Origin of the sequence: Cryobacterium sp. M15, assembly GCF_002929675.1 — a bacterium.
GTDB lineage: Bacteria > Actinomycetota > Actinomycetes > Actinomycetales > Microbacteriaceae > Cryobacterium > Cryobacterium lyxosi.
On sequence record NZ_PJJW01000029.1, the window covers coordinates 26775 to 84445 of the forward strand.

The window sequence follows — 57671 nt, forward strand, 5'->3', positions numbered from 1 at the left end:
ACCGAGTCCTGCTCCGGCACCGAGTCCTGCTCCGGCACCGAGTCCTGCTCCAGTGCCGGCACCTGCTCCAGTGCCGGCGCCGACACTTCCCTCCACGGGAGGCACGCCGAACGGCAGTAACACCGGCGTGCCAGCGGGCACCAGGTTGACGGTGCACAACGGCGACCTCACTATCACCGAGGAGGGCACCGCCATTGACGGATTGGACATTCGGGGCATGGTCAGGATCGCAGCCCCCAACGTCACAATCAAAAATTCGATCGTGCGCGGACGAGACCTGAGTGGTCCGATGGCCCTTATCAGCAATCTCGGCGGCTACGAAAATCTGCGCATCATCGACACGGAGCTGTTTCCCTCCACGCCGTCACCCGATGTCCAGGGAATCTACGGCTACAACTTTGAGGCAAAACGCCTCAACATTCATGGTGTCATCGACGGTATCCACCTCACTGGCGGAAACGTCGCGATCACGGACTCCTGGGTGCACGACAACCTGCACTACGACAGAGACCCAAATCAGGGAGGCACACCGAGCCACGACGATTCCATACAAATTCAGGAAGGATCAAATATTCGCATCGACGGCAACCGGTTGACCGGTGCCTGGAATGCTTCCGTGCAGGTCACTCAGGACCGCGGCGACGTGTCCAATCTCACCATCACAGATAATGTGGCCGATGGCGGCGGATGCTCGATCAACCTTGCCGAGAAATCCCGCGGCCCCCTGCATGGAGTGGTCATCACTGACAATATTTTTGGTCGCAACACTCGGGTCGACGATTGCGCGGTGATTGCGCGTGCGTCCACGAAGGTGAAGATGGAGGACAACTACTACACGCCGGATGACACCCTGGTCGTGATTCACCCCGGATAATCGGCGCATCCAGAAATCCAGAAAGGAGGGCGGGTTCCTCGTGCACTGCACGCGGAACCCGCCCTCCCGCCGTTCTGGGAGCCAATCGGCTCTAGGAGGTGCCCTCGATCGCTCGGGTCTGCCAGCGGGAAGCGGCGTCCGGTCGCGTCAACGCATCCAGGGCCCGGCGCAGTATCGTGCTCGAGGTGTTCACTGTGTATGGAAAATAGACCACATCAACACCGACAGCGGCGAACTCGCGCTCCAGGTGCATACCGCGAGGGGTGCCTCGCCAGTCGTCGCCCTTGAAGAAGACGTCGAAGCGCAGCTGGCGCCACGTCTCCAACTTGTCTTGCACGACTTCGGCAACGGCCTCATCGACGAATGAAATATGCCGCACAATCTCGAGGCGCTCGAACAGGGGAACAACAGGGGTGACGCCCTTGGTCAGCTCCAGCATTTCATCGGACACGACGCCAGCGATCAAGTAGTCACACTGGCTTTTGGCGTGTTTAAGGATGTTGAGGTGGCCCACGTGAAAAAGGTCGAAAGCGCCTGCGGCATAGCCGATGCGAAGAGGCCTTGTGGAGTTGGTGCCTGCATCGGGGGAAAGGGATTGTCCTGCGGCCATACAATGCTCAGATTTCTCTCAGGCTACCCCGCGAGCGCGGCAGAATTCGAATAGAGGGAGTCAGGGGAGGTAGTGAGGAATCCTAACGTCTATTGACCGGTCTGACTAGGGCGCCGCGTGACACGTTCACGTTCGGGCTGCTGGCGATTGTGGCAACCTGCACTTTGCGGGTAGGAGGAAACGAGAAACTGAGTATGATTCACAAACTGCGGGGGTCGTCTCGAGGCCACCGAAGACTAGAAGATGAGGTTCCTTTATGTTATGGCGTTTCCGTTCCCCTGTGCCAGCCATTGTCGCCCTCGCCGTACTCTTCGGTGCGATCCTTACTGGGGCGGGAGCGGCTCAGGCCGACACCTCACCCCCCAGCGCCTCCACTCCCAAGACCGTCGCAGCGGATGCCCTGCCTACAGCGCAAATCAACGGCGTCGTGTGGTCGCAGGTCATCGTGGGGAACACGGTCTACGTTGGCGGAGAGTTCACCAGGGCCCGTCCCTCGGGAGCCCCTGCCGGAACGAGCGAGGTCTCCCGCAACAATCTCATGGCCTACAACTTGTCGACCGGGGTGATGACATCCTTCAATCCCAGTGTTAACGGTGTTGTGCGGGCGATTACCGCCTCCCCTGACGGATCCCGCATCTATGTCGGTGGCGGCTTCAGTACTGTCGGAGGCGTCGCCCGCTCGCGGCTCGCGGCCTTCAGCACAACAACCGGTGCGCTCTTGTCCGACTGGAAGCCCACGGCGAATGGAACCGTCCGTGCCCTCGATGCCTTCGGCGGCACGGTGTATGCCGGCGGAAGCTTCACATCGACCAGCGGCCAAAGCCGCCAGAGGGCCGCATCGTTCAATGGCCCGACCGGTGCTGTGGGGGCGTGGAAAGGCACCATTCCCAATGGTGCGGTCAACGCGCTGACGGTCTCACCCAACGGCGACCGGGTCGTCATCGGCGGGTCATTCACCTCATACAACGGGGCAACCACTCCCGGCTACGGGATGGCCGCCACGAACTCGAGCACGGGCGCCGGCGTGACCTGGAACATTGGCAAGCTGATCAAGAATGCCGGCCCCAACGGGGCCATCCTCTCGCTCACCTCTGACGCTGACGGCGTCTACGGTACCGGCTACGATTTCGGGGCCGGTGCTATGTTCGAGGGAACATTCCGGGCTAGCTGGAGCAGCGGCAACACCGTCTGGATCGAAGACTGCCATGGTGACACGTATTCGGCTGTACCGGTCGGCGACGTTGTCTACACCACCGCCCACGCCCATTTCTGCGGCAATATCGGCGGACCCCCCGAGACGACGCCGCGCAGCTACCACCGCACCCTGACGTTCACCAAGGCCGCCGGCTGCACGATTGCCCCCAATCAAACGGGCAGCAGTTACTTCAACTTCGGCGGCCGGCCGTGCCCCACCCTGCTGGCGTTCTTTCCCGACATCAATACCGGCACTTATACCGGGCAGGGTCAGGGACCGTGGAACCTCGCGGCGAACTCCCAGTACGTTCTCTACGGTGGCGAATTCACGATCGTCAATAACAAACGCCAACAGGGGCTCGTGCGCTTCGCTGTCTCATCGATCGCGCCAAACAAGGAAGGTCCTAAGGCCACGGGTTCCAACTTTCAGCCCACGCTCAGCACCCCCAGCGCGAACTCGGTGAAGGTGACCTGGAAATCCAACTACGACCGAGACAATGAACAGCTCACCTACCAGGTGCTCCGAAACGGTGTCGTGGTACGCACTCAAACCGGGCTGTCAGCGGACTGGATTCGGCCCAGCATTAGCTGGACCGACACTGGGCGATCGGGTGGCACGACCTATACCTACCAAGTGCGGGCGACCGATCCGTTCGGCAATACTGTGACCGGATCATCGGCAAGCATCCAGGCTACCGGCGCTGCCAATAAGACGGCTCCCGACCAGACCATCACGCCGGATGCGCCGGCGAATGCCCCCGACGCAACTCTGACTCCGGATGTGGCTCCGATGCCCGACGTAGTTCCCGACGTGGTTCCCGACGTGGTTCCCGCGCCGGATGTCGTGCCGGAACCTAGGGTGCAGCAGGACCCAGGAATCAAGCCGATGCCGAATGACGCGCCTGCGCCGCTGCCCGAGGTGCCAGCCGCCTAGAGCGGTGGACTCATCGCCCATCACCCCTGAAGGGGCCGCCCGCTAGTCGAGTGGTCCCTTTGGGTTTGCTCTGCATCGTCGCTAACTTCTGGTGATGACCCGGGCAATGAGGTCACGACGACGATCCTGCGAAAAAAGCCTGTTGACCGCGGCTGGATCTGGCAGCGAAGGGTGAGCTTTCAGTGTCACGGACAAGTCAAGGAGTGCGGCGGTAATGTCCCGGTCAGGGAAATCCGTGCGCGACACCCCAATGCCGCCGACGACCGGAAGGACTTCTCCCGCACCGCCGTCCGCGAAGCCAACCGACCGCAGGCCAACCCGCCAGGCTTCGATCGGTACCAACCCGAACGGCTCGGGTGTAGACGGAAAGCAGGCCACGGCATCGATCTCGCTGGCGATGGCCGCCACTGAGGCAGCTTCTCCGCGGTACTCGATGCGCGGGTCACGACTGACCAGCGCCAACACGTCCTGAAGAGCATCATCCTGTCCGGGGTACGGCGCACCGAAGAGCAGGAGCCGCCAATCCTGGCCGGACAACGCCGTCGATTGGAATGCCGTGGCCACCTCCAGGTGCCCCTTGTGCCCATTGACGCGTCCGACGACGGCGAACGTCAGTGGGTCGTGCACACCACGCACCGGTACGGCCTCAACGGAGCTGAAAACCGGAGAGGTAACCGTCAGACGGTCCGACCCTACGCCTTGGGAGTGCAGCCACTCGGCAGTGGCCCTGCTGCATGCGCACACCGGAAAGGTGCCGGGTGCCAGCAATGTGCGCACAAGCAGGCCACCGACTCGTCCCAGGAGCAGTTCGTGCACCGAGACATAGAAGCGTCGGCGACGCAGACGGAGCACGGGAATGTAGGCGCTCAGGGCCAGGGTCCACAACACCACGACGTCGGCGAGCGCCACGTCGTGCCGCAGCGTGAGCGGATGTAGCAGGTCGGTCAACTTGCTTCGGCGCAGCACTACCAGCGACGGATCGATCACGACCGAAACCGCTGCGCCGAACCGGGCCAGGTCCGTGGACAACGGACCGGTGTGTGGAACAACGATGAGCACTTCGTGCCCGAGGCTGACCAGGCACTCTATTTCCTGGCAGAGCACCTTGCTGGCACCGTAGGCATCATTGCTGCCGTGCAGAATGGCAAATTTCATGTCTGTCACCTCGGTCGGGTGTTTGGTGTGTTACCGGGCAAGCGCCGGAATTCCACACTGTACAGCCTGAGCGGGTGCCCCCGTTCGGGGTTCAGCCGCCCCCTAGGAATGAGGGTGCGTCCCGTGTATTAATAGCTGCACCGCGTTATTAGCGCACGGTGTCAGCAGCTGCACCAAAGAATGCAACCCGATCGTCAGACCAGCCGAGCAACCTGGAGTTTCACCATGGCAGTGCGCCACCCCGTCGATGACAACACAGGCCCCACCGTGGGTGGGAATTCGATTTCTCGGCGGCGTGTCTGGTGGATCGTTGCATCCGCTGCGCTGGCAGTACTCATCGTCGTCCTTGTGGTCGCCGGTGTCGCCGCATCGAACAATGGCGGCCCGAACCCGGCTGCACACAACAGCAACGCCCCTTCGCCGAGCCCGCGGATGACTGCAACGCCCACCGCGGTGCCATCGCCCGACCCAGCACCCACAGCGGTTCCGACTGCCACGACGCCCGCGCCGACCGAGGCTGTCGCTGCCGAACCTGCTCCGCCCGTCGAACCTGCTCCGCCCGTCGAGCGGGCGCCGGTGCCGCTGACCGATTCCGCCGCAGCCGTTCCGGGTCTGGTGTTCAGCATCGGCACACTCGAAGCCGTCGACGGGGTCGCGCGCGGTCCGGGCGAGGTGGGTGGGCCTTCCCTGCGTTTTGCTGTGACCGTGCGCAATGACACGTCCGACGCTGTGGCATTGACTGCAACCGTGGTCAACCTGTTTTTCGGTGCTGAGCAAAGCCCGGCGACTGAATTGACGGCGTCGGGTGGAGCGCCGCTACCGGAATCGGTCGCTGCGGGGGCGACCCAGCAGGGGGTTTTCGTTTTCGCGGTGCCGAGTGACCAGCGCGACCAAGTGCGCATCGCCGTAGATTACTCCGCGGGCGTGCCGATCGTGCTGTTTGAGGGCGCAGCCCCGCGCTGAGTGGCTATGTGCTCGTGCCCCGGATAGGGGGCAGCCGTTTATGAAAGATTCTCACTATACTCCGAAGAATGCGGTGGCTACCCGACGGCCCGGCACCTCGTCTTGAGTAAGGAATCACCGTGCGACTTCTCCCGGCGTCTCGCTTGCACGTCAACGCGACCATGGCCACGGCCAGTGGCGCGATCCGACCGAGTGCCACTCGGTCGTTGAAACTGGGCTGGGCCAGTCTGGTGACCATCATCACGGTGCTCGCGAGCCTCGTGACGTTGCCTCTGGTGGCGCAGGCGGACACCCGCCCGGTGGATGCTGGCTCACCGCTCACCGTCGCTGCCGATGCCCTGCCCACGACCCAGATCAACGGCGTCGTCTGGTCCCAGGTCATTGTCGGCAACACTGTCTATGCCGGAGGCGAGTTCACACGGGCTCGGCCGGCCGGCTCGGCAGCCGGTGTGAACGAAGTTGTCCGCAACAACCTGCTCGCCTACAATCTGTCGACCGGCGTTCTGGTCGAGAGCTTCAATCCAGACCTGAACGGAGCCGTTCGGTCTCTCGTAGCATCGACCGATGGTACCCGGCTGTACGCCGGAGGGTTCTTCACGACCGTTGGCGGAGTAGCCAGATATCGCCTGGCCGCGTTCGACACTGTCAGCGGCTCCCTTGTCTCCTCTTGGGCACCGACGGTGAATGCCTCGGTGAAGAGCTTGGCAACCTTCGGTGACACCGTGTACGTGGGCGGGGTGTTCACCACGGCCAGCGGCATCGCTCGTAATCAAATCGCTGCTTTCGCCGCCTCGAATGGCGCACTGCGTGTCTGGAGCGGAGAACCGGTGGGCGGGTCGGTCAACACCATGGCTGTTTCGCCGGACGGCACCAAAGTTCTTATCGGCGGGTCGTTCACCTCGTACAACGGCAGCGATGCCCCCGGCTATGGGATGGCCGCGACGGATGCCGTCACCGGCGCCTCCCTGCCCTGGGCCGTCAACGCCCTGATTCGCAATGCCGGAGTCAACGGGGCCATCACCAGCCTGACCTCTTCGGCCGCCGGTGCCTTCGGCACCGGCTACGACTACGGAAGCGGGGCAAACTTCGAGGGCACCTTCCGGGTGAGCTGGAGCGACGGCTCCCTCATCTGGATGGAAGACTGTCACGGCGACACCTATTCGGCGGTGCCATTCGGCAACGTCGTTTACACCACCGGTCACACGCACTACTGCGGCAACATGGGCGGCCCGGTCGAGACCACACCACGCTCCTACCACCGCACTCTCACCTTTTCCATGGCTGCGACCGGCACGCTCACTCCCAATGCCGTCGGTAGCTATGCCAGCTTCACCGGCAAGCCGAGTCCGAGCATCCTGACGTTCTACCCCGAGATCAACTCGGGCACGTTTACCGGTCAAGGCCAGGGGCCGTGGACCATCACCGGCGACGGGCAGTACCTGCTCTATGGCGGTGAATTCACCAACGTGAACAACAAGGGCCAGCAGGGCTTGGTGCGCTTCGCCAGCACGGCGATCGCGCCCAATAAGGAAGGCCCACGCGTGGCCAACGCGGCCTTCGCGTCATCCGCTTTCGTACCTACCGTGGACTCCCTTTCGGCGGGCACCGCCCGCATCGGATGGAAGGCCGCCTACGACCGGGACAACGAACAGCTCAGCTACGAGGTACTGCGTGACGGTGTCTCCGTCGGCACTGTGACCGGCCTGTCGACCGACTGGTCCCGGCCGGCGATGGGCTTCACCGACACCGGACTCACATCCGGGCAGATCTACGTGTACCGCGTGCGTGTACGGGACGCCTTCGGCAATGTGAAAACCGGCGGTCCGACCAGCGTGACCGTATCGGGTTCGGGTGACTACAGCGCCTACGCCAAGACCGTGCAGAGCGATTCGCCCTCGTCATACTGGCCGCTCGGCGAATCCAGTGGTACGACAGCCTACGACTGGGCTGCGGCCTCAAACGAGACCGCAGGCACCGGCGTCATCCGCAGCGTACCGGGCGCGCTTGCTGCAGACTCGGGCACAGCCTCCCGTTTCAGTGGCACGACCGTGGGCACGGCGGCATCATCCGCATTCGAAACTCCTCGAGGTGCTTTCACCCTGGAAGCCTGGGTGAAGACCACCACCACGAAGGGCGGCAAAATCATCGGGCTGGGCAACAGTGCCACCGGCGCCTCGACCGCCTACGATCGCCAGATCTATATGGACAACGTCGGACGACTCTGGTTCGGTGTGAAGCCGGGCATCTTGCGCACGGTCAACACGACCGCGGCATACAACGACGGTCAATGGCATCACATCGTCGCGTCCGTCGGTGCTGCCGGAATGTCCCTCTACGTCGACGGCGCCCTCGCCGCCCAGCGCACCGACACGACGTCGGCGGCGCCGGTCCAGGGCTACTGGCGCATAGGCGGCGACAACCTCAGCGGCTGGACCAGCCGACCGGCCAGCGATTATATTGAGGCCGACATCGACGAAGTGGCCGTCTATAACACGGCCCTTGGCGCCAGCGCCATCGCCCGGCACCACTCGATCGGCCAATTCGGACCGCCCGCCAACGTGGCCCCGACTGCTTCATTCAGCAGTGCGATCACGTACCGCGACCTGAGCGTCGATGCCACCGGATCGACCGACTCCGACGGCACCATCGCGGGTTACGCCTGGGACTTCGGCGATAACAGCACCACAACCGGAGCCACCGCAACGCACTCCTACGCGGCCGCCGGCAGCTACGTGGTCACCCTCATCGTCACCGACAACTCGGGAGCGAGCACGGTTACCACCCGCACGGTCGATGCCACCGAACCGCCGGCGAACGCGCTGCCGACAGCCGCATTCAGCTATCAAGCCACGCCGCTTACCGTGGCGGTGGATGCCTCCACCTCCGGCGACAGCGACGGCACCATCACCGGCTACAGCTGGAACTTCGGTGACGGGACCTCCGGCAGCGGCGTGACCGCCTCGCACAGCTACGCGGTCGAGGGCGCCTACGATGTGACCCTCACCGTGACCGACAATTCCTTAGCCACCGCGCAAGCCAAGCAGACGGTTGTCGTTCCGGCAGCCGACCCGAACACACCGCTGGCTACCGACGCGTTCTCCCGCAGCCTGGCAACCGGCCTGGGCGCCGCCGACACGGGGGGAGCCTGGACGACGACCGGTACGGCATCGAATTACTCGGTCAGTGGTGGAGCCGGCCGCTTCAAGGCCGCCGCCGGAGCCACCGTCAATGCCTACCTGTCTGGCGTGTCCCTGCTCGACACCGACATGCTCGTCACAACGACCCTCCAACAGGATGCGACCGGTTCCGGCGCGTACACCTCGCTGATCGGCCGCCGGGTCGGCACGGACGATTATCGGGTGCGCATGAAGAATCTGTCGACCGGAGTTGTGCAACTGCAACTCATGCGCGGCGCTACCAGCCTGAAGGCCCAGAACATTTCCGGCCTCACCTACACAACCGGAAGCGCGCTGCAACTGCGCGTTCAGGTCATCGGCTCGGCTCCGACGACAATTCGTGCCAAAGTTTGGGCCCTCGGCACGCCGGAACCCTCGGCGTGGCAGACCACGGTGACGGATTCGACCGCTGCGCTGCAGACATCCGGTGCCGTTGGTCTGGCCTTCTATCTGGGGTCGACCGCCACAGTGACGCCCGTCACCGCGACCTTCGATGACCTGATCGTGAAGAGAGCCACTTGAACGGCGGCCCGGTCTCGAGCTCGCCAATCGCGCACGGCGCGCACAGCACTTTTCTCACCGCTACAGAAGGGATTGGCCATGTCACTTGCCAATCGATCCACAGGTGACCCGCGCGTAGTGATCGCGGTGCTGACCTATCGACGCCCCGCCGACCTCGAGGAGCTCCTGCCCGAACTGCTCGATCAGGCCGGCATGGTGCTGGCACCGGTGGAGATCATCGTCATCGACAACGACCCTGATGCCGGAGCGCGCACCCTCGTGACCGACACCAGGTGGGTGGAAACTGGGGAGCCCGCATCGACCGGGGGGACGCCCATCCGATACGTGCACGAACCCACCCCGGGTATCGCCTCGGCGCGCAATAGAGCACTGCAGGAAGGCCAGGGTGCCGACCTGCTTATCTTCATCGACGATGACGAACGACCCAGCAGCCACTGGCTCGTGCAGTTGCTCGATACCTATTCGACCTATCGGCCCGCGGCCGTCGTTGGCCCGGTACTGTCGCAGTACGACATCGAACCAGACCAGTGGATTCGGGCCGGTGGCTTCTTCGAGCGCCGCCGGTTCACTACGGGCACGCCGGTATCGCTCGCGGCAACGAATAATCTGCTGCTCGATCTGGCCCAGGTGCGTCGGTTGGAGCTCAGCTTTGACGAACGGTTCGGGCTGTCAGGCGGGTCGGACTCGTTGTTCACCCGGCAGCTGCACCAGCGCGGCGGGCAAATGATCTGGTGCGATGAAGCCATCGTCATCGATATAGTTCCGGCGGATCGTCTTACCCGGGAGTGGGTGCTGCAACGCGCATTTCGCATGGGTAACACCTGGAGTCGTATCAACCTCGACGACACTGACCGTGCCAAACGGGTGCTGGTGCGGATGAACCTGCAAGCGCGTGGCGCCGCGCGGCTGTGCGGTGGGATCGTGCGATACATCGCTGGATCCCTCGTCGGGCAGGTCCCGTTGCGCGCCCGAGGGCTGCGCACAGCCGCCCGCGGTGCTGGGATGCTGGCAGGCTCCGTGGGCTCGGTCTACCACGAGTACAAGCGTGGCTAGCGGTCGAATTCTGACCGACCGGGCACGGCTGTACCGTACGCTGCGCAGCGCCCACCTGGAACGAGCACATGAGTTGCCGGCGGCCGCCATTCTGTTCCGAATCAAAAGGTATGACTTTCACGAGGAACTGGCGACGGGCCTCGTGCTTGTGCAGGCTCACCCCGTGCGCGCCGCGTGGTTGCTGGCTCACTCCACGGTCACGACGCTGGAAATTGGCGAACCGCTCATGCTCTCGAGCGTCTGGGCCAGCACGCTAGCGATCAGCGCCCTGCGCCTGCGTGCGCTGATCGGCGGTAGCCGAGCAAGCATCGTGTGTTACGCCCTGGAAAACGCGGACCCGTTCCAACGCCAACTCGCTATCCGGGCACGACTGCGTCGCGGTCTCAACGGCGTTGCCGCTCGCTTCGTCTGGCGTCAAACTGACCGCATCGTTTTTGGAACGGATGCGGCGCGCGTCACGTACCGCACAGCCCTGCCCGAACCTGCTCGGGATGCCGTCTCGGTCGTTATTCCCGCGTTGCCAGCCACATGCACCTGCAGCGCTGGCGGTGACCCTGAGGTGAACCGGGTGGTTTTTCTGGGAGCATTCGCCCAGCGTAAAGGGTTGCCAAGCCTTCTCGCGGCTTGGCCTCTCGTGACCAAAGCGCTGCCCGAGGCCCGCCTCACCCTGATCGGTAAGGGTGCGCTGGAGAATCAGGCGCGGCAAGCCGTCGCCAGCGACCCAACGATCGAGCTTGTCATCGACCCGCCGCGCAGCGAGATTCACCGACAGTTGCGTCGTGCCAGCGTGCTGGCCCTGCCCAGCCAGCCGACCGCCACTTGGCGTGAGCAGGTCGGCCTGCCGATCGTCGAGGGTCTCGCGCACGACTGCTCGATTGTGACCACGACCGAAACCGGGCTTGCGTCCTGGCTTGAGGAGCACGGCCACGAGGTGGTCGCGCCGGGCTGCACGCCGCAGCTGCTGGCGGATGCTGTCGTGCGCGCGCTGCAGGCACCTCGCCCCGCAGCTGAGGATCTGCCGGCCATCGATGGCCGGCTCGCCGCCGACGCCTGGCTATTTGTTGGCGCCTGAGCGCTCAGCAGCCGATCGTGGGCCAGTCGATATCGCTCGGTTCAGCGCGAGCGGACTGACTGAATGGCCCGGCCGTAGGCCTCGACGTGATCGGCGGCTCCGACCGACCACCGGCGGTGCGAGAGGTCGGGCGCGGGGGCGCTCCGAGGCCGCCGAGCGCGCAAGAGCGCATCGGCCAGAACCTCTGCGCTTAGTGGCCCGGTGTAGGTGAGCACCCAATCAGTGCCGACCTCGTTGGCCAGCGCGGTGGTGACCGCGTTCTCTGGTACCAATACCGCCCGGTCGAGCGAGAGGGCCAGCAGCGCGGCGCCGGAGTTGTGCATCTCGGTGTAGGGCAACACGACCAGTTCGGCGGCGCGGATGGCGTCGGCCAGTTCGGCGTCACTGGCGTGGCGCAGCATAAACTCGACTCGCGGGTCGCCGGCCGACGTGCGCTGCAGCCGCTTTGCCAGGTCGCGTGTTTGGGGAGCACCGACAATATGCAGCGTCGGCAGGGGATCGTCCAGGGCCGCGGTGTCCAGTTGGCGAAAAGCGTGGACCAGGGTGTCCACACCCTTGTAGGGGCGAATGAGTCCGAAGTAGAGCAACCGACCTGGCATGGTCGCGCCCGACATCAGGTCACCGTACCAGTCTCGGTAATCACCGTGCGGGATGGTGTGTTCGAGCGCGTCAGCGGGCACCGGTGTGAATGAATTGAGCCTGATCCACAGGGTGGTGCGCTGGTCGAACCGCTCGAGTAAACGTTGGTCATGCTGGGGTGAGAGCTCATGACTCCGCACGTTGTGCAATGTTCGCACCACCGCGGTGCGACGCAGGCGCAGCCGCACCAGAAACAGGCGGAACAGCATGCGTCTGGCTAGCGCCCGGGCCGGTGTCCGACCCTGCACGAGAATCTCCGGCCAGTGTGCGTGGAACACGTCGTAACGGCTGGTGAGCGCCCGGCGCCAGGTGAAGCCGAGCACCTCGACGTGCGGGCTGAGCGAGCGGCTCAATTGCAGCAGGTAGGGATTCGTCGTCGTGCGACCCTCCGGAAAAGATTGGAGGACCCGCACTATGACGACCGTGTCGATTCCGACGCGCGAGAGTCGCGACGGCCCGTTTCATCGAAGGTGGTGCGAGGCGCTCGGGTAGCCGTGACCCGGTTGGTCGTTTCCGGAGTCAGCGCGGCAGTGCGAGTTGTTGGGGCGAGCGGTCCGTAGTACACCTCAGCGCGACGCTCCCGCACCTGGTTGAGTACGATGCCGAGAATGCGCGCATTGACGGCTTCAAGCGACTCCAGCGTGGTGGCCAGCTGTTGGCGGGTGGTCGCCTTGTAACGGGCGACCACGATGGCACCGTCGGTGAGATGTGACAGACCGAGGGCGTCGGTGGCCGGCAGCAGCGGCGGGGAATCGACGACGATGAAGTCGTACTCGAGCAGTAGGCGCTGCATCAGGGTCTTCATTGCGGCCGAACCGAGCAACTGTCCGGGGTTGGGCGGCACAGCGCCGGAGGGCAACACGTCGATGCCATTCGACCAGCGCACGATGGCGTCGTCGGGTCCGACATCGCCGAGCAGAACAGTTGTCAGCCCGACGTCGCCTTCGAGATCACACAGCTCGGCGATCGACGGGCGACGTAGGTCGGCATCAATCAGGAGCACGCGCGACGAGCGTTCCGCCATGGCGAGGGCAAGGTTGATCGCGGTCGTGGATTTGCCATCACGCGTCACCGCGGACGTGACCACGGCGCTGCGTGGCGGGCTATCCACGTCGATGAATTCCAGGTTGGCCCGCACCCGTCGATACGCTTCAGCCAGGGCACTGTGTGGCATCACCCGCATGACCAGGCCTGCTGGGTCGGTGCGCTTCTTGCGACCGACCTTCCCAAGCAGGGGATCGGAGGAGACCCGATCGAGGTCCTTCTCTGTGCTCACCCGGGTATCGAACACCTCGCGGGACAGGGCGTACAGCACGCCGAGAACGAGCCCGATCAGCAATCCGGTGATGACGATCAGCTGCGTATTCGGTGCAAACGGGCTGTCCGGCAGTTGAGCCGGAGAAACCGTCTCGACCGTGATCGACGGCAAGTTGTCGGGCCCTTTCGGCGCCAGATTTCCTACCGCAGTGGCGAGGGAATCGGAGACAGCATCAGCGAGGGCCACGGCCTGCGTCGCCGACAGGCTGGTAACGGTGATGTTGATAAACACCGTGTTGATGGGAATCTCCGCGGTGACACGGGAGGCCAGGGCCTGCGTGGAAATATTCAATCCGAGCTTGCTGATCACGGGCCCCAGAACGGTTGGTGTCGTGGCGAGTTGCGCGTAGGACTGCACAAGGTTTTGAGTGAAAGTTGACGACTGCAGCAGCTCACTGGTCGTCTCACCCCGGTCACTCGTCACGAAGACACTGTTGGTTGCCTGGTACTGCGCCGGAAGGGTGGCCGCGTAGCCCCACGCCACCGCGCCGCCGAGGATGCCCACAATAGCGATGAGCAACCACCGCCTCGTGATGGTCCTCAGATAGTCGATTGGTTCCACAGCTTTCTCCATCCGGTTGCGCCTACACTACAATCAAGGTGATCAAAACTCACGTCTGAATGTGTGAAAAAGCATCCCCAGAACGAGGCACACGGCAAAGTCGTTACGTTGTCACCGCAGATGTCAGCTACGGTCGGGCGACTTCCCGGCGTCCCAGCGCGGTCATATCGCGAAACCATTTACCCAGCGCCAGGGCGAGATAAAGCGCATTGGCCACGAAAAGCACGCTGTACACACCGAAAAACGCCAACGGTGCGCCCAGCAGTACGAAGGCGAGACAAAGCACGCCGTAGTCGGTCGGCAGACCGAGAAATGATCGTAACGCGGAGCGGGGAGCGGTGGAAGGCGGCGCCGTCGGCGCATGCTTGGCTTTGAGCAGGTCGTTCAGAATCATTGCGAAGAACGACACGGCAGCCACGGCCGCAAACCCGACGGGCACGAGCAGCCAAGTCGAGCTGGACAGTGGAAAGTGTGTGAACATCGTGATGAGCACTGCAAGATGCAAGGTTGAGATCTTGATGGAGTCAACGACGTGGTCGAGCCATTCCCCCGAGGGGGAACCGCCACCGCGCAACCTGGCGACCTGGCCGTCGGCCGAGTCGAAGGCATACCCGATGGCGAGCAGCAGCCACACGACGAGTCCGAGCCACCAGCTCGGCTCACCGATCGCCAGTAGTACGATCGCGCAGAATGTGAAGCCCGCGCTGACGGCGGTGACGTTGTTGGGGGTCAGGCCCAGACGAAACGCGCCCGCCGCGAGGTAGCGCCCGACGCGGCGGTTCACGTAGACGGAATAGGGCGGCGCGCCGCGCGCCGCCGTCTTCTGGGCGGAGGACAGACGCCGAACGGTGTCAGAGTACGTTTCGGTCGAACGAGCGATTCGGGCCGAGGTGCTGGTCATGAGCTGATCCCCCTGGAAAGTGCGGTTGACGGTTGCTTGCTCAGGCTGTCGGAAAGGCTCCACATCGACACTCCGGCCCTGCCGGTGCTTTGACGGTGGCTGCTGTAGCCGACGGCCACGCGCCGGGCGAGTTGTTCGTAACTGTCCGTGACGCTGTCCCAGTTGTAGAGTTCCTCGGCGCGTCGTTGCAGCGCCGCGGCAACTTCGGCCACGCGCTCGGGGTTCAGTTCGGCATCTTCGAGCAAGGCGCTCAGGGACTCCGCTCGTGCGAAGTAGGCACCGTCGACACCGAGGACCTCACGATTGAAGACGACGTCCCACGCGATGACCTTGGTGCCCGCACCCATTGCCCGCAACAGCGACGGGTTCGTTCCGCCGACCGAATGACCATGGAGGTAGGTGTTGGCATGAGTGTAGAGCTGGTCGAGCTGATCCTGGTCCCAGACACTGCCAAGCATGCGAATGCGGGAATCAGATGCGGCGAGGTCGCTGATACGGGTGATGTGGTTGGCGGCGTATGGCGCAGAGCCGACGACGACGAGTGGCAGGCGGGCAGCGCTGGCCCGATATCCTTCCACAATGACGTCGACGTGGTTTTCTGGTTCGAACCGGGCGACGACGAGATGATAGCCGCCGGGGCGAAGACCGAGTTCGGCGAGCCGATCGGTCGGGGTGTCCTGCAGGATTCGGGTGCCGTAGGAGATCAATTCGGTTGGAATGGAAAATTCGTCCCGGTAATAGTCGACGATGCCTTGTGCGTCAGCGATGAGGGCATCAGCTTCGCGCACCGATACTTCCTCGGCCCAGCGGTAGTACCGCCGTCCCGCGCCACCCCATTTGCCGCGCTTCCATTCCAGGCCGTCCACGTGCACGACGCTGGGGATTCCGCGGAGACGCAACAGCGGCACAAATGGGGCGTTGGCGGCGTTGAAGACGAACGCGACATCGGCCGGACGGTGCAGGGTGGCGTGCAAGACCGACAGTCCGGTGTGGCTCAGGGTCTCGAGAATTTTGTGGCGCAGTGCCGGCAGCTCCACGAGTTTCATGCCGAGGTACTCTTTTGGCACCGGCTGGGCGGCGCGGCGGCAGTAGACGGTGACGTCGTGGCCTCGGTCGACGAGGCGGCGACCGATCTCCTCGATGGCGGTTTCAAATCCGCCGTAGGCGGCGGGCACTCCGCGGGTACCGATCATTGCGATGCTCAGACGCCGGTGGTTGGTGGGCGCAGTGTGTTCGATCCCCGCGGTCATGTCAATACGCCCCTACTGGTTGAATGACGGTCTTGAAGGTGCGCCAGATGATCATCAGGTCGCCGGTGAGGGACCAATTCTCGACGTAATACAAGTCGAGTCGTACGCTGTCTTCCCAGCTGAGATTCGACCGTCCGTTGACCTGCCACATGCCGGTCAGGCCGGGCTTGATGTACAGGCGGCGATGCACGTGGGTTTCGTAGACCTGAACCTCTTCGGGCAGTGGCGGGCGGGGTCCGACCAGGCTCATCTCGCCCACGAAAATGTTCCACAGCTGGGGCAGTTCGTCGAGCGAGTACTTGCGCAGCACACGACCGATCTTGGTGATCCGGGGGTCGTTGCGAATCTTGAACAGCACCCCGGAAGCTTCATTCTGGTCGAGCAGGCCGGCCAGATCGTCTTCCGCGGTCTGTACCATGGAGCGGAATTTGATCATGCGAAAGGTTTGTCCGTTGCGGCCGCAGCGTTCCTGCCGAAATAGTACGGGGCCGGCGCTGTCCAGCTTGATAAGCACGGCAATGACCGCGAGCACCGGCAGTAGGAACACCAGGGCACAGGACGTCGTGACGATGTCCAGGGTTCGCTTGAGGGCGTGGCGCCCCCCCTCGAATCGAGGAATTTCCACGTGGATCAGCGGGAGGCCTTCTACCGGGCGAAAGTGGATGCGGGGACCAGCAACATCCGTTAGTCGGCTGGAGAGAACCAGCTCCGCTGACGTTCCCTCGAGGTCCCAGCCGAGGTTGCGGATGTAGGAACTGCCGCCGCTGGGCTGCCCGGCCACGATGACCGTGTCGACGCCCATGGCGGCTGCCGCAGCGGCGACATGTTCGAAATCGGACACGATCGGCACCCTGCGTTCGCCGGCCGAGATCTCATCCCCGATGCCGTCTTCCAGGGCAGCGCCAACGATGTAGTAGGCAGCGCCGGACTTGTTGTCGATCTGGCTGACGACATATTCCACGTCGTCGCGGTTTCCTACGACGATCACGCGAGAGAGGTAGTGACCGAACTTGCGCTGGTGCAGCAGCCATTTGCGCCACAGCCACCGTTCCAGAACCAACACGATAATGCCGAGGGGGAGCGCCAGAATAAAGTACAGCCGGGCGATGTCGATGTTGGAGATCAGAAAAACGATGGCGAGCATGCCGAAGGTCACCGCGCTGGCGTTGATGACCTGCTTGTATTCACTCGCGCCGACGCCGATGACGCGGGAATCCCTGGTATGAAAAAGTTCGAGGGTCATGAGCCAGGTCGCCACGATCAGTAGTGACAGGAGCCAGTAATTGGCGCTGAACGATCCCGGTACGGCCGGAATGCCATCGACGCCGAACCGAAACACCAGTGCCACAGCGACAGCGAAAACGATGACGGCGACGTCGGTCAGTCGAAGCTTGGTGCGGTACCGTCGCGCCCAGATCAACCCCGAGGAAGCTGTGTCGACGGCGATATCGGCGTGCGCCGACGTGGCCTGGTCGACGAGCCGCAGTTTCGGGGTGTGCCCAAGCGGCAGGGACTCGGCAAAGGACGCGGGAGAATCTGATTCACTCATGCGTCGTTCCTCCTGCAGTCGAGCGTGGAAGCTGCGCCAGGAGTGGCCGGTGCAGGGTTGAGTGAGGGGTCGCCGAGGGGGTTCGGCGGGTTACAAGTGAAAATCACTTTTTCATTCCCTGCAGTCGGGTTTACAGGAACAGGCGGTCATGGTGACAAGGTGACGATGCTGGCACTTGTCGGTGGCGGAGCGCGGCGTAGGAAGATGATTCTTTCTCAGCAACTTACTGGCAGAGACTACCCCGATTCCAGTCGGTGGCGCTGTAACCTCAATTGGGGTCAAAACCCCCTGCTTGGGGGAAGTTGCAGCGGCGGGTGTCCCGGCCGCACGGAATTGCCGGACTTCAGCCCCGGTTTTGCGGGCAAAAATTCAAAACTGAGCGCCGCAGTGCCGGGCCGCCTGGGCGCACAAAGTGCTCGGTGGTGTAAGTCCTAGGCTGGCCTGAACGCATCGATTGCCGGGAAGAGTTCACATGACCGTAAGAAGTCCGAAATTTGCCGTTATTGATGGCCACAACGACCTTGCCTGGGCCTGCCGCGAGCATCGCCAGTACTCGGTTGCCGGGCTGGACGTCGAATACGATTCGGAGCGCAGTCAAGTTCAGACGGATGTCCCCAGGCTGCGCCTCGGCGGGGTGCAGGGCCAATTCTGGTCGGTGTGGGTGCATAGCGATTTCACGGGCGCCGATTCCGTGCAAGCCACCCTGGAGCAGATCGATTTCATCGACCGCCTGATTGCGGCCTATCCTGACGATTTCGAGCGGGCCGTGACCGCCGACGACGTTCAACGCGCACAACACGCCGGAAAGATTGCGTCGCTACTGGGGGTCGAGGGCGGCAATCAGATGAACAACTCGCTCGCGGTGCTTCGAGAGTATGCGCGGCTCGGCGTGCGCTACATGACCCTGACCTGGAACTCGACGACCGACTGGGCTGACGCGGCCGTCGATGTTGCGACTCACAACGGTCTCAACGATCGAGGCCGGGCCGTCATCGCCGAGATGAACCGCATCGGAATGATGGTCGATCTCTCGCACGTCTCCGCTGCCACCATGCAGGACGCCCTCGATGCCACAACGCTCCCCATTCTGTTCAGCCACTCCTCGTGCTTCGCCCTCAATCCGCACCCGCGCAACGTGCCCGACGCGATTCTCACCCAGCTCGCCGCCAACGATGGTGTGCAGATGATCACCTTTGTGCCGGCCTTTCTCTCCGCCGACTACCGCGACTGGGAAGACCATGGTTCGGTGGGGGAGAAGCCGCAGGTTACCGTGGCGCACGTGGCTGACCACGTTGAGCATGCCCGCAATGTGGCCGGCATCGATCACATCGGTCTCGGCGGAGACTTCGACGGCTGCCCCGACATGCCGGTCGGCCTCGCCGACGTGTCGGAATACCCCAACCTGTTTGCCGAGCTCGAACGGCGCGGCTGGAGCGACGCCGACCTCACCAAGCTTGGTTCCCAGAACGTTCTGCGTGTTCTTCGCGCAAACGACCCCGCCTACCGCGCCTTCCTAGCCTAAAACCACCTGAATCGGGTCGCTGAACGTGGCCCCGGACGACGCAGGGCCGCTCTGGCTTGGACGGTATTTTGCTCGGAGCGACGCAGCCAGCCTCAAGCTTTGTTTTCTCGAGTCCATCGGTAGTAGTCCGCCGTTTCATTACCCCTAATCTCCCCGAGCCTCCCCGAGTGGAGGCTGATCCGGGTACCCGCGAGGGCCTCACGTGTTACCCCACACGCTCTCTTCCCGTGCACTTTCTCCGCTTGGTCTCGGTGCGAGGCTAAGACGATCACCGCGCTGATTTTTCATTACTGCACATGTTTCACAGAGAAAGCGACACCCCACCATGAAGATCACCACAAAAGTGAGCGTTGCCACCATGGTGGTCCTGGCGACTATCCTGTTGGCCGGCTGCTCCACAACCGCCTCAACCACCTCATCTACCAGCGTTCGCATGAGGAAATTCGGGCCACGTCACCATCCGGGTGGCGCGCTCGATCAGCAAAATAATCCCTCGGATGATTATTGTGCTGTGCGTCGCTCACACGAGTACGCGCCAGCCGCTGACCTAACCCCAGATACCAAGTCAGCACGCATTACGCCCCTGCCAGCGCAGACGCTGGAGGTGCTCCGCCGCCGTCGCGAAGTGCTGCGGGAGTTCAGCGGGCTGCTGAAGTGAGGGGACAGCGACTCGATGGCCTGATCTGAAAGTGCGGGGTCTATGCGGGGTGGATGACTGAAAACTTACGCACGAATGAAAAAATCCCCGTAAGCACAAGGCTTACGAGGATTCTGGTGGCCCCGACCGGCGTCGATCCGGTGACCTTTCAATTTTCAGTCGAACGCTCTACCAACTGAGCTACAGGGCCCCGAAGCTGCGCAATAAACGCCTCTTCTAAGAAAAAAGCCCTTCCTTTCGAAAGGGCTATTTTCTTTGCGACCCTGACCGGACTTGAACCGGCGACCTCCGCCGTGACAGGGCGGCGCGCTAACCAACTGCGCTACAGGGCCTCGATGTGAAAATGTGAATCTGTGTGCGAGGCACTTGGTAAGACTATTCTATTTATTTTGCTACTTCGTGCACGTGCAGTTTGCGTAGCCCCAACGGGATTCGAACCCGTGTTAACGCCGTGAAAGGGCGCCGTCCTAGGCCGCTAAACGATGGGGCCGTGAGCCACAATGTTCATGGCTGCCGAAGAGTAAGCATACGGTCTTGTGGGGCGAAGGCCAAATCGGCACGCGCAGCATTTGGTTGGATGGCAACTAATTTTCGACACCAATTCGCAGCGCGCCCGCAAATGGACGGGCCAGCGGTTATTTCGCGAGTTAGATTCGCCGGTGAGACTGGGCGAATCCTGCCCACCTTGTTACGCTGAAGAGTCTGCCTCGGCGCACGTGGCAACTGCTATAAGCCTGTTGGGAAACAATGATTCGCATGAAAACCGTGGACGGCCGCGAGACTGACCTGCCCACCCGCCGCTTGCGAGCAACCAATCGGTGGCCCAGGCACACCCTGACATTGACCAGCATCATGGCCGCCATGACTCTGTTGGTCACCCTGGTGAGCCCGATAGCTCCAGCGAGCGCTGTCGATTACCCTTCCTGGCAGGACCTGCAAAACGCCAAGGCAAACACGGCCACGGCCACGGCGCAGGTGACCGCCATTGAGAATCTCATCGCCGGCCTACAGGTGCAGGTGCAAGAAACCCAGGCCGCTGCCGAAAAAAGCGCCAGCGAACTCGAGGTCGCGCAGCAGGAATTCGACGACGCCACCCGCCGTGCCAAAGATATCCAGGCACAGGCCGATGCGAGCAAGGCCACAGCGGATGCCGCCACCAAGCAGGCCGGCCAGCTCGCCGCCCAGCTCTACCGCACCGGCGGAACCGATCTCAGCGTGAACCTGTTCCTCGAGGGCGAAGGGGACGGAGCCGATGCTGACTTGCTGCTGGCAAAACTCGGCAACATGAGCAAGCTCGTTGAACGCAGCTCCGATGTCTACGAATCAGCACAATCGGCCACCAATAACGCCCAATCGCTCGGTGACCAGGCCAAGGCCGCTCAAGCCGAACGTGAGACGCTGCGCGTCGCCGCGGAGGCTGCACTCGCCACGGCCCAGGCTGCGGCCGAAGCAGCAGCGAACGCCCTCGCCGACTCCGAAGCCAAGAGCGTCGAACTCGAACAGCAGCTGAAATTCATGCGCGACGCCCAGGCCACAACAACAGCGGGGTATGAAGCCGGAGTCGCCGAACGCGCCCGAATTGAAGCGGCCCGTGTTGCGGCTGCTGAAGAAGCGGTACGGGTAGCGGCAGCAGCAGCTGCAGCAGCGCGTGCCGGTAGCGGTGGTTCGGGTGGATCCGGTGGTTCCGGTGGCTCGGTGAGCATGACCGGTTGGGCCGTTCCGGCCGGCGGCCGCATCACCGGTGGCTACGGCCCTCGGGCGGTCATCTGTAACGGTGGTGACTGCAGCGGAAGCTTTCACTACGCCACCGACCTCGGCACCGGCTGCGGAGCACCAATCTATGCCGCCAATGCTGGCGTCGTTACCTGGGCTGGTCGCCTCGGCACATACGGAAACTTCGTGAAGATCAGCCACGGCGACAACGTCTCCACCGGCTACGCCCACATTCGCAATGGGGGCTACAACGTGAGTGTTGGACAGTCAGTGTCGGCCGGGCAGGTCATCGCCAGTTCCGGCGCCACCGGAGCAGCCAACGGCTGTCACCTGCACTTCGAAGTGTGGATTGGTGGAAACCGCATCAATCCCGTTCCATTCATGGCCGACCGGGGAGCATCACTTGGCTGAGAGCACCACCGCACAGGGCAACTCCGCACAGGGCAACTCCGCACAGAGCAACGCCAGCACGCGCGCACGCGTTCGCACCAAGTCAAAACGACTTCTTTCCGCCGTGGCGATCGGCGCGGTCTCGGCTGTCACAGCATCCGTTGCCGCCGCCGGTGGGGCCGCCTTTGCCGTCCCGGACTTTCCGAGCTGGAACGACGTTGAGAAGGCCAAGCAGAACGAGTCGACCAAGCTCGCCGAGATCGCGACTCTCGGCGAGCTGCTCGACGGTTTGGCGAGCCAGGCCGCGAAGGCTGTCACAACCGCACAGATTGCGGCCGAGGCTTACCGTGTGACGCAGGACGCCCTCGCCGCCGCCACCCGGCGCGAAACCAGCCTCAGCGAGCAGGCTGCTGCCGCCGAAGCCACCGCCGCAACATCGAAGATGCGTGCCGGCCTCATCGCCGCACACCTCGCCAAATCAGGTGCCAGCGGTCTATCACTCAACCTGTTTTTGAACGGCAGCAGCGCGGATGACTTGCTCGGCCAGCTGGGAACGGCCAGCAAGCTAAGCGAACAGTCCGAGCAGATCTACACCGAGGCAGTGCAGGACAAGAATGCGGCTGAGTCTCTCGGCGAGCAGGCGGCATCAGCGACCGAGCAACGCAAACGGCTCACCGAAGAGTCCAAGACCACGTTTGACACAGCCACGTCGAGTTCGAACGCGGCCGAGGTCGCCTACGACTCCCAGCAGCGCAAGTCGAGTGAGCTCTTCGAACAACTCGCCCTGCTCAAAGACACCACGGCAGAGGCCGAGCGCAGCTTTCACGCCGGCGAAGACGCGGCCGCTGCGGCTCAAGCGTTCGCACAAGCGCAGGCATCCGCTGCTGCAATAGCGGATGCCGCACCCGCTCAACCCGCGCAACCCGCTCGCGGCGCCGGGGCAGCGGCGGGTTCAGGATCTGCTTCCGGGTCGACCACGCCGGTGACGCCCGCTGTACCGTTCACGCCGGCTACACCGTTCACGCCGGCCACGCCGGTGACGCCCGCTGCATCGGCCGCGCCAGCTGCGGTACCTAACGCAAGCGTCGTCGACGCAGCACTCGCGTTCGCCCGCGACCAGCTCGGTGACCGCTACGTCTTCGGAGGCTCTGGCCCCGACGCGTGGGACTGCTCCGGGCTGACCAAGGCCGCCTATGCAGCCGCCGGCGTTTATATCGGCACCCACTCAGCCACGAACCAGTACAACACCATGGCCCAGCAGGGCAATCTCGTCTCCTTCGCCCAGGTTCAGGTGGGCGACCTGGTGTTCTGGGGCAACCCGGGCAACTACTACCACGTGGCGATCTACGTCGGTAACGGCCAGGTCCTCGAAGCCCCCAACCCCTCGACGCGCGTGCGCGTGTACAGTATCTGGTCGTCGTGGGCCGTCGCGCCGTACGTTGGCCGCCCCGCCGCCTAGCTCCGGTTTCTGACCGCCGGACGATGCGCGAGGGCGATTCGGGAGATCCGCGGAGGCCCCGAATCAGTGCGACAGCCACAAGCCGCCGGAAAAATTTGCTGAATTAGCCCCGTCGGCCTGGCCGCAGGCAGAACAAAGGCCCCCAGGGCAACCCGGGGGCCTTCATCGGGGGGTGAGGGTTAGTGGCCCTCGTCGGCCAGCTTCGCAATGCCGTCGACCACGATCTGGTTGGCTTCGGCAGCGTCGCCCCAGCCCTCCGTCTTGACCCACTTGTTGGGTTCAAGGTCCTTGTAGTGCTCGAAGAAGTGCTCGATTTCCTTGCGGGTAAATTCCGGAATGTCGAGGACATCCTGAATGTGATCCCAGCGGGGGTCACCGGCCGGAACGGCGATGACCTTCGCGTCGGAGCCGCCGTCATCAGTCATGTTGAAGACGCCCACCGGACGCACGGAGACACCCACGCCTGGGAACAGCGGGTAGTCGAGCAGTACGAGAACGTCAACGGGGTCGCCGTCGAGGCCGAGCGTGTTCTCGAAGTAGCCGTAGTCGGTGGGGTACATGAAGCTCGTGTAGAGCACACGGTCGAGGTACACGCGACCGGTTTCGTGGTCTACCTCGTACTTATTGCGGCTCCCGCGAGGGATTTCGATGACTGCGTCATATTCGGCCATGGCTGGTTTCTCCCTTGATCAAAGTCTGCCGCTAACGTTACTGGATGGAATCTGTCCACCGTCCGCGCCTGACTCCGGCCCGGGCTGATATTCGCCGGGCCGTGCGCGAGCTGCTCCCATCGAAGGGGCTCGTTCTGGTCGGTCTGAGCGGCGGCGCCGATTCGCTCGCGCTCGCTGCCGCGACTGCCTTTGAAGCCGGTCGGGCGGGCATCCGTGCCGGAGCGGTCATCGTCGATCACAATCTGCAAACCGGATCAGCGGATGTCGCGGAGCGGGCCGCCGTGGCCGCCCGACAGCTGGGCCTCGACCCGGTGCTGGTGTTGAGCGTTACGGTCGACAGTGCAGGAACGGGCCCGGAGGCGGCCGCCCGCACCGCACGGTACGCGGCTTTCGACCTGGCCCTCGAACGCTCCGGGGCGAGCAGCGTGCTGCTCGGCCACACCCTCGACGATCAGGCTGAAACCGTGCTGCTCGGGCTTTCCCGTGGTTCCGGACCGACCAGCCTGCGCGGCATGGCAGCGCGAACCGGGCCGATTCTGCGACCATTGCTCGGCATCCGTCGGGCCCAAACCCGCCAATTCTGCGCCGATGCGGGCCTTGAACCGTGGAGCGACCCGCAGAATTTCGACCCGCGTTACGCTCGGGTGCGGGTGCGCGAGACGGTGCTGCCGTTGCTCGAGAACGAGCTCGGCCCTGGCGTCGGGGTGGCGCTTGCCCGCACCGCCGATGCGCTGCGGGAGGACTCCGACGCGCTCGACGAGCTGGCGCGCACGATGCTGCAGGAACATTTTGCCAACGGCAAGATTGCAACGTCCGTGCTGGCCTCTGTTCCGGCGGCGGTCAGGCAGCGAGTGATTCGGTTCGGAGTCGAGGCGATGTGCGGGGTGTGGCTGAATCGAGTTCAGACCTTGGCCGTGGCGGCGCTCGTGACGCATTGGCACGGACAGGGGGCGCTCAGCCTGCCAGGTATTAGAGTTATACGACAGGACGGCATTTTGATTTTCTCCGCACCTGGACTCACCTGAGACAAAGGAATGCTTTTTCCACATGGAACCTCGCGACATTGATGGCGACCTCACCGAGATCCTGATCAGCGAGGAGCAGATTCGGGCTCGCTTGGCGGAGATGTCACGCCAGATCGAAGTCGACTACGCCGGCACCGACCTGCTGCTGGTCGGAGTGCTCAAAGGCGCGGTCATGGTCATGGCCGATCTGGCTCGCGAACTGCATCACCCGGTGACCATGGACTGGATGGCTGTCAGCTCCTACGGCTCTGGCACGCAGTCCAGCGGCGTGGTGCGCATTCTCAAGGACCTCGACACCGACCTCTCCGGTCGTAACGTGCTCATCGTCGAGGACATCATCGACAGCGGGCTGACCCTGTCATGGTTGTTGGCGAACCTGAAAACTCGCGGTCCGGCATCCATAGAGATCTGCGCCTTACTGCGCAAGCCGGATGCCGCGCGCGTCGATATCGACGTGAAATACATCGGGTTCAACATTCCGAACAAGTTCGTGGTCGGCTACGGACTCGACTACGACGAGAAGTACCGCAACCTACGCTCGGTGGGTATTCTCGCCCCGCACGTCTACTCCACCGTCGCCGCGCCTGCGCTCTAATCACAGCCTGCGCACCTGTCGGAGTTTCCCCTAAAGCGAACACACGGCTTTCCCCTGTAATCGAGCGCTAGCCTGAGGTCACCATGAACGTCAAGAAGCTACTACGCGGCCCGATTCTCTACATTGTGCTCGCCGTCATCGCCGTCTGGGTGGGGTCAAGCCTCATCACCATGAGCGGATTCCGCGAGGTCAGCACGCAAGAGGGCCTCGACTACCTCAAATCGGGCAACGTCGCCGAAGTCACCATCGTCGACGGCGAACAACGCGTCGATCTCACGTTGACCAAGGCCAGCGGCGACCTCGGTACCCAGGTGCAGTTCTACTACGTCGCCCCGCGTGGCGAAGAGATCATCACCGCTGTCACTGCGTCCAACCCCAAGGACGGCTTCACCGACGAGGTGCCGCAGCCCAACTGGATTTTGGGCGTGCTCAGCTTCCTGCTTCCTGTCTTGCTCATCGGTGCCTTCTTCTGGCTCATGATCTCGATGCAGGGCGGTGGCAGCAAGGTCATGAAGTTTGGCAAGTCCAAGGCCAAGCTCGTCTCCAAGGAGAGCCCGCAGGTCACGTTCGCCGATGTCGCCGGTGCCGACGAAGCCATCGAAGAGCTCGAAGAGATCAAAGACTTCCTCAAGGAGCCAGCCAAGTTCCAGGCGGTCGGCGCGCGCATTCCGAAGGGCGTGCTGCTCTACGGCCCTCCCGGCACCGGTAAAACTTTGCTTGCCCGCGCGGTGGCCGGCGAGGCCAACGTGCCGTTCTACGCCATCAGCGGCTCGGACTTCGTCGAGATGTTCGTCGGAGTCGGTGCCAGCCGGGTGCGCGACCTGTTCAGCCAGGCCAAGGAAAACGCGCCCGCCATCATCTTCATCGACGAGATCGACGCAGTTGGCCGGCACCGTGGAGCCGGCATGGGCGGTGGACACGACGAACGCGAGCAGACCCTCAACCAGCTTCTGGTCGAGATGGACGGCTTCGACGTGAAGGCCAACGTCATTCTTATCGCTGCCACCAACCGCCCGGACATTCTCGACCCGGCGCTGCTGCGCCCTGGCCGGTTCGACCGCCAGATCGGCGTCGACGCACCCGACATGCTCGGCCGCAAGCGCATTCTCGAAGTGCACTCCAAGGGCAAGCCCATGGCAGAAGGCGTCAACCTCGAAGTGCTCGCCCGCAAGACGCCCGGCTTCACCGGCGCTGACCTCGCCAACGTGCTCAACGAAGCCGCGCTGCTCACTGCCCGGTCCAACGCCCAGCTCATCGACAATCGTGCTCTCGACGAGGCCGTCGATCGGGTGATGGCGGGACCGCAACGACGCACGCGTGTCATGCGCGACAAGGAAAAGCTCATCACCGCGTACCACGAGGGAGGACACGCCCTCGTCGCCACCGCGATGAACTTTACGGACCCGGTGACCAAGATCACGATTCTTCCGCGCGGCCGGGCCCTCGGCTACACGATGGTCATGCCGCTCGAAGACCGTTACTCGGTCACGCGTAACGAACTGCTCGACCAGTTGGCCTATGCCATGGGCGGCCGTGTCGCCGAAGAAATCATTTTTCACGACCCAACCAGTGGTGCCTCCAACGACATCGAGAAAGCCACGGCGACCGCCCGCAAGATGGTGACCGAGTTCGGCATGAGCAGCGTCGTCGGTCCGCTCAAGCTCGGTCAGGGCTCGGGCGAGGTTTTTCTCGGCCGCGACATGGGTCACCAACGCGACTACTCGGAGCGGGTCGCCGAGAGCGTCGACCGCGAGGTGCGCCAACTGCTCGAAGACGCTCACGACGAGGCCTATGAGGTGCTCATCAAGAATCGCGTAATCCTGGACGAGCTCGCTACAGCCCTGCTCGAGCATGAAACGCTCGACCAGAATGCCCTCGCCGAGATCTTCGCCAATGTCGAGCAGCTGGCGCCCCGCCCGCAGTGGCTCTCCAGCGACAAGCGCCCCGTCTCGGACGTGCCGCCGATCGCAATGCCCGCCCCGAAGGCCCCGATCGAAGGCGACGCCGTTGACGGCGGCATCTCCAGCGGCGACGCACCCCACGCCAAACCGAAACGCGCGCCGGCTCTCAACCCCCGCCCCGCGACCGCCTAGGCGCTCGTGGCAGTGGACAGGGCGCGCATCCGGGTGGCCGTCTCGGAGATTCTCGCCGCAATCGGTGAGGACCCCGAGCGGGCCGGGCTGGAGAGCACGCCACGACGCGTAGCGGATGCTTATGCCGAGTTCTTCGCCGGGCTCGATCAGAATCCGCAAGACCTGCTGAAGGACTTCGTCCCGGTCGAAGGCAGTACCGGCGAACTCGTGCTGCTGCGCGATATCGCCTTCCGCTCGATGTGTGAACACCACCTGCTGCCGTTTCTCGGCACCGCCCACGTGGCGTACTTACCACGGGATCGCGTCGTCGGCCTTGGACGGCTGCCCGCCGTGGTGGAGACCATCGCCGCCCGGCCACAGCTGCAGGAACGTCTGACCGAGGAGATCGCTGACGCCCTGCAGGAAGGGCTCGACCCGGTTGGCGTGTTGGTCGTGCTTGACGCCGTGCACGGCTGCGTCGGCACCCGTGGCTCGCGCCAAGCCGCGAGTTCTACCGTGACCATGGCCTCCCGCGGCACCCTGATGGAACCGACAGCCCGCGCCGAAATAATTGCGCTGATTTCGGCTGGCGGGTGACGCTCATCATGGGGGTGCTCAATGTCACCCCCGACTCCTTCAGCGATGGTGGCCAGTGGGCGTCAACGGATGCCGCCATCGAGCACGGGCTGCTGCTCCACGCCCAGGGCGCCGACCTGATCGATGTGGGCGGCGAGTCCACCCGGCCCGGCGCTACCCGTGTGGCGCCGGAACACGAGCAGCGCCGAATCCTTCCGGTGGTCACGGAGCTCGCCAGCCAAGGGCTGCGCCTGAGCATCGACACGCTCAATGCCGCCACAGCACTCGCCGCAGCGAAAGCGGGTGCGAGTATCATCAACGATGTGTCGGGCGGGCTCGCGGACCCCGGTATGGCTGCCGTCGCCGCCGACACCGGCCTGACCTATGTGGCCATGCACTGGCGCGCTCATGCCCAGCAGATGGACGCTCGTTCCGACTACGGTGATGTCGTCACCGATGTCATCACCGAACTGCGCGCCCGCGTCGACGCCTTGACCGCCGTCGGAGTGGCTCGGGAGAACATCGTGCTCGACCCCGGTCTTGGATTCTCCAAAACGACCGAACACAACTGGCAACTCATCAACCGGCTCGACGCCTTCGCCGAACTGGGTTTTCCGGTCATGGTCGGGGCATCGCGCAAACGCTTTCTCGCCGGTGTGCTGCCGGTCGACGCGCCCGTGCTGGATCGTGACCTGCCTACGGCGGTGATCAGCGTGCTGGCTGCCCAGGCCGGAGCCTGGGCCGTGCGCGTGCACGACGTCGCCGCAACGCGCACGGCCCTCAACGTGCTCGCCAGCATGCGCCAGCGGACGCCCCGGGGTACGGGGCAGGTGCCGGGCGCCGCGTCGCGTCCGTCACAATAGACCTATGACTGATTCGATCACCCTCACCGGCCTGCGGGTGAACGCCCACCACGGCGTCTACGATTTTGAGAAAGAAAACGGTCAGGACTTCGTCATCGACGTGACGGTCTGGCTCGACCTGCTCCAGGCGGCCGCCAATGATGACGTGACCCAGACCATCCACTACGGCACCCTCGCGGAGGAGGTTACCGCGGCGGCGGCGCACAACCCGGTCGACCTCATCGAGACCGTTGCCGAACGCATCGCGAAGGTCGTGCTGGCCCACCCGCCGGCGCTGCGCGTGCAGGTCACGGTGCACAAACCACAGGCTCCGATTTCGGTTCCGTTCACCGACGTTGCCGTGCAGATCACCCGGTCGCGGCCGTGACCGGTCGCAGCGAACGCGTCGTACTCGCCCTCGGCAGCAACCTCGGTGACCGGACGGCCACGCTGGCCGACGCCGTGCACGATCTTGCCGGCCTGGCCGGTGCCACGCTGATTGGCATCTCACCCGTCTACGAATCCGCTGCGGTGAAACTCGATGGCGTGGACGAGACCGCTCCGCAGTACCTCAACGCGGTGCTGACCATCGACTACAGCGGTGACCCGTACACCCTGCTCGACGCTGTCAACGCCATCGAGGCGGAGCACGGCCGGGTGCGCGCTGAACGCTGGGGCGACCGCACGCTCGATATCGACCTCATCGTGTTCGGAGAACTGAGGATCGACGACGACCGTCTGACCCTGCCGCACCCACGCGCGGCGGAACGTGATTTCGTACTCGCACCCTGGCTCGATGTCGATCCCGGAGCCGCCATCCCCGGCCGCGGGGTGGTGCGCGACCTGCTGGCCGCAACCGGCAACACGGTGCGACGAGCGCCGGATACCGCCGCCCTCGCATCGACTCTCGGAACACGGGAATGAAGCGCTCACAGGCGACCGGGCTGCTGGCCGTTCTACTCATCGGTCTCGTCGTCGGCTTTCTCGTCGAGATCGCCTTCGCGGCCTCCGGTGCCCCGATCGTGGTCCCGCCGGTCACCCTGCCGTTGACTCTGATTCTGCTGGGCGTCGTGATCGTCAGCCTGGCGTGGCAGGTGCGCCAGGGCAGCCGTCGTAAGGCGCTGCGCCGCATCGACCCGTTCTGGGCTATGCGGGTCGCCGTATTGTCGAAGGCGACCTCGCTTTCGGCGTCGCTGCTTTTTGGCGCAGCCCTCGGCATCGTGCTGTACATTCTCACCCGATCGGTCGTTCCCGCCGTCACGTCATTGTGGCTCGCGGTCGGCACGGCCATTGGCGCGGCCCTCATGCTCACGGCCGGTCTCGTGGCCGAACACTTCTGCACCCTCCCCCCCGACGACGACACCGACGACTCGGGAGGTACCCGTGCCTGATCGCGAACCCAACCCGTGCGCCGGGCAGCAGGCTGAACCGGCACCTGAATCGTCCGATCGGCTCGAACTGGCCGAGACCGGCGAATGGAAGCGGGTGTCTCCGAAGTATGTGGTGGTGGAGATCGTCGGCACCATCGTCAACGCCATCGTGGTCTGCGGCGGAGCAACCCTGCTTTGGCTGCTGCTCGATCAGACCTGGGCGATGGGGGTCGGAATCGTGGTCCTCGCCGTGTCAATCATCAACCTCGTGTTCGAGCCGCGCCGGGTGCGCTCCATCGGCTACCTGCTGCGCGCGGACGACCTGCTCTTTCGCCGGGGTATTCTCTTTCAACGTTTCGTGGCGGTGCCCTACGGGCGCATGCAACTCATCGACATCACTCGCGGCCCGGTCGCCCGCTGGCTCGGTCTGGCAGACCTCAAGTTCGTGACGGCCGCTGCGAGTGCCGGCGTGTCTATTCCCGGCCTGGCCGAGGCCGATGCGGAGAGCCTCCGTGACCGGCTGGTGGAACTGGCGGAGAGCCGCCGGGCGGGGCTGTGAACGAGGAACCGGTTGCTCGCGCACGGCCGCCCCTCGCCGCGCCGCGCAACGATCTCACCGATGGCGAATGGCACCGCCTCCACCCGGCGACACCGCTGCTGCGCGGCGGCATTTTCATGGTGGCCATCATCGGCTTCATTATCGCCAACCTGCGCGAACGCCTCATCGACCTGTTCATCGGCGAAGAGAATTACGGCGGCGATCCGATCGATACCATTTACGAGCGCGGAGCAACCGGGTGGGCTTTGCTCATCATCGCTGGCGTGCTGTTGGTGATTCTGGTGGTCTTCTATCTGTCCTGGCGCACGCATACCTTTCGCGTGACCGGAGAAATCGTTGAAGTGCGCAGCGGCCTTGTTTTTCGCAGTAATCGTAAAGCGCGCCTCGACCGAGTGCAGGGCGTCAACCTGACCCGGCCGCTGATTCCGCGGCTGTTTGGCGCTGCCCGGCTCGAAATCACCGTCGCTGGGCAGGACGGCAACGTGCAGCTCGCCTACCTCGGCTCGAAACTCGCGGATGACCTGCGCCGCGACATCCTGCATCTCGCCTCCGGCCTGCGGCAGGCCAAACAGCCTGCCGCCCCGCCCGCTGCGCCGGTCGACCAAGCGCCGGTTGACCAAGCGCCGGTCGTAGACGGAGTGCCCGCTGCTCATTCCGCCTTCGGCGGCTTCGCGAGCGCGCGATTCCAGGAGTTTCGGGCACCGGAACTGGACCCGGATGCCGCTCCACCGCACTCGGTGGTGCGTATTCCACCGCGCCGCCTGATCGGGTCGGTCGTGCTCAGCGGCTTCACCGTCTTCCTTCTGCTGGCCGGCATCAGCCTGATTATCAGCGTCATCGCCGGAAGCAGCGGCTGGGTGCTCGTGGCCGTGCTGCCCGGCCTCATCGGTAGCGTCGGGTATTACTTTTCCCGCATCACCAAGACGCTGCGGTTCAGCATTGCGGGGACCCCTGATGGCGTGCGGGTCGGCTACGGGCTGCTCTCGACCAGCAGCCAGACCCTGCCTCCGGGGCGTATCCACGCTATCGAGGTGTCGCAGCCCATCCTCTGGCGTCGGTTCGGCTGGTGGCAGATCAACATCAACACAGCCGGGCAGGCCTCCGGTCGCAGCTCGACCGCGGTGACGGGAACCACGCTACTGCCGGTCGGGACCCTGGCCGACGTTGAAAAGGTACTGCAACTCGCGCTGCCCGGCTTTGACACGGACACCCATCGTGCCCTGATCGAAAACGGCATGCTCGGCGGCCGCAAGCGTGACGCCGGTGTGGCCGATTTCTACAGCAATGCGCCCGCCCGGGCCGTGTGGCTGCGCCCGTTCTCCTGGTGGCGCACCGGCTGGGCGGTCTCGGGCAGCGTCGCCCTGATCCGGCGCGGCGTACTCTCGCGCGACCTCATTCTGGTGCCCCTGGCCAGAATGCAGGGAGTGCGCATCAGCCAGGGTGCGATTCGTCGTCGCCTGCGCCTCGCGTCGGCTGCCCTGCATACGGTCGCCGGCCCGGTCACCGCCTCACTCAGCGTCATCGACGTCGATGAAGCCCTCGTGCTGTTCGAGTGGATGTCCACCGGGGCGGTCCGATCGGCGCTCGCCGACACCAGCCACCACTGGAGCCGCACCACCCCACCAACGCAGAAAGCAGCGGAATGAATTCCAAACCGGGACGCCTCGGCGTCGGAATCATCGGCGCCGGCCACGTCGGCCCCATTCTCGGCGCCGCGCTCGCGGGTGCAGGCCACGCGATCGTCGGCATCTCCGCGATCTCGCAGGCCAGCCGTGATCGGGCCGAAGCCATCTTGCCGCTCGTGCCGATCCTGACGGTGCCCGAAGTCGTCGAACGCAGCGAACTGGTCATTATTGCCGTGCCCGACGCCCAGCTGGATAGCCTCGTGAAGGGGCTCGCGGTAACAAATACCTGGCAGCCCGGGCAGCTGGTGCTGCACACCTCCGCTCGCTACGGCACCACGGTGCTCGCGCCAGCGCAGGCCGCCGGCGCTATTCCGTTGGCCATCCACCCGGCCATGGCGTTCACTGGTACCAGCCTCGACCTGGCCCGACTCGCCGACAGCTACTTCGCCGTGACCGCCCCCGGCCCGGTGCTGCCGATCGGGCAGGCGCTCGCCGTGGAGATGGGCGGCGAACCGCTCATCGTCGCCGAGGCCGACCGGGCCAGCTACGCCGAAGCCATCCAGATCGCGACCGCCTTCTCCACCTCGATCGTCGAGCAGGCCACGCACCTGCTCGCCGGGATCGGTCTGGAACATCCGGGGGCTATTCTTGGCCCGCTTCTGCGCTCCGCGATGGAAAACGCTCTTGCGCGCACGAGCCCAAAACGGCTGGACCTCGCCGGGTTCGACGAAATAGAGCAGCGGCAGCGTCCGCTTGACGACGACCGGGAGGTCGAATGAGCACCATCCAAGTAGTGAATACCATCGCCGAACTACAGGACCGTCTGGGGCGGGCCCGCGACAGCGCTGCGCTGACCGGTGGCGATACGCGCATCGTGCTCGTGCCGACAATGGGCGCCCTGCACGCCGGCCATCTCGCGCTGGTGCGACGAGCGCACGCACTGGGCGGCATCGTGGTGGTGTCGATTTTCGTCAACCCGCTGCAGTTCGGCGCCGGCGAAGACCTCGACAGTTACCCGCGCACGCTCGACGCTGACCTCGCCGCCCTCGGAGCGGAGAACGTCTCGTTTGTGTTCGCGCCGAGTGCCCGCGAGATGTTTCCGGGCGGGGGGAGCGGCATCCGCGTCACCGCCGGCCCAGTCGGCGCACTCTATGAGGGCGCCGCGCGACCAGGACACTTCGACGGCATGCTCACCGTTGTGGCGAAATTGCTGGGCATCGTGACCCCGGATGTCGCAGTTTTCGGCCAGAAAGACGGCCAGCAGGCTTTTCTCGTGCAGCGCTTGGTCGACGAGCTCAGCGTGCGTAGCGCCATCGAGGTCGTCGAGACCGTGCGGGAGCCGGGCGGGCTGGCACTGTCCAGTCGTAATCGCTACCTCGACGAGGCGCAGCACACGGCCGCGCAGGCCCTGTTCGCCGCGCTCACCGCCGCAGTGGAAGCGGCAGAGGCCGGCCCCGCCGCTGCCCTCGTCGCTGCGCACGCACGCATTGCCGCCCAGCCGTTGGTTAAACTGGACTATCTCGTGATCGTGCACCCGGACACCCTGCTGGCCGTGCACGATGATTATCGCGGGCCGGCGCGGTTGCTCGTGGCCGCACGCGTCGGCAGGACCCGGTTGATCGACAACGTGTCGCTCAACCTGGGGTGAGTCGCAGCATCCGCTTTTTTTGTGAAACAACAGCACCAACGGAGAACCGCATGAGCCAGAACCCCACGCCAGCCTCGAACGACGAAGGCTTCTCCGACGCGGAGATGAACGAGCAGAAGGCCGTGCGCCTCGGCAAACGCGACCGCCTGAACGCGGCCGCCGCGAGCCCGGCCGGCGGCGCCTACCCGGTGTCGGTTCCGGTCACCCACACCATTCCGGCCGTGCGCGCTGAATTCGGCCAGCTCGAAGCGGATGCCACCACCGGTGTCACCGTCGGCCTGGCCGGCCGCATCGTGCACCTGCGCAACACCGGCAAGCTCTGCTTCGCGAGCCTGCAGAGCGGCGACGGCACCCGCATCCAGGCCATGGTCTCACTCGCCGCCGTCGGCGATGAATCCCTCGCCGCCTGGAAAGACCTCGTCGACCTCGGCGATCACCTGTTCGTCAGCGGCGAAGTAATCTCGAGCCGTCGCGGCGAGCTGTCGATCATGGTCTCCGATTGGCAAGTCGCGGCGAAGGCGCTGCTGCCGCTGCCCAACCTGCACTCCGAACTCAGCGAAGAGACCCGGGTGCGTAGCCGCTACCTCGATCTGATCAGCCGGGAACAGGCCCGCACCAACGTATTGTCCCGATCCAAGGCGGTGGCGAGCCTGCGCAAGACGTTCACCGACCTTGAGTTCATCGAAATCGAGACCCCGATGTTGCAAACAATGCATGGCGGGGCATCCGCTCGGCCATTCCAAACGCACAGCAACGCCTTCGACACCGAACTTTTTTTGCGGATCGCCCCCGAACTGTTCTTGAAGCGCGCGGTCGTCGGCGGCATCGACCGGGTCTACGAGATCAACCGCAACTTCCGCAACGAGGGCGCCGACTCCACCCACTCGCCCGAGTTCGCGATGCTCGAAGCGTATGAGGCGTACGGCGATTACAATTCCATCGCCGATCTCACCCAGAAGCTGATCCAGGATGCCGCGTTCGCGATCGCCGGTTCGCACGTGGTGACCTGGGCCGACGGCACCCTGTTCGACCTCGGTGGTGACTGGGACCGCATCGGCATGTACGACAGCCTGTCGGCAGCAGCCGGCATCATGATCACGCCCGAAACGCCCCTCGCCGACCTGGCCCGGCTCGCCGCACGCGAAGGCATCGAGATCGACCACCCCATTCACGGCAAGTACGTCGAAGAGCTGTGGGAGCACTTCGTCAAGGGCGATCTGGTGCGCCCGACCTTCGTCTTGGACTTTCCCATCGACACCAGCCCGCTCGTGCGCGGGCACCGCACTATGGCCGGCGTGGTCGAGAAGTGGGACCTCTACGTGCGCGGATTTGAACTGGCGACCGGCTACTCCGAACTGGTGGACCCGGTTGTGCAGCGTGAACGCTTCATCGAACAGGCGAGCCTGGCCGCCGGGGGAGACCCGGAGGCCATGCGCCTCGACGAAGAATTTCTGCGCGCGCTCGAATACGGCATGCCGCCAACCGGGGGTATGGGGATGGGCATCGACCGCATGCTCATGGCGCTGACCGGCCTCGGCATCCGTGAAACGATCCTCTTCCCCCTGGTGAAATAATGAGCTATCTGCCGGACGATCAGTTGACACCCGACAAGGGTGGGCGCAAGCCGCCATCCATGAATCGCATCGCCATCTGGGTAATCATCGGCGGCGTCGGGGTCTACTACTTAGGTAGCGGCATCGTCGGTCTGCTCGGCAAATAGCTGCCCTCCCAGCCTTTGCGCGTAAAGTAAGAGCGTGATTGAGAACTTTTGGGGTAACGCGGTATTTTCGGTCGTGCCCACTATTGCGCTTGCCGTGATGTTTTGGTTGATGCTGCGCTCAATCCTGCGCGCCGATCGCACCGAACGTAAGGTGTACGCCCAAATCGAAGCCGAAGAACGCGCCCGACTCGGTCTCGACAAACCGGTCACCTAAATACCGATGCTCGGCATCGACGGCCTGACCATCACCGTTCTGCTGGCCTTGATCGTTGATTTTTCCGTTCGTGTCGTGGCCATCATCGTGGTTCCGCGCAACCGCCGTCCCATGTCGGGCATGGCCTGGTTGCTGACCATCTTTTTCATTCCGTACATAGGCGTATTGCTTTTTTTGCTGATCGGCTACCGCGTTCTGCCCCGAAAACGCCTCGCCATGCAGGAAGAGATCAACCAGTTCATCCTGGACAGCACCGAGGGCATGGAGCGCGTCCAGCACGACCACCCGTGGCCGAGCTGGCTGGAATCAGTCGTCGAGCTCAACCGCAACCTCGGAGCGATGCCCCTGGTCGGCGACAATACAGCGAGCCTGATCGGCGAATATCAAGTGGCCTTCGACACCATGATCGCCGACATCGACCGGGCCCAAAAATACGTGCACGTCGAGTTCTACATTCTCTCGCTCGACCACACCACCGCCCCCTTCTTCGATGCCCTCGAGAATGCGCACAAGCGCGGTGTGAGCGTGCGCGTGCTCATGGACCATATCCAGTCCATGCGCAAGCCCGGTTTTCGCCAAACCAAGAAACGATTGACGGATGCCGGAATCCAGTGGGAGCTCATGCTGCCGGTGCAACCGTTCAAGGGCAAATGGCAACGGCCCGACCTGCGCAACCACCGCAAACTGCTCATCGTCGATGGCCTGATCGGGTTCATGGGATCGCAGAACATTATCGACCGCAGCTACAACATGAGAGGCAATATTCGTCGCGGTTTGCAGTGGAAGGACTTCATGACCCGCCTGGAGGGCCCGATCGTGTCGGGGCTCAATGCCATCTTCATCACCGACTGGTACAGCGAAACCAACGAGCTGCTCACCCGCGACATCGAGCCGGTGCATCCGCGGCCGGTCACGGATGCGCTCGACTGCCAGGTCGTACCGAGCGGCCCTGGGTTCAAGGGCGAGAACAACCTGCGACTGTTCCTTGCGCTGCTTTATTACGCGCAGGATCGCATCATCATCACGAGCCCGTACTTCGTGCCGGACGAATCGATCATGTACGCCATCACGACCGCCGTTCAGCGGGGTCTTCACGTGGAGTTGATCGTGTCGGAGATCGGTGATCAGGCCGTCGTCTACCACGCCCAACGCTCCTACTACGAGGAGTTGCTGACCGCGGGAGTGCACATCTACATGTACAAGGCGCCCTATATTCTGCACGCCAAGCATTTCACCATCGACGATGAGGTCGCCGTTGTCGGGTCGAGCAATATGGACCAGCGCTCGTTCAGCCTGAACATGGAGGTGTCGCTCATGGTGCGCGGGCGGTCATTTGTGCGCAACCTGCGTGCCATGGAAGACGAGAACCGCTCGAACAGTCGCGAGCTGACCCTGGAAGAATGGCGCAAACAGCCGCTGCGCTCCACCATTCTCGACAACCTCGCCAGGCTGACCTCCGCGGTGCAATGATGACCTGCCGGCGAGGGCCACGGATGCTGGGCGGAGGGGCGGCGCACAGCAACCGTCACGCGAGCACTAAAACAGGCGTGACGGTTGCTGCGCGGAGGGGCGACGCATAGCAACCGTCACGCCTAGGGCGAACAAACGCCCGGAAGCGGCGCAGGCTGGCTACTCTCAATGTAACGGCACCAACTGCCCTGGCGCCAAGGGAGCGATCACATGTTTGAAAGATTTACCGACCGAGCTCGTCGCGTCGTCGTTTTGGCCCAGGAAGAGGCCAAGATGCTCAACCACAACTACATCGGTACCGAGCACATTCTGCTCGGGCTGATTCACGAGGGTGAAGGCGTCGCCGCCAAGGCTCTGGAGAGCCTCGGTATCTCGCTGGACGCCGTGCGCGAGCAGGTTCAGGACATCATCGGCCAGGGGCAGCAGCAGCCCACCGGCCACATCCCCTTCACGCCGCGGGCGAAGAAGGTTCTCGAGTTGAGCCTGCGCGAAGCGCTGCAGCTCGGCCACAACTACATCGGTACCGAGCACATTCTGCTCGGCCTCATTCGCGAGGGTGAGGGCGTCGCCGCTCAGGTTCTCGTGAAGCTCGGCGCCGACCTCAACCGCGTGCGCCAGCAGGTCATCCAGCTCCTCTCCGGTTATCAGGGGAAGGAGCAGGTGCAGGTCGGTGCCAATGAGCAGGCGGCCAACACGGCCGGCAGCCAGGTGCTCGACCAGTTCGGTCGCAACCTCACCCAGATGGCCCGCGACAACAAACTCGACCCGGTCATCGGGCGCGAGAAAGAAATCGAGCGGGTCATGCAGATCCTCTCGCGTCGCACCAAGAACAACCCCGTATTGATCGGTGAGCCTGGCGTCGGTAAGACCGCCGTCGTCGAGGGCCTCGCCCAAGCGATTGTCAAGGGAGATGTGCCCGAGACGCTCAAGGACAAGCAGCTCTACTCGCTCGACCTCGGCTCGCTCATCGCCGGCAGCCGCTACCGCGGTGACTTCGAAGAGCGCCTGAAAAAGGTCACCAAGGAGATTCGCACCCGCGGCGACATCATCGTCTTCATCGACGAGATCCACACCCTGGTCGGTGCCGGTGCCGCCGAGGGCGCCATCGATGCCGCGTCGATCTTGAAGCCGCTCCTCGCCCGTGGTGAGTTGCAGACCATCGGTGCGACCACCCTCGATGAGTACCGTAAGCACTTCGAGAAAGATGCCGCCCTCGAGCGCCGCTTCCAGTCGATTCAGGTGGATGAGCCGTCGCTACCGCACACGATCAACATCCTCAAGGGACTGCGCGACCGTTACGAGGCGCACCACAAGGTGTCTATCACCGACGGTGCACTCGTGGCCGCGGCGAACCTCGCCGACCGTTACGTCTCCGACCGGTTCCTGCCCGACAAGGCCATCGACCTGATCGACGAGGCTGGCGCCCGCCTGCGCCTGTCGATCCTCTCGAGCCCACCGGAGCTGCGCGAATTCGACGAAAAGATCGCCGTGGTGCGCGCCGCCAAGGAACTCGCCATTGAAGAGCAGGACTTCGAGAAGGCCGCCGGCCTGCGCGACGAGGAGAAAAACCTCCTCGGCGAGCGTCTTCGCCTCGAGAAGAAGTGGAAGTCCGGCGACGTCAAGACCACCGCGGTCGTCGACGAAGGCCTGATCGCCGAAGTTCTGGCCCAGGCCACCGGTATTCCCGTGTTCAAGCTCACCGAGGAAGAATCCTCGCGGCTGGTCTTCATGGAAAAGGCACTGCACCAGCGCGTCATCGGTCAGGAAGAGGCCATCTCGGCGCTCGCCAAGACCATCCGTCGCACCCGGGCCGGCCTGAAAGACCCGAAGCGTCCCTCCGGTTCGTTCGTCTTCGCCGGCCCCACCGGCGTCGGCAAGACCGAGCTCGCCAAGGCGCTCGCCGAGTTCCTGTTCGACGACGAGGCCGCCATGATCTCGCTCGACATGAGTGAGTACGGCGAGAAGCACACCGTATCGCGCCTGTTCGGTGCGCCTCCCGGGTTCGTCGGCTTCGAAGAGGGTGGTCAGCTCACCGAGAAGGTGCGCCGCAAGCCGTTCTCCGTGGTGCTGTTCGACGAAATCGAGAAAGCTCACCCCGACATCTTCAACTCCCTGCTTCAGATTCTGGAAGAGGGCCGGTTGACGGATGGCCAGGGTCGCGTGGTCGACTTCAAGAACACCGTCATCATCATGACCACCAACCTCGGTACCAAGGACATCTCGGGCGGACCGGTCGGCTTCCAGCTGGAAGGCGACAGCACCACCGGGTATGAGCGTATGGCCGGCAAGGTGAAGGATGAGCTGAAGAAGCACTTCAAGCCCGAGTTCCTGAACCGCGTGGACGAGATCATCGTGTTCCCGCAGCTGACCAAGCCCGAGTTGCTGCAGATCGTCGACCTGTTCATCAAACGTCTTGGTGTGCGTCTGCTCGACCGTGACATGACCGTCGAGGTCACCGTTCCGGCGAAAGAACACCTGATCGAGGTTGGTTTCGACCCAACGCTCGGTGCTCGGCCGCTGCGTCGTGCGATCCAGCGCGAGGTGGAGGATCGACTGTCGGAGAAGATCCTGCAGGGCGAGCTCAATGCCGGTGACCACGTGCACGTGGATTACGTCGATGGCGCGTACGTCTTCACCACGACGACCAGGGTTGACCCGGTCGGCGTCGGAGTGAACACGTCCGCCGCGATCGGCACCGGTCCGGCCACCCCCGACCTGGCCATCACCAGCGACTAGAGGTTTCGAAGAGAAAGGCCCGGCAGATTCGTCTGCCGGGCCTTTTCTGTGCCCGGGGCGGTCCTGCGTGCGCACAACTCCTGCAAATTGTGGAGCATCGAGTCAAGTTTCGCGTTTTTCCAAGGGTTGCCGGTCGAACCGAACACGAATTGCAGGAGTTACGCGCGGGGAGAGTCGGTGGAAGGGGGATCAATAGAATGGAAGAGTGAATTTGGAAACGGGATACACGGTGCGCCGCGCTCGCACGAGTGACGTGCCCGGCATCGAAGCTCTCGTTGAACCGCTCGTGCAGCAGCGCATTCTGCTCGGCAAGGATCGTGTCGTGTTCTACGAGGCGGTGCAGGAATTTCGGGTGGCCGTTGATGCTTCCGGCGCTCTGATCGGCTGCGGCGCCCTCCACGTCATGTGGGAGGATCTCGGCGAGGTGCGCACCCTTGCCGTCGACGCGAAATGGCTCGGTCGCGGCGTCGGCTACGCGATAATGCAACGCCTCGAAGCGGATGCCCAAGGCCTCGGCCTCAGTCGACTGTTCTGCCTCACCTTCGAGGTGGGCTTCTTCGCTCGCAACGGGTTTAGTGACATGGGCACCGAAACCGTCGACCCGGCCGTCTACGCCGAGCTCGTGCGCTCGCCCGATGAGGGGGTGGCCGAGTTTCTCGACCTGGCCCGGGTGAAGCCGAACACTCTCGGCAACACCCGCATGGTGAAGCGTCTGAACTGACGGATTTGAGCCGGAGCGGTCGAATCGGGCATTAAACGGTGCTCATACGAGCAAAGTAAGCGGTGTTTACCCCCCGGACATAGGCCGTCGCTAGGCTGCGCTTAATTGCACCCGCCACTCCATGGGCCGGGAGATCTTTCGATCGCACGGCCCCGGGTGCGATGACACGACCTATGAATGAGGAGATCCATGTCATCCGCCGTTCGCCGCCGCTCCAAGTTGGTTTTCGCCACGCTTCTCGGGGTGAGCCTCGCGGCCGCTCCGATCATTGCCATACCGGCCAACGCCAATACCGCCGGTACCGGAGTCGTCATCAATGAGGCGTACCTGAACGGGGGAAGCTCGGGCGCGACCTACCTGAACAAGTTCGTCGAGCTTTACAATCCGACTGACGCCGATGTGTCCCTCGTCGGCACCTCGATTCAATACCGCTCGGCCGGCGGATCATCGAACCCAACCGGGGTCGTTGCCCTGACCGGCACGATCGCGGCTGGCGGCTACTATCTCGTGCAGGGCAGCTCGAACGCCGCCAACGGTGCCGTACTGCCGACGCCGGATGCCTCCATCGGCGCCTCGTTCGCCGGCGCCGGCGGCACGATCTTCTTCGCCAACCAGTCCACGGCGCTAAATACCCCCGCCACGGGTTCGCTCACCGGCCAGGCGCAAATTCTCGACCTGATCGGCTACGGAACCTCAAACACGTTTGAGGGAACGGCCGCAGCCGCAGCATCCGTCACCACCTCGGTGAATCGCACGACGTTTGTCGACACCGACGCGAACGCCGCTGATTTCCGCTTGAACGCGCCCACACCGACGAACACGGCCGGTGACACGGGAACCCCGGTTGAACCGGGGCCAGACCCCGACCCGACCCCGGTGCCCGACGCCCTGACAGCGATCGACGCGATCCAGGGCACGACCGACACGAGCCCGCTCGCCGGAACCGTCGTCAAGACCTCCGGTGTGGTCACGGCCGCCTACGCGACCGGAGGCTTCGACGGGTTCTACCTGCAGACCGCTGGTACCGGTGGTGATCTGGACCTCGCCAGTCACACTGCTTCGCACGGTGTCTTCGCGTACTCGAAATCGGCACAAGCCAAGGTTCAGATCGGTGACTACGTGCAAGTAGTGGGCACCGTCGTAGAGTTCTTCGGCATGACCGAGGTCACCTTCGGCACCGTTAGCGATGTCACCCAGCTCACCGGCAGCGCTGTGGCCGTGACACCCGCCGCGGTCTCGTTGCCGACCAACACGCAACAGCGGGAAACCCTTGAGGGTATGCTGCTTGCGCCGCAGGGCGACTTCACCGTCACCAATAATTACCGGACCAACCAGTACGCCGAGATCGGACTCGCCACCGGAACGACGCCGCTGGTCAATCCGAGCGTGACCGCACTGCCCGGATCAGCCCAATACCAAACAGCGCTCGCGGAGAACGCCGGCCGCGCGGTCACGCTCGACGACGGGGCTACCACCAACTACCTCGCCGCCGCCAACCAGGGCAGCCCGGTTCCGTACCTGTCGACGACCGCTCCGGTGCGCATCGGCGCTGCGGTGTCGTTCCGGTCTCCGGTCGTCTTCGACTTTCGCAATGACGCCTGGAAGTTTCAGCCGACCACGGCTCTCGTCCCGGCCAACGCCGCGACCGTGCAGCCGGTGGCCTTTGCCGATACCCGCACGAACGCGCCGAAAGACGTGGGTGGGGACATCCGCTTGGCCAGTTTCAACGTTCTGAACTATTTCTCCACCACGGGAGACACGCTCGACGGCTGCCGGTATTACAACGACCGGGCCGGCGTGCCGACCACGGTGAGCGGCGGATGCGACGCCCGCGGCGCCGCGACCCAGATCAGTTTCGAACGCCAGCAGGCCAAGATCGTCTCGGCCATCAACGCTCTCGACGCCGACGTGGTGTCGCTTGAAGAGATCGAGAACTCGGCCGCGTTCGGCAAGGATCGCGACGATGCCCTCGCGAACCTGACCGCGGCGCTGAACGCTTCAGCGGGTAGCGACGTGTGGGCGTTCGTGGCTTCACCGACCGCACTTCCAGCGAGCGAAGATGTCATTCGCACCGCGTTCATCTACAAGCCGGCTGTCGTCGAAACGGTGGGGGATTCGGTCATCCTGACCGAGTCCGTCGCCTTCAATGGTCGTGCGCGAGAACCGCTGGCCCAGGCATTTCAGCTGATCGGCGATGACGAGAGCAGCTTCCTGGCCATCGTCAACCACTTCAAATCAAAGGGGTCGGGCACCGGGGACAACGCCGACCAAGGTGACGGCCAGGGAGCATCCAACCCGACCCGCATCGAGCAGGCCCGCGCGCTCGTGGCCTTCGCCGACAAGGTCAAGACCGATTCCGGCATCGACCGAGTCTTTCTCACCGGAGACTTCAACGCCTACGACATGGAAGACCCGATTCGGGTACTGCTGGAGGCCGGCTATATCAATCAGGGCGACAACAGCGGCGAGTACACCTATGCTTTCGGCGGCACGGTTGGCTCGCTCGACCACGTCTTCGCCTCGCCTGAAGCGGATGCCGCGGTGAACGCCGTCGATGTTTGGAACATCAACTCGGTAGAATCCGTCGCCCTCGAGTACAGCCGGTACAACAACAACGTGACCGACTTCTACGTCGCCGACGCGTTCCGCTCCTCGGATCACGACCCGGTTGTGCTTGGTCTCAACCTCACGTCACCGACTGCTGTCGAACTCAACCTGCTCAACATCAACGATTTCCACGGACGCATTGACGCGAACACCGTCAAGTTCGCGGGAACCGTCGAACAGCTTCGCGCCGAGTACGGCGACGCGAACTCGCTGTTCCTGTCGAACGGCGACAACATCGGCGCCTCGTTGTTCGCATCGGCGTCGCAAAATGACCGCCCCACCATTGACGTGCTCAACGCCCTCGACCTCGCCGCTTCCGGTGTGGGCAACCACGAGTTCGACCAGGGCTTCGGTGACCTGACCGGGCGGGTGGCCGACGCGGCCGACTTCGACTATCTCGGAGCGAACGTTTACAACGTCGGCACGGAAACGCCCGCGATGAAGGAATACGCCCTGCTCGACGTGGCCGGCATCACCGTGGGTGTAATCGGCGCGGTCACCGAAGAGACCCCCGCGCTCGTGTCACCCAACGGAATCGCCACCCTGAGCTTCGGCGACCCGGTCGCGGCTGTCAACCGAGTGGCATCCCAACTGACCGATGGTGACCCGTCCAACGGCGAAGCGGATGTGCTGATCGCCGAATACCACGAGGGCGCCGGCGCGGGAATACCAGACGGTGCAACGCTCGAGCAGGAACTCGCTGCTGGCGGAGCCTTTGCGAACATCGTGAATGACACGTCGGCCGCGGTCGACGCGATCTTCACCGGCCACACGCACAAGCAGTACGCGTGGAACGCACAGGTCCCCGGCGCGGCCGCGGGCGTGACTCGCCCCGTGCTTCAGACCGGCAGCTACGGCGAGAACATCGGGCAGGTCGTGCTCAGCTACGACATCACCTCAGGTGACACGACCACCGTGACCAACCGCAACGTAGCCCGCTCCACCGCAGCCGATGCCGACCTCGCGGACGGCTATCCTCGCGTTGCCGCAGTGCAGGCGATAACGAATGCCGCGCTGGCGGAGGCGGCGATCCAGGGCAACGTGCCCGTGGGATCGATCACCGCCGACATCACCCGGGCCTGCGTCGGCGGAGTCGCCCCGTGCGCCGAAAATCGCATGGCTCCCTCTTCCCTGGGCTCCCTCGTCGCCAACTCGCTGCGCGCATCCCTGGCTGACCCTGCCATCGGCGGCGCCGAGATCGGCATCGTCAACCCTGGTGGTATCCGTGCCGACCTCTCGCTCGCTCCCGACGGTGTCGTGACGTATGCCGAGGCGAACGCGGTGCTGCCGTTCCTGAACAACCTGTGGACGACAAGTCTCACCGGCGCACAGTTCAAGTCCGTTCTCGAACAGCAGTGGCAGACCAACGCCGATGGCACGATTCCGAGCCGTCCGTTCCTGCAACTCGGCCTGAGTGACAACGTGAATTACACCTTCGATGCCGCTCGTGCCGCGGGTGATCGTGTGACGGGCATCTGGATCGACGGGACACAGCTCGACCCGGCACAGTCCTACCGCATCGGTTCGTTCAACTTTCTCCTCACCGGCGGCGACAATTTTCGCGAGTTCACGAATGGAACGGATACCCGCGACTCCGGCCTCGTCGACCGGGACGCCTGGATTTCTTACATCCAGCAGAACAGCCCGCTGTCACCGTCATTCAAGGCCAACCAGGCCTCGATCACCGGGGCACCCACGGCAGCGGTCAACCCGGGTGACGCCCTCACCCTCACGGTCGGAAGTCTCAACCTCACCTCGCTCGGCGCCCCGAAAAACACGCAACTCGCTCTGAAGTGGTCGGGTACCGACGTGGGTACGGCATCCGTTGATTCGACGGGTACGGCCACCGTGACCGTTACGGTACCGGCCGACGCGATCGAAAACAGCGTGCTGGAGATGACGGCCGTCGAATCGGGCACCATCGTACGCCTGGCCGTCGCGGTGGCCGTCAATGCCGAACCGGGCGAGGCGCCTGCCGCTGCCTCAGTGAAAGAGCTGACGAAGAAGCTCAAGAACGCGATCGATACCGACCAGAATTCCTATCGGGCCAGTGACAGGGCTGTAGTCGAGGTCGGGATGGAGCACGCCGGAGACTATGTATCGGTGTGGGCCTACTCCAAGAAGAAAGCCGACAACGTCGGTGGTTGGTTGCTCGTGAGCGCCAAGGGCACTGTGAGCGTCACTCTCGCCGACGACCTCAAGCACGGCCGGTACAGGGTCTCTGCGCAGAATGAGAGCGGTGACGTGATCGGTTGGACCGATGTCAAAATCGACCACCCCCGGAAGCCGCTGCAGAACGGACCCCGCTAGCCCTGCGGTTGCGCGAGCCCGTCCGCACCGTTTCGGTTGCGGGCGGGCTCTCGATTCTTCCAGCACCAATTGCTGCCGACACGCACACCATTACCGGCTTCTGGCACCGTCTTCAATAACCTTGGGGCATGTCGACGATCAAGCAATCGGTCGGCCGCCAGTCCAGCAAGGTGTACCGGCGCCGGCGTTTCGTAGTAGGGCTCGGGCTTCTCGCCGTGCTCGTCATTCTCTTCCTCATCATCGTGCGACCGGGAGCCAGCAAGGGCGACGCGGAAAACTCGAAATCACCCGCGGCCGCCGTGACCGAGTCGGCCGCACCGACGGATGCCGCCAGCACGATTCCCGAGACGGCCACCGCTGTCGACGGCGCTGCCTGCGACCCATCTGCGGTAGAGGTCGCGGCCATCACCGACGCGACGAATTACGCGGCCGACGTCCTGCCGCAGCTGTCGCTCGGCCTGACCAACATCGGAACAACCGACTGTGTGATCAATGCCGGTAACGCCAGGCAGGTGTTCACCGTGATGAGCGGGACGGACGTGTACTGGACCTCGACCGACTGCCAGACCAACCCGATCGACGCCCAGGTGACCCTCAAGCCCGGGGTTGTCATGCCACTCGCTACGCCGATCACGTGGGATCGCACCCGCTCGGCCATTGATACCTGTGAAGCCGCCACCCGCACTGCGGTTCCGGCCGGCGGAGCGTCCTATTACCTGCACGTGACCGTGGACGGCATCAAGGCGGCCACCCCGGCTCTCATGATTTTGAATTAGGGACCGGTCCCGAAGAACGGTCCGTATGACCGGCGGAATTGAGCCGCTTCGATGCGTTCATGTCGAAATTACGGGGCGTCGCAAAATCTATCGGCAGTGCATACCTTCTGTTGGTGCCGGGGCTTGTGAATCCGTTCGCTCGTGGCGTGCGCTGCCAGTTGGGCACGCACGGCCACGCCTGATTGAATGAATGGGTGACCGATACGACTGCCAACACCCGTTCCGAGGCTCTTGCCGCCGCACTGGCGGCGCAGGACGTCGTCGCCGTCGCCTATGCGCTGCGCAACGACTATATGATCGTGCCTCAACTCGTCGTCAACGGCGAGGCGGCACAGGTGCGGGTTTTTGGCCGCGAAGGCTCCGACAAGCGCATGCTGCTGCTCTTCTCCGCGGCGGAGAATTACGTGCGTGTGGTTCCCAACGACATCAACCCGCAGGTCATGGTCTGCGATGGCCAGTGGCTGCGGGAGTTTCTCACCGTGCATGCCGCGACGCTGGAAATGGTCTTCTTCGACATCGCCGGGCCGAATGTCATGCAGGCCGCTCCAGCTGACCTCCTGAAGGTACTGAGCCCGCAGCTCGGCCGCAGCGACGACGAATAACGGCACGTGCCTAACGCTCGACTGTCTCGCGCGTTTTGCACGTTCCGTGGGTTACCGAACCGCTGAACCGCGCTGGCCTATCCCCACGCCCGATCGAGTTCGGCGTCGCGTGGATTGCGGGTGGTGCCGAGCGCGAGGGCAACCGCCGCATGGATCGAGCCGCAGGCGGCGTCGATCTGGGTGGTGAACCCCAGGCGTATGGCCTCGTTCACGCGTTGTTTCGACATGAGTGCGCCTCGTACCTCGCCGGCCAGGCTGATTTCGCCGAACGCGACCACGTTGTGCGCCACTGCAAGACCGGTGAACGCCGAGGCGATGGCCAGCGCAATTGCGAGATCGGCGGCCGGCTCATTCAGCCGGATGCCGCCGACCGTCGACACGTAGACATCTTTGGTCGACAGATTCATGCCCGCGCGCTCCTGCAACACCGCGAGCAACATGGCGACGCGGGCTGAATCGACGCCGCTCGTGACGCGGCGCGGGTTCGGAGCCTGGGTGTCGGTGACGAGCGCCTGCACTTCGACCGGCATGGCACGGCGGCCCTCCAGAGCAACCGTGACACAGGTGCCATCGACCGGCTCGGTGGCTCGGCTCAGGAACAACCCACTTGGGTCGGGGACCTCGGCGATGCCATCACCGGTCATCTCGAAGCAGCCGACCTCGTCGGTCGGTCCGAACCTATTTTTCAACGCCCGAATGAATCGCAGTGACGTTTGGCGGTCCCCCTCGAACTGGCAGACCACATCGACCAGGTGCTCAAGCACCCGCGGCCCGGCGATCGAGCCGTCTTTGGTGACGTGACCGACCAGTAACACTGGCAGGTTGCGGTCTTTGGCGACCCGAATCAGGGTGGAGGCCACCTCTCGCACCTGGCTGGGCATGCCCGGCGAACCGTCGGAGAGCGCACTCGACACGGTCTGCACCGAGTCGATGATGATGAGGTCCGGCTTGACCGCGTCGATTTGCCCAAGAATGACCCCGAGGTCGGTTTCGGCGGCGATGTACAGTTCGGGTTCGAGCGCGTTGGTGCGTTCGGCGCGCAATCGCACCTGGCTCACTGACTCTTCGGCGCTGACGTAGAGCACGCGGCTCTTCGCCGCCGCTGCCTTGGAGGCGACTTCGAGCAGCAGCGTAGATTTGCCGACGCCCGGCTCGCCGCTGAGCAGAACCACCGACCCGGGCACGATTCCACCGCCGAGCACCCGGTCGAATTCGTTGATACCCGTCGGCCAGTGAGCGGCGGCATCCGTTTCAACATGGGTGATGGGGCGTGCGATGCCATCGCCGACCAGCGTGATGGCCTTGAGCTTGCGGGTGATGCCGGCCGTCTGGCCAGCGTCGACGACGGTGCCCCACTGCTGGCATTCGCCGCAACGACCTGCCCATTTGAGAGTGGTCCAGCCGCACTCAGAGCAGCGAAAGGAAGAGACGGATTTTGCCATATTCCGAGCCTAGCCGCGGCCGCCGACAGGCGACCGCGCACGCGGTGCGTGCTCTAGTCGGCCTCGGTTGACGTGTGGCTGACCGCTGAGAAACGCTGCGCAATGTCAGCGCTCATCGACGGCAGGAACGCCTCGGCCCAGGACCGGTATCCACGGTCGTTGGGGTGAAAGAGATCCTTGGCGACGTGGGTCAAGATGCTGCGAAGGCCGGCCCGTTTGGTCGTTGCGTGCAGCGGAACCACCGTCAGCTTGTGCTCGGCGGCGATCCGGCGAATGATCTCGTTGGCTACCGCCACCTTGATTTCGTTGTGCGGGAGGTGAAAGCAGGGGAGGTTGGCGACGAGGGCGTGCGGCGGCAACGCGTCGAAAACGGAGCGAATGCCGGTTTCAAAGGCCGCAGGATTCCATTGGGCGATGTCGTTGGCGCCGATCGCGACCGTGATGAGGTCGGGCTTGAGGTTGTCGAAGCGCGGAAGTTGATCGCGCACGGCCAAAGCAACCGTGGCACCCGACACGCTGAGGTTCACGACGCGAACCGTTCGTCCGGTCGCCAGCCGTACGTGATCGGCGAGAACGCCGACGTAGCTCTTGTTCGGGCTCGAGGCACCGATTCCTTGGGCGGCACTGTCGCCGATCGCGACGTAGAGCAGTTCGCCCGGGCGTTTGGCGTTGTCGCGCCACCATGCCGAGTGCACCGGAAGGGTTTCGTTGAGAATGACCTTCTGTTGTTCGAGGTCACGGCGAAAACGGGTAGTGGCGAGCACGATACCTGTCGCAGCAACGGCTACTCCGGTAGCGATGGCAGAACGGATGCGTGGAGTCGGTGAAGTCACCCGCCGAGGCTACTCCGCGGTATCCGTGTGTCTGCTGCATATTGGCCGATTGGCGTCGACCCCGAGTCTCTACTAGAATCGACGGCGGTACCGTGTCCGAGCGGCCGAAGGTGCGACTCTCGAAAAGTCGTGTGGGGGAGACTCCACCGTGGGTTCAAATCCCACCGGTACCGCCACGAAAAACCCCCTACTTCCCAGTGTTTTACTGGGGAGTAGGGGGTTTCGTTTTGCCCGGATGGCCGTTTTGCCCACACTTTGGCAACATTTGAAAAAATTTCGGCGCGAAAAAACGAGCATCAGCGTAGTGAAGAGCGGCCCGTCATAACTTGTGAGGGCCGCCAGATTGTGCTTCGTTTAGGCGCTCGAAAGTTGCTTCAGGAGGGCAACCGGGAGGCACTGCCGGCGCGCACGGTCGAGGGTCATTTCTGCTGACGCGTGGCCACGCATTCGTTGGATAGCTTTCACGTTGGCGCCAGCCGAGAGGCCAGACTCACTGCGGTGTGCCGCAGATCGTGCCGGGTCATGTCAAATGTGCGAGCCCACCACTGCGCCAAGCACCACGTCTGACAAGGGTTGGCCAATAACGTACTCAAGGACCGCCCGCAAGGCGAACGTTGTCCGGATCCGGACATTCAAACGAATGGATCGACGACCGGAGCATCCCCGTCGGCATCGAAGGCGAGCAGATCGATCGCACCCGGGATGGACAAGCCCTCACCCCAGCGGTCGCCCGGCGCGTTTACCCACTCGTGCAGGCGTGAGCCGAAAGTACCCGGCGCCTTGGTCAACGCCGCGAGCTGCTTCGACAGCAAGGCTCGCCAGTCGTCGGCTGACACGGTGCGCAGTTCCATGGTCAAGCCGCGAGCATACCGACTGGTGCGACGGATCGAGTCGCGAGTGATAGAGGAGGGCTTCGCGAGCGGGTCTACCGCTCCTAGTCGAGTGTCAAGCGGCTTTTTTGACGGGGAGGGAAGGCGATATTGACGCAATCGCGTTGACATCTGATTTGAGGTTCCATACGCTATCGGACGAAGGCATATGTCGTTGTGCGCAACATATTGCATAGCGTGCCGATAGCAACCATGTCAGGTTGCACTCAATGAGGAGTAGACCTATGAAGATGCATGTTCAACGCCTAGTGACCGGGATCGCGGCGGTCGGGCTGATGCTCAGCCTCGGCGCTACTCCGGCATATGCCGACGACGAGTACAAGGTGCTGGTCGTCGGCGACACCCTCGGGTACAGACACTCGCACATCGATGACACGACGCTCGCAGTCATCCAGCTTGGTCAGGAGAACGGGTTCACCGTGGACGTCTGGGATCCGCGCCAGACGACCCGAACTCTTTCCACCACTCCGTTCACCACAGCCGACGACCTTTCGCAGTACGCGACCATCATCTTTGCCTCACCAGTGGACGGTACGAACGACCTTGACCCGGTCCGTCCGCGGCTCCTCGATGACGTCGAGTTGTCGGCATTCCAGGGGTACATTCGAGGCGGTGGTGGTTTTGTCGGTCTGCACGCAGCGACAGATTCGATGCACACGGTGCCCTGGTACAGCGATCTCACCGGAGGCGGCGCCCGCTTCCGCAGCCACCCCGCACAACAGACAGCTACGATGCGCGTCGAGAGCCCGACTCATCCGTCGACCGCGATGCTGCCGGCTGAATGGGTGCGCTTCGACGAGTGGTACAACTTCACGACCAATCCCCGCGAAGACGTACACGTGCTGATCACTCTCGACGAGTCGACGTACAACCCGGGCAGTGGTGCGATGGGGGCCGACCACCCCCTCGCGTGGTGCCAGAACTTCGAGGGCGGTCGCTCCTGGTACGAAGGCGCTGGGCACATCGACGCGAACTATTCCGATCCGCTGTTCCTCGCTCATATTCTCGGCGGCATCGAATGGACCGCCGGTGTCGTCATCGGTGGCGGCGACTGTGTCACTTTTGGTGAGGTCGAGGCAGTTCTGGCGGGATTGAAGGACGGCTCTATGAAGTACGCGCAGCTCTCCGCTCAGCTGGCGGCCTACCTCGACGACGCGGAGATCGCGGCGGACGCGGGCGACCATGCTGTCGCGACCGCCACGCTGCACAAGGCGCGGGCCAAGGCGCACGGACTCCACGACGACGTCCTGGTGTCGAAGCTCGGTAACCTCATCACGTGGCAGGAGGGCTTGCGCTCCTGAGCCCATGCCGCGGTGGCTCGATCTCGAGTTCTCACGAGCGCACAAAAGTGCTCCATGATCGGTCATGCCCTGTCGATAGAGGTCGTGACCGATCTCCGAGCGCTGTCCGGCGCCGTCGACTGAGCCAGAAGGCACTCGGTGTCTCGAAACCTTCCTGTGTCGAAACCCGTAGGTTGGAAGACGGCCAGAGTCACAAATCGTTGTCGCGTCGACCACTGGAATCCGCCGCACCTCGGGGGCTCTAGCGTCCGGGCAGGTCATCCGGGAATCCCGCGTGAATGGGACGGCGATATAAGTTTCACAAGTTTCAGTCGGCTGAGAGCCCAGACGTGCGGCGCAGAAAATCGCTGGACACCAACAGGAGCATCCACTCAATGGAACGTGACCTTCGAGAAGAATTCAGGATCGCGTAAGGGCCAGCGGCTCACATGGGGGGTGACGGGGGAAACTCCCCACGTACAACGAGGAATTCCCCCTTGTTCCGGGTGTGGCGCCGGCCATAGCGTCGGCTAAAGGTCGCCAATCGCTACCTGAAGTATTAAATCAAAGGAGATTGTTGTTATGGCGCAAAGCACCGTGCAAACATTTATCAGCCCAGGTCGGTACGTTCAGGGCAAGGGCGCGATATCGAGGTTGGGTGAGGAACTTGCCCAAATCGGAAAACGTCCACTCATGATTTGCGACGACATGGTCTGGAATATCGTTGAGGATGACGTCACGGCCAGCCTGAAGGCCGCCAAACTGCCCGTTATCCGCGAGAAATTCAACGGTATTCCGCACCCGAAGGAAATCGGGCGCTTCGTAGAGCTCCTCAAGAAGCACAATGCGGACATCGCCGTTTCTGTCGGTGGAGGAAGCACCCACGATACGGCCAAGGCCGCTGGCCATAGCGCTGGTATCCGTTGGGTGACCGTGCCGACCACAGCATCGGTCGACGCGCCGACTTCGACGTTGGGTGTCATCTACACCGAGGACCACGCATTCCTTGAGTATCTCTACTTTCCTCGCAACCCTGACCTGGTGCTCGTGGACACGCAGATCGTCGCGAACGCCCCGGCTGAGTTCCTTATCGCTGGCGTCGGTGATGCGCTCGCTACCTGGCTCGAGGCGAAGGCTGTCGCAGGGTCTTTCTCCGACACGATCGCGGGAGACCTTCCCACCCTCACCGGCACGGCGCTCGCACGCCTATCGTGGGATGTCTTGTGGGAGAACGCTATTCCGGCTATCGCCGCAGTGCGCGATCACGTCGTCACACCGGCTCTTGAGAAGGTCATCGAGGCGAACACGTTGCTCTCCGGTCTCGGGTTTGAGTCCGGCGGTCTGGCGGCAGCGCACGCGATCCACAACGGTCTCACTGCCGTACCGCAAACCAGGGGCGTTCAGCACGGCTACAAGGTGAATGTTGGGTCGGTGACGCAGCTCGTCCTTGAGGGCGCACCGTTCGCCGACATTCGGGCGTTTGTGGAGTTCACAACCCGCGTCGGACTGCCGACCACCCTGACTGAGGTTGGTATCGATGTTGACGACGCGGAAACACTGCGCATCGTCGCCGAAGCGGCCACGGCAGAAGGCGAGACCATTCACAACATGTCCTTCGAGGTCACGGCGGAGAGCGTCGTGTACGCGCTTATCTCGGTCGAGCGACTGTCGCGTCAGATCCGTGCAGAGGCAGGCTTGCCTGAACCCGTCAAGTACGTGGCCCATCACTAGGCGCATGACATAACTCGGCATCACAGCGGAGGGGTATCCACCGGCCACGGGTCAGCGGATACCCCTCCGCCACGTTCATCGGCCGGTCCATGCGGACGACCTCCCCTCATTGGTTAGAAAGCGGTGTTCGGAGGCTCTCCTGATTGAACCGAGGGTGTCTCTCGAAACCGCCCCTTGGCTCATCCCTCGGCTTTGCCAGGGGACCATCACCCTCCGGGCCTGACGCGGCCGCCCTGCGAAAAGTACGCAACCCGCGGGCGACATTCGCCGAGTGCGTGAGTACGTCTTTGAGCGCCTTCGGTTTCGGCGGATATCGCACAGTGCGCACGTACGGATGACAGCGTTCACAGCGGGACAGTCATCTCCGCTGGTCAGAATTCCGATGTGGGCCACTGCGCATCACCTGCCACGTTCCGTCTCTTCTTGAATGTCGTGCCACGTCACCGGGGTGCAATGCGCAGGCAAAGCCTCCACGCTCGCCGACAAGAGCCTCGACCGAGTCTTTCTCGGCAACCATGCGCCCCGCGCCCAGACCAGGAGGAATTCCCAGACGTCGACGTAGGGAAAAGGCCGAGGGAAAAGACGTAGGGAAAACCAGCATCGAACATGATTTACTGGGTACTGGCTTAGCTATGCAGGAGCGGTGACGCACGTTGTCCCCGAAACTAGTCCGGCTGTTTGCCCTTCGTCAGAGAGGACGTAATGTGCACGCTTCAGAGGACCTCGTAATCGAGTCTTCAACTGAGTTGCGCGAACAACTCGACACCGTGACAGATCTCGCCCGCGACCTTGCGGGACGCTTCGAGTTGGCGCCGCTCCTCGAGCGCATCCTGGGTCACGCGATCGCACTCCTTGGTTGTGAGAGCGGCTCGATCTCGCTGGTTGACGAAGCCAGCGGAATGTACACCAAAAAAGTGGACCTCGGGGTCGGCTGTCACGAAGGGCAGACATTTTCGCTCGACGAGGGAGTCACTGGCGAAGTCGTCCATAGTCGTGGAACTGTCATCCTCGATGAGTACGCATCGGTACTGCGGGCCGGCCACATTGCACCGGATGACCCACGGTTGCACTGCGCTGTCATCGGCGTCCCTATTCAATGGGATGACAGCATCATTGGAACGTGCGTCATCTTCAGCGCCACTCCTGGGCGTGTGTTCACGACGACAGATGCCAAACTCGTCGAACTTTTCGCGCACCACGCGGCGATTGCGCTCGCGAATTCAACACTGTACGCGAAGGCTGCTGACCGCACTCGCGAGGCTGCCGTGGCTGCAGAACGAGAGCGGGCCGTACGGGACGTCCACGAGACAGTCGGGAGGTCGCTCGCATCGTTGCTTCTGCACCTCGACGAGGCAGACAGGGCGAACCGCAATGGCGAACCTGCCGCAATATTCATCAGTAGTGCCCGCACGGTCGCCCATGACGCCTTGACCGAGACGCGCCGTACGGCACTCGGACTTGGCCCGGCATCACTGGAGGGTCGAACCCTCGAGGCAGCGATCGGCACAGAGCTCGCCTGGGTGGAGTCCATGTGTATGACGACGACTGGATTCGTTATCGTCGGCACACCGCGCCCTCTCGCGCCAGAGATCGCACACCAGGCATTCAAGATCGTTCAAGAAGCCCTCAGCAACGTTGTCTCGCATGCAAGTGCCGGAAGCGCTCGGGTCGGACTCGTCTACGACACTCAGGTGCTGTCAGTTTTAATCGATGACGACGGTCGGGGTTTTGACCTCGCCGAGGCACACGGCGGGCACTTCTCGTCATTGTCTTCCGGCTGCCTCGGGCTCCACGGGATGATGTCGCGCGCAAGTCACCTCGATGGTGAGCTCGACATCGATACGACTCCGGGATGGGGAACGAAGATCAAAGCGACTATCCCGTATATTTCCGGAACCGGCGAAAGCGTCCCGCAGCCGCGCTGGAAGGTTCTCATCGCGAACGACCAACCGATTATCAGTGCCGGACTCGTTCGGCTCCTGAATCTGAGCGAACCTGCAATCCAGGTCACCGCGGAGTTGAGCTCGGGGCGTCAACTGGTCGATGCCTATGAGATGCTTCGTCCGGACGTGCTCATTGTCGACCTACGGGTGCTCAACGGGGAACTATTCGGCACGCTCGCGAAGATACGTGAGTTTGACCAAAACGCCACAATCGTTGTCCTCACAGAAAACCCGACCGTTGACCAGATTCGTTCAGCGACGCAAGCAAACGTCCGCGGATTCCTCAGCCTCAAGTCCGATGCGGCAACGATCTCACGCGTGATCATTGCCGCGTGTCGTGGCGAAGCGCTGCTTCAGAACGATATTCTCGACCACCTCACCGGTTTCTCCGCCCATGCATCCGACGATGAAACTCTCACCCCACGGGAGCGTCAGGTGCGCCCACTCGTCGAGCGGGGCATGGCAGATAAGCAGATCGCCACCGCGTTGTTCATTTCGGTTAAGACGGTCGAAAAGCACGTCGGATCATTGCTCCGAAAAACCGGGGCGCACAATCGCACGATGCTCGTCCACATGAACCGGGAACACAGTTCGGTAGGCGTGATCGCCGAGCGTTAGAGAATTCCCCACCCCGAAAAGGCGGGGGAATCCTGTATGGTTCGAGTCGTACCACCTGCCCTACCGTAAAGATACCTAAACACGGAGGTTGCTGTGAGTGTCGTGCCAATGAAAGATATCGTCGATCGCGCATTCAGCGACCGCTACGGTGTTCCTGCCATAAATGTCTTCAACGATTTAACGTTGGAAGCGGTGCTTGCTGGGGCCGTAGAGGCAAGATCCCCACTGATTGTTCAAACTTCAGTGAAGACGGTTCGGAGCATCGGGAGTGGCGTGTTTGCTAGTCTCTGGCGGTCGTTGACCGAGGGAATAGAGGTGCCGGTCTCGTTGCACCTAGACCACTGCCCGGATCGCGCCGTCGTGACAGAGTGCCTCAAGCAGGGGTGGAACTCGGTGCTTTTTGACGCCTCCGCACTACCGGTCGAAGAGAATCAGCGGCAGACCATCGAAGTCGTGAAAGAGGCCCGGCTCTACGGCGCTCACGTCGAGGGCGAGATCGAGGCCATTACGGGTGTCGAAGACGACCACGGATCCGACCAGGAAACGGCGCGACAATCGCTTGAAGTCTCGCTGCGTTTTATCGAGGCGACTGGTGTTGACGTCTTTGCCCCATCGATTGGTAATGCGCACGGAACGTACAAGGCCACACCCGTACTCGACTTCGACCGGGTCACTGACATTGTGGAGCGCCATCCAATCCCGATCGCATTACACGGCGGGAGCGGCCTGACCTCCGAGCAGTTCAGTGACCTAATCGCGCGCGGTTGCGCGAAGGTCAACATATCGACCTCCCTCAAGGAAACCTTCATGAAGTCAAGCCTCACCTTCCTCACTGAGGCACAGAAAAACGACAAATGGGATCCACCGTCGCTTTTTGCCCACACTCGGGCCGACATCGTGCACCTCGTCGTCAATCTGGCAGGTCAATTCGGTAGCGCTAATAAGGCGTGGTGAAAGCGATGCCTGCTCTGATCTTCGACTGCGATGGCGTACTCGCCGACACGGAGCAGTACGGTCACCTGCCCGCCTTCAACCAAACCTTTCGCGAATTTGGGCTGCCCGTGCAGTGGAGCATCGAGGACTATGCCGACAAGGTGAGAATTAGTGGAGGCAAGGAACGGTTGATGAGTTTGATCACACCCGAGTTTGCTGAACTGATCGAAATCCCCGACGACCCGACGGCACGCACTGCTCTCATAGCGTCGTGGCATCGCCGGAAAACCGAGATCTACACGGATCTGATCGAGGGTGGTGTTGTGCCAGCGCGACCCGGTATCGATCG

47 protein-coding genes, 4 tRNA genes and 1 pseudogene (1 of these 52 only partly in view) are annotated in these 57671 nt (G+C 63.4%); 37 read left to right on the forward strand and 15 right to left on the reverse strand.

The window, feature by feature from the left end:
- Window positions 1–127: 127 nt before the first annotated feature.
- A complete protein-coding gene (locus CXY83_RS02970; RefSeq protein WP_158251813.1) occupies window positions 128–874 on the forward strand; it encodes a right-handed parallel beta-helix repeat-containing protein in 747 nt (248 codons plus the stop codon).
- 91 nt (window positions 875–965) lie between these two features.
- Here CXY83_RS02970 and CXY83_RS02975 read toward each other — a convergent pair whose 3' ends face one another.
- The gene (locus tag CXY83_RS02975; protein WP_104195926.1) at window positions 966–1484 is read right to left on the reverse strand and encodes an adenylyltransferase/cytidyltransferase family protein; all 519 of its coding nucleotides are present in this window, start codon (window positions 1482–1484) and stop codon (window positions 966–968) included.
- Window positions 1485–1764: 280 nt separating this feature from the next.
- Between CXY83_RS02975 and CXY83_RS02980 the strand changes: the two genes are divergently transcribed.
- Entirely contained in the window at window positions 1765–3612 is a 1848-nt protein-coding gene (locus CXY83_RS02980; protein WP_104195927.1) for a hypothetical protein, read from the forward strand.
- 81 nt (window positions 3613–3693) lie between these two features.
- Here the strand turns inward: CXY83_RS02980 and CXY83_RS02985 are convergent, their stop codons facing one another.
- A complete protein-coding gene (locus CXY83_RS02985) occupies window positions 3694–4767 on the reverse strand; it encodes a glycosyltransferase family 4 protein (protein WP_104195928.1) in 1074 nt (357 codons plus the stop codon).
- Window positions 4768–4992: 225 nt separating this feature from the next.
- Between CXY83_RS02985 and CXY83_RS02990 the strand changes: the two genes are divergently transcribed.
- From CXY83_RS02990 to CXY83_RS03005, 4 genes are all read left to right on the forward strand, one after another.
- The gene (locus CXY83_RS02990) at window positions 4993–5730 is read left to right on the forward strand and encodes a hypothetical protein (RefSeq protein ID WP_104195929.1); all 738 of its coding nucleotides are present in this window, start codon (window positions 4993–4995) and stop codon (window positions 5728–5730) included.
- Window positions 5731–5849: 119 nt separating this feature from the next.
- Complete coding sequence (locus tag CXY83_RS02995) at window positions 5850–9428, forward strand: PKD domain-containing protein (protein WP_146069834.1); 3579 nt, start codon at window positions 5850–5852, stop codon at window positions 9426–9428.
- 78 nt (window positions 9429–9506) lie between these two features.
- The gene (locus CXY83_RS03000; protein WP_104195931.1) at window positions 9507–10481 is read left to right on the forward strand and encodes a glycosyltransferase family 2 protein; all 975 of its coding nucleotides are present in this window, start codon (window positions 9507–9509) and stop codon (window positions 10479–10481) included.
- Complete coding sequence (locus tag CXY83_RS03005; RefSeq protein ID WP_104195932.1) at window positions 10474–11553, forward strand: glycosyltransferase family 4 protein; 1080 nt, start codon at window positions 10474–10476, stop codon at window positions 11551–11553. Before CXY83_RS03000 ends, CXY83_RS03005 begins: the two co-directional genes overlap by 8 nt.
- Before the next feature lie 41 nt (window positions 11554–11594).
- On the opposite strand, the gene CXY83_RS03010 is transcribed toward CXY83_RS03005, so the two are convergent.
- The 5 genes from CXY83_RS03010 to CXY83_RS03030 all read right to left on the reverse strand — a co-directional run bounded on the left by CXY83_RS03010 (window position 11595) and on the right by CXY83_RS03030 (window position 17771).
- Window positions 11595–12605 carry a glycosyltransferase gene (locus tag CXY83_RS03010; RefSeq protein WP_104195933.1) on the reverse strand — a complete coding sequence of 337 codons (1011 nt, stop codon included), beginning with the start codon at window positions 12603–12605 and terminating at the stop codon, window positions 11595–11597.
- Complete coding sequence (locus CXY83_RS03015) at window positions 12605–14071, reverse strand: polysaccharide biosynthesis tyrosine autokinase (RefSeq protein WP_158251814.1); 1467 nt, start codon at window positions 14069–14071, stop codon at window positions 12605–12607. Before CXY83_RS03015 ends, CXY83_RS03010 begins: the two co-directional genes overlap by 1 nt.
- Window positions 14072–14198: 127 nt before the next feature.
- A complete protein-coding gene (locus CXY83_RS03020) occupies window positions 14199–14972 on the reverse strand; it encodes a CDP-alcohol phosphatidyltransferase family protein (protein ID WP_104195935.1) in 774 nt (257 codons plus the stop codon).
- Window positions 14969–16222, reverse strand: a complete 1254-nt coding sequence (locus tag CXY83_RS03025) for a DUF1972 domain-containing protein (protein WP_104195936.1) — start codon at window positions 16220–16222, stop codon at window positions 14969–14971. The genes CXY83_RS03020 and CXY83_RS03025 overlap by 4 nt, the downstream gene beginning before the upstream one ends.
- A 1-nt stretch (window position 16223) precedes the next feature.
- Window positions 16224–17771, reverse strand: coding sequence for a sugar transferase (locus CXY83_RS03030; RefSeq protein ID WP_104195937.1), 1548 nt, complete (start codon window positions 17769–17771; stop codon window positions 16224–16226).
- Window positions 17772–18243: 472 nt separating this feature from the next.
- On the opposite strand from CXY83_RS03030, the gene CXY83_RS03035 reads away from it, so the two are divergent.
- Window positions 18244–19293, forward strand: coding sequence for a dipeptidase (locus CXY83_RS03035; RefSeq protein WP_104195938.1), 1050 nt, complete (start codon window positions 18244–18246; stop codon window positions 19291–19293).
- A gap of 325 nt (window positions 19294–19618) precedes the next feature.
- Window positions 19619–19951, forward strand: coding sequence for a hypothetical protein (locus tag CXY83_RS03040; protein ID WP_104195939.1), 333 nt, complete (start codon window positions 19619–19621; stop codon window positions 19949–19951).
- A gap of 114 nt (window positions 19952–20065) precedes the next feature.
- Here CXY83_RS03040 and CXY83_RS03045 read toward each other — a convergent pair.
- The 3 genes from CXY83_RS03045 to CXY83_RS03055 form a co-directional block, all read right to left on the reverse strand.
- Window positions 20066–20141 (reverse strand) — tRNA-Phe (locus tag CXY83_RS03045).
- A gap of 68 nt (window positions 20142–20209) precedes the next feature.
- Window positions 20210–20283 (reverse strand) — tRNA-Asp (locus CXY83_RS03050).
- 85 nt (window positions 20284–20368) lie between these two features.
- Window positions 20369–20441 (reverse strand) — tRNA-Glu (locus CXY83_RS03055).
- Between the two features lie 266 nt (window positions 20442–20707).
- On the opposite strand from CXY83_RS03055, the gene CXY83_RS03060 reads away from it, so the two are divergent.
- Together CXY83_RS03060 and CXY83_RS03065 are read left to right on the forward strand one after the other, a co-directional pair.
- Window positions 20708–22075 carry a M23 family metallopeptidase gene (locus tag CXY83_RS03060; RefSeq protein ID WP_233200541.1) on the forward strand — a complete coding sequence of 456 codons (1368 nt, stop codon included), beginning with the start codon at window positions 20708–20710 and terminating at the stop codon, window positions 22073–22075.
- On the forward strand, window positions 22068–23513 hold the full coding sequence (locus CXY83_RS03065) for an NlpC/P60 family protein (protein ID WP_104195940.1): 1446 nt from the start codon (window positions 22068–22070) through the stop codon (window positions 23511–23513). The genes CXY83_RS03060 and CXY83_RS03065 overlap by 8 nt, the downstream gene beginning before the upstream one ends.
- Before the next feature lie 179 nt (window positions 23514–23692).
- Here the strand turns inward: CXY83_RS03065 and CXY83_RS03070 are convergent, their stop codons facing one another.
- The gene (locus CXY83_RS03070; RefSeq protein WP_104195941.1) at window positions 23693–24184 is read right to left on the reverse strand and encodes an inorganic diphosphatase; all 492 of its coding nucleotides are present in this window, start codon (window positions 24182–24184) and stop codon (window positions 23693–23695) included.
- A gap of 44 nt (window positions 24185–24228) precedes the next feature.
- Here CXY83_RS03070 and tilS point away from each other — a divergent pair, with 44 nt between their 5' ends.
- From tilS to CXY83_RS03170, 21 genes are all read left to right on the forward strand, one after another.
- Window positions 24229–25209: a tRNA lysidine(34) synthetase TilS gene (gene tilS / locus CXY83_RS03075; RefSeq protein ID WP_104195942.1), complete on the forward strand. Its 981-nt coding sequence runs from the start codon at window positions 24229–24231 to the stop codon at window positions 25207–25209.
- Between the two features lie 22 nt (window positions 25210–25231).
- Entirely contained in the window at window positions 25232–25804 is a 573-nt protein-coding gene (hpt, locus tag CXY83_RS03080) for a hypoxanthine phosphoribosyltransferase (protein ID WP_104195943.1), read from the forward strand.
- Window positions 25805–25887: 83 nt separating this feature from the next.
- On the forward strand, window positions 25888–27897 hold the full coding sequence (gene ftsH / locus CXY83_RS03085; RefSeq protein WP_104195944.1) for an ATP-dependent zinc metalloprotease FtsH: 2010 nt from the start codon (window positions 25888–25890) through the stop codon (window positions 27895–27897).
- A 6-nt stretch (window positions 27898–27903) separates the two neighbouring features.
- Complete coding sequence (folE, locus tag CXY83_RS03090; RefSeq protein WP_104195945.1) at window positions 27904–28473, forward strand: GTP cyclohydrolase I FolE; 570 nt, start codon at window positions 27904–27906, stop codon at window positions 28471–28473.
- Entirely contained in the window at window positions 28470–29315 is an 846-nt protein-coding gene (gene folP / locus CXY83_RS03095; protein ID WP_104195946.1) for a dihydropteroate synthase, read from the forward strand. Before folE ends, folP begins: the two co-directional genes overlap by 4 nt.
- Window positions 29316–29319: 4 nt before the next feature.
- Window positions 29320–29682, forward strand: a complete 363-nt coding sequence (gene folB / locus CXY83_RS03100) for a dihydroneopterin aldolase (RefSeq protein ID WP_104195947.1) — start codon at window positions 29320–29322, stop codon at window positions 29680–29682.
- Window positions 29679–30218, forward strand: a complete 540-nt coding sequence (gene folK, locus CXY83_RS03105) for a 2-amino-4-hydroxy-6-hydroxymethyldihydropteridine diphosphokinase (protein ID WP_104195948.1) — start codon at window positions 29679–29681, stop codon at window positions 30216–30218. Before folB ends, folK begins: the two co-directional genes overlap by 4 nt.
- Window positions 30215–30685 carry a DUF3180 domain-containing protein gene (locus tag CXY83_RS03110; protein ID WP_104195949.1) on the forward strand — a complete coding sequence of 157 codons (471 nt, stop codon included), beginning with the start codon at window positions 30215–30217 and terminating at the stop codon, window positions 30683–30685. Before folK ends, CXY83_RS03110 begins: the two co-directional genes overlap by 4 nt.
- The gene (locus CXY83_RS03115; protein ID WP_104195950.1) at window positions 30678–31223 is read left to right on the forward strand and encodes a PH domain-containing protein; all 546 of its coding nucleotides are present in this window, start codon (window positions 30678–30680) and stop codon (window positions 31221–31223) included. The genes CXY83_RS03110 and CXY83_RS03115 overlap by 8 nt, the downstream gene beginning before the upstream one ends.
- On the forward strand, window positions 31220–32869 hold the full coding sequence (locus CXY83_RS03120; RefSeq protein ID WP_104195951.1) for a PH domain-containing protein: 1650 nt from the start codon (window positions 31220–31222) through the stop codon (window positions 32867–32869). Before CXY83_RS03115 ends, CXY83_RS03120 begins: the two co-directional genes overlap by 4 nt.
- On the forward strand, window positions 32866–33627 hold the full coding sequence (locus CXY83_RS03125) for a Rossmann-like and DUF2520 domain-containing protein (RefSeq protein ID WP_104195952.1): 762 nt from the start codon (window positions 32866–32868) through the stop codon (window positions 33625–33627). The genes CXY83_RS03120 and CXY83_RS03125 overlap by 4 nt, the downstream gene beginning before the upstream one ends.
- Entirely contained in the window at window positions 33624–34496 is an 873-nt protein-coding gene (gene panC, locus CXY83_RS03130; RefSeq protein ID WP_104195953.1) for a pantoate--beta-alanine ligase, read from the forward strand. The genes CXY83_RS03125 and panC overlap by 4 nt, the downstream gene beginning before the upstream one ends.
- Before the next feature lie 50 nt (window positions 34497–34546).
- Complete coding sequence (lysS, locus tag CXY83_RS03135) at window positions 34547–36070, forward strand: lysine--tRNA ligase (RefSeq protein WP_104195954.1); 1524 nt, start codon at window positions 34547–34549, stop codon at window positions 36068–36070.
- Window positions 36070–36216, forward strand: coding sequence for a hypothetical protein (locus CXY83_RS17575; protein WP_158251815.1), 147 nt, complete (start codon window positions 36070–36072; stop codon window positions 36214–36216). Before lysS ends, CXY83_RS17575 begins: the two co-directional genes overlap by 1 nt.
- Window positions 36217–36250: 34 nt before the next feature.
- Window positions 36251–36430 carry a hypothetical protein gene (locus tag CXY83_RS03140; RefSeq protein ID WP_104195955.1) on the forward strand — a complete coding sequence of 60 codons (180 nt, stop codon included), beginning with the start codon at window positions 36251–36253 and terminating at the stop codon, window positions 36428–36430.
- Window positions 36431–36436: 6 nt separating this feature from the next.
- On the forward strand, window positions 36437–37900 hold the full coding sequence (cls, locus tag CXY83_RS03145; protein WP_104195956.1) for a cardiolipin synthase: 1464 nt from the start codon (window positions 36437–36439) through the stop codon (window positions 37898–37900).
- A 210-nt stretch (window positions 37901–38110) separates the two neighbouring features.
- The gene (locus tag CXY83_RS03150) at window positions 38111–40636 is read left to right on the forward strand and encodes an ATP-dependent Clp protease ATP-binding subunit (protein ID WP_104195957.1); all 2526 of its coding nucleotides are present in this window, start codon (window positions 38111–38113) and stop codon (window positions 40634–40636) included.
- Between the two features lie 205 nt (window positions 40637–40841).
- Window positions 40842–41357 carry an amino-acid N-acetyltransferase gene (locus tag CXY83_RS03155; protein ID WP_104126046.1) on the forward strand — a complete coding sequence of 172 codons (516 nt, stop codon included), beginning with the start codon at window positions 40842–40844 and terminating at the stop codon, window positions 41355–41357.
- Window positions 41358–41546: 189 nt separating this feature from the next.
- A complete protein-coding gene (locus CXY83_RS03160) occupies window positions 41547–46274 on the forward strand; it encodes an ExeM/NucH family extracellular endonuclease (RefSeq protein WP_104195958.1) in 4728 nt (1575 codons plus the stop codon).
- Window positions 46275–46402: 128 nt separating this feature from the next.
- Entirely contained in the window at window positions 46403–47050 is a 648-nt protein-coding gene (locus CXY83_RS03165) for a hypothetical protein (protein ID WP_104195959.1), read from the forward strand.
- A gap of 194 nt (window positions 47051–47244) precedes the next feature.
- A complete protein-coding gene (locus tag CXY83_RS03170; protein ID WP_199184865.1) occupies window positions 47245–47652 on the forward strand; it encodes a dehydrogenase in 408 nt (135 codons plus the stop codon).
- A 77-nt stretch (window positions 47653–47729) separates the two neighbouring features.
- Here CXY83_RS03170 and radA read toward each other — a convergent pair whose 3' ends face one another.
- Both radA and CXY83_RS03180 read right to left on the reverse strand, forming a co-directional pair.
- Window positions 47730–49094: a DNA repair protein RadA gene (gene radA / locus CXY83_RS03175; RefSeq protein ID WP_104195961.1), complete on the reverse strand. Its 1365-nt coding sequence runs from the start codon at window positions 49092–49094 to the stop codon at window positions 47730–47732.
- Between the two features lie 53 nt (window positions 49095–49147).
- Window positions 49148–49927: an SGNH/GDSL hydrolase family protein gene (locus CXY83_RS03180; protein ID WP_104195962.1), complete on the reverse strand. Its 780-nt coding sequence runs from the start codon at window positions 49925–49927 to the stop codon at window positions 49148–49150.
- An 86-nt stretch (window positions 49928–50013) separates the two neighbouring features.
- On the opposite strand from CXY83_RS03180, the gene CXY83_RS03185 reads away from it, so the two are divergent.
- A tRNA-Ser gene (locus CXY83_RS03185) sits at window positions 50014–50103 on the forward strand.
- 235 nt (window positions 50104–50338) lie between these two features.
- Here CXY83_RS03185 and CXY83_RS18015 read toward each other — a convergent pair.
- Both CXY83_RS18015 and CXY83_RS03190 read right to left on the reverse strand, forming a co-directional pair.
- A pseudogene (locus CXY83_RS18015) lies at window positions 50339–50451 on the reverse strand (site-specific integrase); the annotation flags it as partial.
- A gap of 108 nt (window positions 50452–50559) precedes the next feature.
- A complete protein-coding gene (locus CXY83_RS03190; RefSeq protein WP_146069835.1) occupies window positions 50560–50784 on the reverse strand; it encodes a hypothetical protein in 225 nt (74 codons plus the stop codon).
- Window positions 50785–51041: 257 nt separating this feature from the next.
- Here CXY83_RS03190 and CXY83_RS03195 point away from each other — a divergent pair, with 257 nt between their 5' ends.
- From CXY83_RS03195 to CXY83_RS03215, 5 genes are all read left to right on the forward strand, one after another.
- On the forward strand, window positions 51042–52118 hold the full coding sequence (locus tag CXY83_RS03195; protein WP_158251816.1) for a ThuA domain-containing protein: 1077 nt from the start codon (window positions 51042–51044) through the stop codon (window positions 52116–52118).
- A 561-nt stretch (window positions 52119–52679) separates the two neighbouring features.
- Window positions 52680–53828, forward strand: coding sequence for a glycerol dehydrogenase (locus CXY83_RS03200; protein WP_104195965.1), 1149 nt, complete (start codon window positions 52680–52682; stop codon window positions 53826–53828).
- A gap of 704 nt (window positions 53829–54532) precedes the next feature.
- Entirely contained in the window at window positions 54533–56389 is a 1857-nt protein-coding gene (locus tag CXY83_RS03205; RefSeq protein WP_158251817.1) for a LuxR C-terminal-related transcriptional regulator, read from the forward strand.
- 108 nt (window positions 56390–56497) lie between these two features.
- Entirely contained in the window at window positions 56498–57343 is an 846-nt protein-coding gene (locus CXY83_RS03210) for a class II fructose-bisphosphate aldolase (protein ID WP_233200542.1), read from the forward strand.
- 5 nt (window positions 57344–57348) lie between these two features.
- A protein-coding gene (locus CXY83_RS03215) for an HAD-IA family hydrolase (RefSeq protein ID WP_104195968.1) crosses the window boundary here: on the forward strand, window positions 57349–57671 show its 5' end (the start). Its footprint extends 478 nt past the window's final position; 323 of the gene's 801 nt are visible here — the first part of the coding sequence; its start codon is at window positions 57349–57351; its stop codon lies off the right edge, out of view.

Coding starts and splice junctions, on each gene's coding strand:
- tilS (WP_104195942.1), top strand. CDS start 24,229: ATGGAATCTGTCCACCGTCCGCGCCTGACTCCGGCCCGGGCTGATATT.
- CXY83_RS02990 (WP_104195929.1), top strand. CDS start 4,993: ATGGCAGTGCGCCACCCCGTCGATGACAACACAGGCCCCACCGTGGGT.
- CXY83_RS03070 (WP_104195941.1), bottom strand. CDS start 24,184: ATGGCCGAATATGACGCAGTCATCGAAATCCCTCGCGGGAGCCGCAAT.
- CXY83_RS03020 (WP_104195935.1), bottom strand. CDS start 14,972: ATGACCAGCACCTCGGCCCGAATCGCTCGTTCGACCGAAACGTACTCT.
- radA (WP_104195961.1), bottom strand. CDS start 49,094: ATGGCAAAATCCGTCTCTTCCTTTCGCTGCTCTGAGTGCGGCTGGACC.
- CXY83_RS03000 (WP_104195931.1), top strand. CDS start 9,507: ATGTCACTTGCCAATCGATCCACAGGTGACCCGCGCGTAGTGATCGCG.
- CXY83_RS03200 (WP_104195965.1), top strand. CDS start 52,680: ATGGCGCAAAGCACCGTGCAAACATTTATCAGCCCAGGTCGGTACGTT.
- CXY83_RS03165 (WP_104195959.1), top strand. CDS start 46,403: ATGTCGACGATCAAGCAATCGGTCGGCCGCCAGTCCAGCAAGGTGTAC.
- CXY83_RS03160 (WP_104195958.1), top strand. CDS start 41,547: ATGTCATCCGCCGTTCGCCGCCGCTCCAAGTTGGTTTTCGCCACGCTT.
- CXY83_RS03025 (WP_104195936.1), bottom strand. CDS start 16,222: ATGACCGCGGGGATCGAACACACTGCGCCCACCAACCACCGGCGTCTG.
- hpt (WP_104195943.1), top strand. CDS start 25,232: ATGGAACCTCGCGACATTGATGGCGACCTCACCGAGATCCTGATCAGC.
- panC (WP_104195953.1), top strand. CDS start 33,624: ATGAGCACCATCCAAGTAGTGAATACCATCGCCGAACTACAGGACCGT.
- cls (WP_104195956.1), top strand. CDS start 36,437: ATGCTCGGCATCGACGGCCTGACCATCACCGTTCTGCTGGCCTTGATC.
- CXY83_RS03125 (WP_104195952.1), top strand. CDS start 32,866: ATGAATTCCAAACCGGGACGCCTCGGCGTCGGAATCATCGGCGCCGGC.
- folB (WP_104195947.1), top strand. CDS start 29,320: ATGACTGATTCGATCACCCTCACCGGCCTGCGGGTGAACGCCCACCAC.
- CXY83_RS03030 (WP_104195937.1), bottom strand. CDS start 17,771: ATGAGTGAATCAGATTCTCCCGCGTCCTTTGCCGAGTCCCTGCCGCTT.
- CXY83_RS03210 (WP_233200542.1), top strand. CDS start 56,498: ATGAAAGATATCGTCGATCGCGCATTCAGCGACCGCTACGGTGTTCCT.
- CXY83_RS03110 (WP_104195949.1), top strand. CDS start 30,215: ATGAAGCGCTCACAGGCGACCGGGCTGCTGGCCGTTCTACTCATCGGT.
- CXY83_RS03040 (WP_104195939.1), top strand. CDS start 19,619: ATGAAGATCACCACAAAAGTGAGCGTTGCCACCATGGTGGTCCTGGCG.
- CXY83_RS17575 (WP_158251815.1), top strand. CDS start 36,070: ATGAGCTATCTGCCGGACGATCAGTTGACACCCGACAAGGGTGGGCGC.
- CXY83_RS02985 (WP_104195928.1), bottom strand. CDS start 4,767: ATGAAATTTGCCATTCTGCACGGCAGCAATGATGCCTACGGTGCCAGC.
- CXY83_RS03150 (WP_104195957.1), top strand. CDS start 38,111: ATGTTTGAAAGATTTACCGACCGAGCTCGTCGCGTCGTCGTTTTGGCC.
- CXY83_RS03035 (WP_104195938.1), top strand. CDS start 18,244: ATGACCGTAAGAAGTCCGAAATTTGCCGTTATTGATGGCCACAACGAC.
- CXY83_RS03060 (WP_233200541.1), top strand. CDS start 20,708: ATGAAAACCGTGGACGGCCGCGAGACTGACCTGCCCACCCGCCGCTTG.
- ftsH (WP_104195944.1), top strand. CDS start 25,888: ATGAACGTCAAGAAGCTACTACGCGGCCCGATTCTCTACATTGTGCTC.
- CXY83_RS03195 (WP_158251816.1), top strand. CDS start 51,042: ATGAAGATGCATGTTCAACGCCTAGTGACCGGGATCGCGGCGGTCGGG.
- CXY83_RS02975 (WP_104195926.1), bottom strand. CDS start 1,484: ATGGCCGCAGGACAATCCCTTTCCCCCGATGCAGGCACCAACTCCACA.
- lysS (WP_104195954.1), top strand. CDS start 34,547: ATGAGCCAGAACCCCACGCCAGCCTCGAACGACGAAGGCTTCTCCGAC.